This window comes from Klebsiella sp. LY, assembly GCF_004010915.1.
In the GTDB taxonomy this organism is placed as follows: domain Bacteria; phylum Pseudomonadota; class Gammaproteobacteria; order Enterobacterales; family Enterobacteriaceae; genus Klebsiella; species Klebsiella quasipneumoniae.
Genome location: NZ_CP022444.1, coordinates 110965 through 166159, shown reverse-complemented (window position 1 = coordinate 166159; position 55195 = coordinate 110965). Strand labels below are relative to the sequence as shown.

Below are 55195 nucleotides of genomic sequence, written 5' to 3'. Positions count from 1 at the left end.
AAACGCCGGAATATAAGGCGTTTCTGGTCAACATCGAGAAAGCGTAAGGAGCGATTCAATGGCGATGGAAACACAAGACATTATTAAACGCTCCGCGACCAACCCGATCACCCCCGCGCCGCGCGCGCGGGACCATAAAGCGGAAGTCGCCAAGCTTATCGATGTCTCCTCCTGCGTGGGCTGTAAAGCCTGCCAGGTGGCCTGCTCCGAATGGAATGACATCCGCGATGACGTGGGGCACTGCGTCGGGGTGTACGATAACCCGGCGGATCTTAGCGCCAAATCCTGGACGGTAATGCGCTTTAGCGAGACCGAACAGAACGGCAAGCTGGAGTGGCTTATCCGCAAGGATGGCTGTATGCACTGCGCAGAGCCGGGTTGTCTGAAGGCCTGCCCATCCGCCGGGGCGATTATTCAGTACGCCAACGGCATCGTCGATTTCCAGCAGGAAAACTGCATCGGCTGCGGCTACTGCATTGCTGGCTGTCCCTTTAACGTACCGCGTCTCAATAAAGAGGATAACCGGGTCTATAAATGCACCTTGTGCGTGGACCGGGTCAGCGTCGGTCAGGAACCGGCGTGCGTGAAAACCTGTCCTACCGGCGCGATCCACTTCGGTACGAAGAAAGAGATGCTGGAGGTGGCCGAGGAGCGGGTGGCTAAGCTGAAAAAACGCGGTTATGCCAGGGCCGGGATTTACAACCCGCAGGGCGTCGGCGGCACCCATGTGATGTACGTCCTGCATCATGCCGACCAGACCGAGCTGTATCACAAGCTGCCGAAGGAACCGCAGATCGATACCAGTATCAATCTGTGGAAGGGGGCGCTGAAGCCGCTGTCGGCGGCGGGCTTTATCGCCACCTTTGCCGGGCTTATCTATCACTACATCGGTATCGGGCCGAACAAGGAAGTTGACGACGATGAGGAGAAGCATGATGAGTAAATCGAAGATGATAGTGCGCACGACCTTTATCGATCGCGCCTGTCACTGGACGGTGGTAATCGCTTTCTTCCTCGTGGCGCTGTCGGGAATATCGTTTTTCTTCCCGACGCTGCAGTGGCTGACGGAAACCTTCGGTACCCCGCAGATGGGGCGTATTCTGCACCCCTTCTTTGGCGTGCTGATTTTTATCGCCCTGATGTTTATGTTAGTGCGTTTTGTCCACCACAACATCCCGGATAAACAGGATATTCCGTGGCTGAAAGGCATTGTGGAGGTGCTGAAAGGCAACGAGCATAAGGTGGCGCGGGTCGGTAAATATAACGCCGGGCAGAAGATGATGTTCTGGACCATTATGAGCATGATTTTCGTGCTGCTGGTGACCGGGGTGATAATCTGGAGGCCCTGGTTTGCCCAATATTTCCCGATTCCGGTGATTCGCTATAGCCTGCTGATACACGCCACTTCGGCCATTATTCTGATCCACGCCATCCTTATCCATATGTATATGGCGTTCTGGGTGAAGGGGTCGATTAAGGGGATGATTGAAGGCAAAGTCAGCCGCCGCTGGGCGAAGAAACACCACCCGCGCTGGTATCGCGATGTCGAACGCCTTGAAGCGATGAAAGAGAGTCGCGAAGGGATGAAGTAAGCCTTCACGGCGCGAAACCCGCTCCGGAGATGTCGGAGCGGGTTCCCGGCAGTCAGCAGTTCGTGATAAGTGTATCGATTGAATCGATAACGCCCTGGCGCGCATGACTCAGATTGCAGACGAAATCCTGTGGCTGGATCCGTTTATTATTTAAGTTACTGATCATTGGCGTACAAAGTAAAAAGCTGTCAAATTCAATATTTATCCTTGGTACGACATGCTGATGCCAGCGTGGTAACTGTTGTGGTCGCATTAAAGGAATAATGACTCTCGTGGCCAGGTCTGCATAATAATCATTCTGCACAATCATATAATATGGCAGGGTTTTATTTGTCTGAGCAGAACAATTTCGATAAACATTGAATTGTTCAAGCATCATAGTACCCTGAAAAATTCATCATCAGTAAGAGTGCCTCCTTTTGCAATAAATTCATTCATTGCGGCAATGAATTCCTTGTGCTGTCTCTGTTTATCTGCTTCTCGTAAATCCTTACCTGGCTGTACTGACACCTTCTGGACGGGTACGTCAGTGGGTCTTTTACGTAGCGTATTACTTTTCATCATAGGCTCCTTGCGGTTGGTTCTGTGATTATTCACTTTACTCACTAAAAGATAAATGCCAGCAGTAATTTTAATGTTTATTTTGCGAGGCAGCTTCCAGAGGAAAGTAATCGCCTGAAATATTAATGGTTATAGTAATAAACCCGGCGCTGGTATTAACCAGCGCGGCGGGAAATAATCAGAACTTCTCCGGAATAAAGCGGAAGGGAAAATTGGTCTGTTTCATTTTACCAATTTTGCGCTTCGGCAGCGTGACATGCTCCACTGGCAAGGCTTCGTAGGGGATCTGCGACAGCAGGTGGGTGATGATATTCAGACGCACCCGCTTTTTATCCTCGGAGCGGGCGACGAACCACGGCGCCCAGGCGGTGTCGGTGGCGGCGAACATGGCGTCGCGGGCGGCGGTATATTCATCCCAGCGATTGAAAGACTTGATGTCCATCGGCGAGAGCTTCCAGATCTTGCGCCCGTCGTCGATGCGATCCCGCAGGCGCCGCTCCTGCTCCTGCGGGGAGACCTCCAGCCAGTACTTGAGCAGGATAATGCCCGACTCGACCATGCCGCGCTCCACCATCGGCTCGCCGTCGAGAAATTTCTGCACCTCCTCCGGGGTACAAAAGCCCATCACGCGTTCGACGCCGGCGCGGTTGTACCAGCTGCGATCGAAAATCACGATTTCCCCAGCCGCCGGGAGATGCTTGATATAGCGCTGAAAATAGAGCTGACTTTTCTCGCGTTCGGTGGGCGAGGGTAAGGCGACGACCCGGAAGATACGCGGGCTGACGCGCTCGGTGATCGCCTTAATGGTGCCGCCTTTGCCGGCGCCGTCCCGGCCTTCAAAGACGATGCACACCTTCAACCCTTTATGCACCACCCAGCGCTGCAGTTTCACCAGCTCCACGTGGAGCTTGCGCAACGCCTTCTCATACGCTTTATTGTCAAGCGGGGCGATCTTCACCGCCGCGTCGACCGGATTACCGCTTTTCTTATTACCCATCGCCATGCTCCGTGTTGCCGAGGTATCCCTTTGAAGTGTAATCCTTCACCGGCGAGGCGGTGGAAAATATTCCGCCCGGGACGGGTTAGCGGGCGCTCCCCGCGGCGATGACTTCCAGTCCCACCCGCTGCCCCCACGACAGCTCAAGGGTGTTACCGTCCGGGTCGGCAAAGAAAGCGAAATAGCCTACCGGATCGCCCAACTGCTCCGGTTCCCGACGCAAAACGCCTTCCCGCCGCGCCTGAGCGACTTTCTCATCGATCTCCGCCTGGGTGCGCAGGCGACGCCGAGATGGCCGAACGGACCCAGCGGCGTGTCGGCAGGGTCATCACTTTGCACCAGCACCAGGGCGAAAGGTCGGGTGCGATCGCTGAGCCACGCCACTTTACGCGCCGAGGGGAGGTCGGGTTCGCGCTGGTGAATAACGGTCATCGCCGTATAGCGGGTATAAAAATCGATGCTGCTGGCCAGACAGCGGACGGTAAAGGCGACATGGGTAAAGCCGACATCAACATTTTGCATGGATGATTCTCCCGAGGTGAACGATGTCTCGACTTTACAACCTCAAGTTAACTTGAGATCAATCCGCGATGTATCCCTGCGTGCCCACCAATTTTTACAGGGGATTATCCACCGCCAGGCGCCTCTGCCGTCGGCAGGAAAGCCAACAGTGGCGCTGGCGAGCGCATGAACGAATCAGGCCGTTATATGGAGGATACTGCCGTCGGGCGTTTTTAGCTGGTGTGGCGAGGCGGGATGGTCAATAATGCCGGCCGTCTCTCAATACCCCTATAAGATGTATGAAAAAAACGATCTTTTCACTGGCGCTGGGCACTTTCGGACTCGGCATGGCGGAATTTGGCATTATGGGCGTGCTGCCGGACATGGCGCGCGATGTCGGGATTTCCATTCCCGCCGCCGGCAATATGATTGCCTGGTATGCCTTCGGCGTGGTGATCGGCGCACCGATCATGGCGTTGCTCTCCAGTCGGTTTTCGTTGAAATCGGTGATGCTGTTTCTCGCCGCCCTGTGCATTCTCGGCAATACCCTGTTTACCTTCTCCAGTAGCTACGCCATGCTGGCGCTAGGCCGGCTGGTTTCCGGGTTTCCCCACGGGGCGTTCTTTGGCGTCGGCGCGATTATCCTGTCGAAAATCGCGCCGCCAGGGAAGGTGACCGCCGCGGTGGCCGGGATGATTGGCGGCATGACGATCGCTAACCTGGTGGGCGTCCCCGGCGGCACCTGGCTTGGGCATCACTTTAGCTGGCGCTATACCTTCGCACTTATCGCGGTGTTTAACGTCGCGGTGTTTCTGGCCATCTGCTGCTGGGTGCCCACGCTGTATGACCGGGCCAGCACGCGGCTGCGCGAGCAGTTCCGTTTTCTGGCTTCCCCGGCGCCGTGGCTGATTTTTGCCGCCACCATGTTCGGTAACGCCGGGGTGTTCGCGTGGTTCAGCTATATCAAGCCCTTTATGCTCAACGTCTCCGGCTTTGCCGAAAGCCGGATGATGCTGATTATGATGCTGGCGGGGCTGGGTATGGTGGTTGGCAATCTGTTCAGCGGTAAAATTTCCGGGCGCTACAGTCCGCTGCGCATCGCGGCCATGACTGACGGGGCGATCGCCGTGACGCTGCTGCTGATCTTTGCCTTCGGGGAGCATAAAGTCGCTTCGCTGACGCTGGCGTTTTTCTGCTGTGCCGGGCTGTTTGCCCTGTCGGCGCCGCTGCAGATCCTGCTGCTGCAGAACGCCAAAGGCGGCGAGATGCTGGGGGCGGCAGGGGGGCAGATCGCCTTTAACCTCGGGAGCGCCATCGGCGCCTTCTGCGGCGGAATGATGATTGCCCAGGGCTTCGGCTGGAACAGCGTGGCGCTTCCCGCCGCCACGCTGTCGTTTCTGGCGATGAGCGCCTTGCTCATCTACGGTCGCCATCAGCGCCGACAGGTTTGCTAACGACGCTTACTCACGCCAGGGTTCGCCGAGCGTCAGCATCAGCCGGTTGGCCCAGGCGAAAAAGGCCGCTGACTGCAGCAGATCCAGCTGGGCCAGGGTATCTAAGCCCTGCTCATCAAGCGCAGCCAGATGGCTGGCTTTCAGCGCGGGCGGCGTCACCGACAGCGCGGCGGCGGCATCGATCTCCGCCTGCCAGCGCGGCGACTGCCCGCCGCGCAGATCTTCTCCCGGCGTCACCGCCAGCAGCGTGTCGACGGCGGTCTCGTCCTTCGCCAGCTGCGCCGCTTTGCGGGCATGCACCGAGGCGCAGTAAATACAGCCATTGATTTTACTGGCCACCGTGGCGGCCAGTTCACGTTCGGCGCGCGGCAATCCCCCTGGGGTATAGAAAATGCCTTTATCAGTCAGCGTCCGCTGCTCCAGCACTGGCTGGTTGCGCGCCAGCAGGCGGAAGTAAGGCGAATCGCTATGGCCATATTTTGCCAGGATCGCCTGTTCTTCAGGACTAAATTCCGCCAGCGGTTTATCCGCCAGCCAGGGTTCCCAATGCAGTTCATCACGGGTGAAACGCACCGGGGCCGCTTTGCCGCTCTGAGTTTGTGGGGTGGTGTGCCAGTACCCGGCCACCACCGGCGTGTCTGCGCTGACGATGGGCTGATGGTTGAGCGCCCGCAGGCCCAGCAGCAGGCGGCTTTGGAAGCCGATAAAGGCCACCAGCTGCGCCAGGGTGACGATGCCCCGCAGGCTCCAGCCTGCTTTTGTCAGAGCGTGCAGCGCGGCGGGGGTCGCTTCGACAGGAGTGAAGGTCAGCAGGCGGGCAAAGGCCAGCGCCGGAACCAGACGGTCCGTGGTCGGGTCGGCAAGGCCGAAGCCGGCATAGTGCGCCGCCAGCGCGTCCGCCTGGTGCAATTTCGCCACCTTCGCGGCCACGGCGAAGCGTTCATCAAGAGGAAAGTCAGTATCCTGCTGGCTGAACAGCACTTCATAACTTCCCTGGGCGTGACGGGTGGCGGCGTCGCGGATTGCGCGCGCCTGATCGAGCGGGGAACCGATGGCGATCTCCGCCAGTTCGGCCAGAATATCCTGACTCAGCGTCATGGTGACTCCTTATCTGATGTGGGGGGCAATATGCTGGGCGATCAGCTCAATGGAACGCAGCGTATCCCGGTGCGAAGGCTCCACCGAGTGCACCTGAAACGAAATATCGGTAGCGCGGGCCAGCACGCTGTCTTGCGCCAGGGAGGCGATAACATGCTCAGGATCGCCGACGTGGGCATCCAGCTGCTGCAGATAGTCGGTGACACTGTCACCTTCTATCCGATGACCCGCTTCCCGGTGCTGTGCCGCCTGTTTGCGCAGGCCGGGTTCGGCGATCTGCAGGGCGTGGGCGTGGCTGTCAGCGACAAAGGCGGTGCGCGAGGCGAGGATCCGCGGCGCAACGCCGTCCGGCAGCGCCGACAGATAGGCGTCGATGATCGGGTTCTGAATGGCGTCCAGCGGCAGGCGCGGCTCACCGGGCGGCCGGGGCTGCGTGCGGGACAGCATCAGCCCGTGTCCCGCCTGACCGGCACGGATGGCGCCCTCCACCGAGAAGGTGGCGATCCAGATTCGCGCCGCCAGCTGCGGCGCCGGCGGATAGAGATGGTTGTCAGGGTGGCTGAGGGTGTCGCCGCGCCAGGCGCTGTGGATCAGGTGCAGATGGTCGGCAAACACCGCTCCGCGCTGCTCGCTGGTCAGGCCGAAGGGCAGAAATGAGGTTGGCGTGCCGCCGGAGCCAAACCCCACCTCCAGACGCCCGTCGGTGAGTAAATCCAGCACCGCCGCGTCTTCGGCGACGCGCAGCGGATTTTCCATCGGCAAGGTGATAATGGCTGTGCCGAGGCGAATGCGGTCAGTCTGCGCCGCGACGTGGGCGAGAAACACCAGCGGGGAAGGCAGGCCGCCTTCCTGTTCATGAAAATGGTGTTGGGCAATCCATGCGCTGTCGAAGCCGACGCGCTCCGCGTGGCGGATCTGTTCGGCCGCCAGCCGGTAGCGCGTTTGCGCAGAGCCCTGATCGAGCAGACGGGTAAAAAAGCCGAGGCGTTTAGGCATTATGCGTTCTCCGTATAGGGCTGCGCTAAGCGGGGGGAAACCTGGGGGATAGCGGCGATCAGCTCGCGGGTGTAGGCCTGCTGCGGGGCGGCGAACAGGCGGCCAACGTCGCCATGCTCCACCACCTGGCCGGCGCGCAGCACCGTGACGCTGTCGGCAATCCGCCTCACCGTCGCCAGATCGTGGGTAATGAATAGATAGCTCAGACCAAGCTGCTGCTGTAGCTGCTCTAGCAGGGCGAGGATCTGCGCCTGAACGGTGACGTCGAGCGCCGAGGTCGCTTCGTCAAGGACCAATATCGCCGGCTCGAGGATCAGCGCCCGTGCAATCGCCACCCGCTGCCGCTGGCCGCCGGAAAGCTCCCGCGGCGTCCGCGACAGCAGCTCCGGGGCCAGTGCCACCCGCGCGGCGACGCTCTCCACACGCTGGCGACGCGTCGCCGCGCTGAGGCGCTCAAAGTTTTTTAATGGCTCTTCGATAATCGCGAACAGCGTCTGGCGCGGGTCGAGCGAAGCGAAGGGGTTCTGATAGACGAACTGGATTTTGCGCCGCAGCTGACGCTGCGCCTCGCGGCTAAGATGCCCGGCGTCAATACCGTCGATGGTCACCTGTCCGGCGTCGGCGCGCTCGAAGCCCAGCAGGATCCTCGCCAGGGTGGTTTTCCCGGAGCCGGACTCGCCCACCAGCGCATGGGTGCTGCCGCGCCTGACCTCAAAGCTGACGCTGTCGAGCGCCTGCAGCGCCTGTTTGCCCAGCGAGAAGCGTTTGCTGATCCCGTCGACGCGAATGGCCGGCGTGGCCAGCGGACGAGGACGATCCGCCGTCAGCCTCAGCGGCGCGTCCTGCAGATCGCGGAGCAGCTGGCGGGTGTAAGGGTGCTGCGGACGCCGGACAATCGTCTCGGTGGCGCCTTGTTCCTGAATCTCGCCCTGGCGAAACACCATGATCCGGTCGGCGCGTTCGGCGGCCAGCGCCAGATCGTGGGTGACAAACAGCACGGCGGTTCCCGACTCGCGACGCAGGATATCGAGCAGGTCGAGAATGCGCTTCTGCACCGTGACGTCAAGGGCGCTGGTAGGCTCGTCGGCAATAATCAGATCCGGCTGCAGGGCAATGGCGATGGCGATCAGCACCCGCTGCTTCATCCCGCCCGACAGCTGATGCGGGTACTGGTCAAGACGCTGTTCCGGGTGGCTGAGCCCGACTTTAGCGAGCAGGTTGAGGACCTGCTGCCGGCGTTCGGCGGCGGAGAGGGATTGATGCAGTTGCAGAATCTCTTCCACCTGCTGACCAATGGTTTTTACTGGGTTAAGCGAATTGCCTGGGTCTTGCGGCACCAGGCTGATGCTCACTCCGCGCAGGCGGTTCAGGCGTTTTGCCGACCAGTCGCTAATCACTTCGCCATTGAGAATAATTCGCCCGGCGTCGCGGCGGGCATTATCCGCCAGCAGGCCGATAATAGCCTGCGCGGTAGTGGTTTTCCCCGAGCCGGATTCTCCGACGAAGGCCAGCATTTCGCCGCGCTGAATGGAAAAGCTGACGTTATGCACCACTTCGCGCCATTCGCCCCGCGAGCGGTAGCTGATGCGCAGATCTTCAACAGACAGAACGTTCATGGGCGTACTCCACTCCACTGGCGGCTAAGACGATTGGCGGCAAGGACCACCGCGACCACGGCGAGGCCGGGGAAGGTGGTCAGCCACCAGGCGGTCGACAGGTAATTACGACCTTCGGCGATCAGTAATCCCCACTCCGGGACCGGCGGCGGGGTGCCGTAGCCGAGGAAGCTGAGGGTGGCCAGAGCCAGCATCGCCTGACCAAACTGCAGCGTTGCGAAGGCGAGCACCGCGGTGAGCGAGTTGGGCAGGATATGACGCCAGAAGATGGCGAGAAAGGTGCCGCCGCTGCCCCGGGCCGCTTCGACGTAATCGCTGTGGCGCACGCGCACCACTTCCGCCCGCGCCAGGCGCGCGAAGCTGGCGATAGCCGCGACGCCGACCGCCACCGCCGCATTCACCGTGCCAAAACCCAGCAGAATGATCACCGTCAGCTGCAGCAGCAGCGAGGGGATGGCCAGCAGGACATCCACCAGGCGCATGAGGGTGGATTCCACGCGTCCGGCCAATGCCCCGGCGAGGGTGCCAAGGGCGGTGCCGACCACCAGGCCGATGGCGACGGCGATTAGCGCCGCCGACAGAGAATGTACCGCGCCGTAAACCACCCGCGTCCACAGGTCGCGGCCCAGCTGGTCGGTGCCCAGCCAGTAGTGCGCCTGCGGCGCCAGGCGCTGAGCGCCGGGGATCCCTTCCAGCGGGTTAGCGGAGGTAAACCACTGTGGGGCAAGGGCCATTAACAGGGCGGTGATCATCACCGCCCACGCCAGCCACAGGCCTGGCTGCAGACGCACTCTGCGCCACTCCGGGCGGCGGCGAACCGCGATGGCATAGTCGACCAGGCTCATTTCACACCTCCGGTCTGTAATTGGAGTCGGGGATCCAGCCGCGGCATGACCAGGTCGACCAGCAGGTTGATCAGGACGAAACCGAGGGCGGAGATCATCACCACCGCCTGCAGCACAGCAATATCCTGGTTATTGACCGCCTGCTGGGTCAGTTGCCCGAGGCCGCTGCGGCCGAAGACGGTCTCGGTGATCAGCGCCCCGGCAATCAGCTCGCCCAGCAGTAGCCCGGCTATGTTCAGCGCAGGCAGCAGGGCGTTACCCATCACATGGCGCCAGAGGACTCCGGTCTCGCTCATTCCCTTGGCGCGGGCGACCGCGACGAAGGGCTGAACCGCCACCTGATCCATGCTGCGCATCAGGATCTGCGCCAGCGGGGCGGAGATGGGCAGCGCGACGGCGATAACCGGTAAAATCAGCCCTTCCAGCGGACCGGGGTTGATCACCGGGATCCAGCGCAACTGAAACGAAAAGAGCTGGATCAGGGCGATACCCAGCCAGAAGGTGGGCAGCGAGATAAACAGCACCGGCAGCGACTGCAGGAGGTTGCTCAGCCAGCGCAGCCCCGGCAGACGCGAGGCGAAGGCGAGGGTGAACGCCAGGATCACGGCCAGCAGGAAGGCCGGCAGGGCGAGGCTTAAGGTATCCGGCAGGTTGCTGGCAATCAGGCTACTGACCGCCAGACCCGCCTGCAGGGAATAGCCAAAGTCGCCGTGCAGCATTGCCAGCAGCGTGTGCAGGTACTGGTGCCACAGCGGGCTGTCGGCGCCGTAGGCCAGCCGCATGTCGGCGATTTGCGCCGGGCTCAGACCGAGGTCCGGGTTCTGAAACTTGATCAGCACCGCATCCCCTGGCAGCACCTGCAGCAGGAAAAAGGTGAGGGTAAAGGCCGCCCACAGGACCAGCAGCCCCTGACCGAACCGTCGCAGAAGATAAGCGCTCATATCCGGCCTCTTAATGTTTATCCAGCCAGGCGCTGTAGAACGACGGACGACCGACGGCCTCGAAGCTGACGCCTTTCACCCACGGCGCGCCGGCGAACACCTGCGGTTCTTCGAAAATCGGGATCACATAGGCGTTTTCGATCAGATAGCGCTGGGCATCGCCGGTTAACTGCAGACGCTGCTGTGGCTCCACCGCCGCGGAGATGCCGGTCAGCAGATCGTTCAGCTTATCATCGCGGAAGTGCTGTACTTTATCGCTGGAGCCGCCTTTCTGCAGCAGCGCGTCGCGGTTGTTGGGGAAAAACATGCTTTTTACCACATCCGGATCGGCGCGGCCCACTTCCGAAACGGTGAGCGGCGTTTTCTGCGGGTCGAGGTTGTCAAGCGTACGGCTGCCGGCATCCCCGGCTTTGACCGTTAACGCGACTCCCACCTGGCGCCATTGCTGGGCGATCAGCTGCAGCACCTCTTTATTCTGCGGCTGCGGGAGCGACTCATAGACCGTCAGCGCCAGCCGCTGCCCGTCTTTGCTGCGAATCCCGTCGGCGGCCGCTTTCCAGCCGGCCTCATCCAGCAACTGCCGGGCTTTGGCCTGGTCGAAGGTCAGTTTATCGCTCAGATTGACATAGCCAGCAGCAGAGCTGGCCAGCACGGAGGTGGCTTGCGGGTAGTTAGCGGAGAACAGCGTCTCCACCACCTGTTTGGCGTTGGTGGCATGGAGCAGGGCCTGGCGCACCCGCAGGTCGGCGACCAGAGGGTTATCCGGGCGGAAGCTCAGGCTGTCGTTGACCCCGCGGGTAGGGGCGGCGTAGACCTTAAATCCCTGATCGGTCGCCTGTTTTTCATCGTAGGCCTGCACCTGGCGAATAAAGCCCGCCTGGCCGGCCAGCAGCGCGCCGATGCGCACGCTGTCTTCCGGGGTCACAATATAGGTGATGCCGTCGAGGTTGGCGGGCCCCTGCTGGGCGATGTTTTTCGGCCCCCACTGATAATCCTTGCGCGCCACCAGCGTCAGCTCGCGGCCCGGTTTTTCATCCTGCACCACAAAGGGACCGGAGCCGATGATATGCCGGGCATCGCCCAGCTCCTCAAAATTGCGCTGCAGGGTGCTGAGGGACACCAGACCGGAGCCGATGGTGGCGGTCCCTTGCAGAAAGCCCGGCGACGGTTTGTTGAAGTAAAATTTCACCGTCAGCGGGTCGATCACTTCGCTGCGCTGGTAGTTATTGATCACCTCCGAGACAGGCAGGCGGTGGGCTTTATCGCCCAGCCCATAGGTGTCGAAGTTTTTGGCGACGGCGGCGGCATCCAGCGGCGTACCGTCCGAGAAGGTGACCCCTTTGCGCAGGTGGAAAGTGTACTCGGTTTTATCGGCATTACTGGTCCAGCTCTCGGCGATCCACGGCTCAATCTCCAGCGTTTTCGGGTTCTGCCAGGTCAGCTTGTCGGTGATCTGATTGAGAATGCCGCCGTTTGGATAAAAGCCGCCGGCGGGTGGATAGAGATTGGTGTGCGGTTGCTGCTCCAGATAAATTAAGGTACCGCCTTTAACCGGCGTGTCGGCGGCCCAGACGGAAAAGGCGCCGGAAAGAAACAGCGCGGCCAGCGCGGGCAGGCGAAAATGACGATGCATGGTGAATTCCTTTGTTATCTATTGTGTTGCCATCATCGGGCGCGACTAAAAACAAAGGAACCAAGGAATTGCGCTAAGCATTTGCGGAAATTGCATTTACTTTTCGCGGCGGGAAGCGAGGGGAAGCGCCTCTCCCGGGCGGGAGAGGCGCTGGCGATTAGCTACGCAGATCGATAACCATACGGCCGCGGATCTGACCCTGCTCCATCTCTTTAAAAATGGCGTTGATATCTTCCAGCGGGCGCAGGGTGACTTTCGGCACCACTTTGCCTTCGGCGGCGAACTGGAAGGCTTCCACCAGATCCTGACGGGTACCGACCAGCGAGCCGACCACTTCGATGCCGTCGAGCACCAGACGTGGAATATCGAGGCTCATTGCTTCCGGCGGCAGGCCTACCGCCACCACGCGGCCGCCGGCGCGAACGGCATCCACCGCCGAGTTAAAGGCCGCTTTAGCAACCGCGGTCACCACGGCAGCATGCGCGCCGCCGGTTTTTTCCTGAATCACTTTCGCCGCATCTTCATTGCGCGAGTTGATGGTCAGATCGGCGCCCATCGAGGCCGCCAGCTCCAGCTGGCCGTCGTTGACGTCGATGGCGATCACTTTGGCGTTAAAGACATTCTTGGCATACTGCAGCGCCAGGTTGCCCAGGCCGCCGAGGCCGTAGATAGCGATCCACTGGCCCGGTTTGATGTGGGAGACCTTAACGGCTTTGTAGGTGGTGACCCCGGCGCAGGTGATGCTGCTGGCGGCGGCGGAGTCGAGGCCGTCCGGGACTTTAACCGCGTAGTTGGCGGTGACGATGCACTCTTCCGCCATGCCGCCGTCGACGGTATAACCGGCGTTTTTCACCGAGCGGCACAGCGTCTCGTTGCCGCTGTTACAGTATTCGCAGTGGCCGCAGCCTTCGAAGAACCACGCCACGCTGGCGCGATCGCCCGGCTTCAGGGAGGTGACGCCAGGGCCGACTTTTTGTACTACCCCGATCCCTTCATGACCAAGAATAACGCCGGTTTTATCGCCAAAATCGCCGTTTTTCACGTGCAGGTCAGTATGACACACGCCGCAGCATTCCATTTTCAACAGCGCTTCGCCGTATTCCAGCGGGCGCAGCGTTTTTTCCGTAACGTTAACCTGATGGTCGTGGGTAACAACAGCTGCCTTCATGCCTGTCTCCTTGTGAGGGGAATGATTAATTTTATTAATGCAATACTACCTAATAAGGATTAGACGCTATGGGGAAAAAAACAAGGCGCTTTAGTACAGGATGTGGTTTTTTGCTACAACGATAGCACAAAATTCAGACAATACCTCTAATTTTGGTAGGTAATAATAGCGTCACTGAATGGTCATGTTTTCTTCATTACTCAACACTATTGTTTTGCGCATCAATTTCTTATAACAACAGAGTAATACAACAATGCATCTGGTCAAAACGCTCCTCACTGCCGGTCTGCTTTTTTCCGCCGCCGCACAGGCTCACAATGTGCTGGAATTCCCGCAGCCGGAAAACAATCCCGAAGAGTTTTACGCGGTTACCGAGATCCCGGCTGGCGGGATCATTAAGTATGAAACCGACGCCAAAACAGGATTTATCATCGCCGACCGCTTTCAGTCGATGCCGGTGGCTTACCCGGCAAACTACGGTTCATTAACCCAGTCGCTGGCCGGGGATGGCGACCCGCTGGACGTGGTGTTTTACACCCGCGCGCCAATGGCCCCGGGCACGCTGATTAAGCTGCGGCCGATCGGCGTCCTTAAGATGGTAGACGGCGGTGAGAAAGACGACAAAATCATCGCCGTGCCGGCCAGCAAAATTGATCCCACCTATGACGACATCAAGACCATCGCCGATCTGCCGAAAATCGAGCAGCAGCGGCTGGAGGCCTTCTTCCGGGTCTATAAAGAACTGCCGGAGGGGCGGAAAAAGGTCGAGCTGGCCGGGTTTAATGATGCCGCCGCCGCGAAGCAGGAGATCAAATCGGCCTGGGAAGCCTGGAAGGGGAAGAACCCGCAATAATATTCATCGCGGGCGCAGTCCGGCGCCCGCAGCATTCCATCATCCGATACGCTACCCAGCCGTACTGGAGGGGTTATCCTCTTGACGCGTCCTGCGATAGATGGTTGTATAATACAACTATATCTTGATCTGGACGCATCGCTATGGCTGACACCTCCTTAATCCAACAGATCCGTACCGCCTCACGGTTAATGGTGCGCGAGCTGGGTTTTATGAACACCACGCTTGCCGCCACCCACTATTCGCCGTCGGCGGTGCATACCCTGCTCGAAGTGTCGGTGAGAGGGGCAATGACCGCCGCCCAGCTGGTGACTTTGCTGGGCCTGGAAAAATCGAGCGTCAGCCGGATGGTTGCCCGTCTGCTGGCGGCCGGGGAGCTGGAGGAACGTCCCTGCGCGGAGGATGCGCGGTCTAAATCGCTGGCGCTGACCGCCAAGGGGCACGATACGGTGGCGATGATCAACGCGTGGGCTACCCGCCGGGTGGTGGAGGCGTTAGGCCATCTGGATGAGCCGCAGCAGCGGACCGTCGCCAGCGGACTGGCGGCCTATACGCAGGCGCTGGCGCAGTGTCGGGATATCGCGCTGGCGGATACGACCCCGCAGATTTCGCTGGTGACCGGCTATCAGCCGGGGATGATCGGCCGGATAGCCCAGATGCACGGGGAGTATTACGCCCGGCACCATGACTTCGGCGCTTTTTTTGAAGGCAAGGTCGCCAGCGGCGTGGCGGAATTTGCCACCCGGCTTTCCTCGCCGGCCAACCAGATCTGGCTGGCGATGCGCGAGGGGAAGATTGTCGGTTCGGTGGCGATCGATGGCGAGGATCTCGGCCAGCAGCAGGCGCATCTACGCTGGTTCATTCTCGATGACAGCTGTCGGGGAACCGGCATTGGCAGGCGGCTCCTCAGTGAGGCGATGGCTTTCTGCGATAGTCGTCAGTTCAGCGCCGTTCAGCTGTGGACGTTTAAAGGTCTGGACGCGGCCCGCAAACTGTATGAGTCCTTTGGCTTCACGTTAACCCGCGAATGGCAGGGGGATCAGTGGGGAAAGGTGATGATCGAGCAGCAGTTTACCCGGCCAGGCAACGCCGGCTAAGGGCGGGGTGCCTTAGCCGGCGGGGGGCGAAGATTACCCCAGTTGATTAAGCAGCCGGGCGATCTCCTCTCGCCACTGCGCCTGCAGCGCAGGCTTTTGATGTTTCGGCTTACGGGCCATGTCGTCCGCCAGCCATTGCTCCAGAGCGATCAGGCGCGCCAGCAGCGCCTCTTCATCATCAGCCGCGAGTGACGGCTCCTGAGGTGAGTAGGCCACCGTCGGGGTGGAGGGCTGCGCCTGCAGACGGGCATAAACCTCTTCCAGACTGTGCCACTCCGTTAGCCCGGCGCGGTCGATCAGCCAGAAGCGGTTACAGCTTTCGCTAATAAGCTGGCGGTCATGACTAACCAGCAGCACGCCGCCGGGGTAGTCGCGGAGCGTCTGCGCCAGCGCCGCTTTGCCCTCCATATCAAGATGGTTGGTGGGTTCATCCAGCAGCAGCAGGCTGTAGCGCGCCAGCGACAGGCCGACGAACAGCAGTCGCGACCGCTCACCGCCGCTGAGGGTGCTCACCTTCTGGCTATGCCTCGCCCAGTCAAATCCAGCGGCGATCAGCGCCCGTTTCCGGGTGTCCGCCGACGGGGCGAACGGCGTCAGGGCGTCGAGCAGGCTGGCATCGTCCGGCAACTGCGCCAGCGTCTGGTCGTAATACCCGGGGTGAAGCCGGGGGTGCAGACGCAGCCCCGGAAGAGGCGATGCGTCGTTCATCTGCTGCCACAGCAGGCGCAGCAAGGACGATTTACCGCCGCCGTTGCGCCCCATGATGGCCACGCGATCTCCGCTGCGCAGTCGCGCCACGCCGGTGGTAAACAGGGCCGGCAGTCCCGGCGCGGGGGCCACCGGCAGCCTGTCCATCTCCAGCAGGCGGTCCGCCGGCAGGGCGTCCCCTTGCAACACCAGGCGCCACGGCGGGCCGACGCTGAGCTCAGTCTGCTCGTCTTTCAGGCGGGCGACCTGCTTCTCCATCTGTTTGGCTTTGCGGGCGAGATCTTCGTTGTCATACACCCGACCCCAGGTGGCCAGCCGCCGGGCGCTGGCACTGACCCGGTCGATCTCTTTTTGCTCGGCCTTATGACGTAATGCGGCGCTTTCATCCTGCTCCTGCAGTGCCTGACGGGCAGCGCTGCAGGGCAAGGCGAAGCTGTGCAGCGTCTGGTCGCGGAGGATCCAACTGGCATTAGTTACAGCATCCAGTAAGGTATTGTCATGTGACACCAGCACGAAGCTCCCCTGACAGGTTTGCAGGAAGCTTTCCAGCCACAACAGGGTGGGCAGATCGAGATGGTTGCCGGGCTCATCCAGCAGCAGCAGGTCAGGCTGGCGGATCAGCGCCCGGGCCAGCAGCAGGCGCGTGTGCTGCCCGCCGCTTAGGGTGCTGGTTTGCTGCGCCATCACCGCCGGCGTGAAGCCCATCTGCGCCAGCAGGCGTTCGGCCAGCCAGCGCTGTGCTTCCCGGGCGTCGGCGGGTAACGGGGCCAGCACCGCCTGCAGCAGTGACTGCGAACGCAGCGCCTCCGGCAGATGCTGTTCAACGCGGGCCATCAGACACTGACCGGCGAGCGAGACGCTGCCCGAGGTGGGCGCGAGGGTGCCGTCCAGCACCTGCAGCAGGGTGCTTTTGCCGCAACCGTTATGGCCAATGAGACCGATACGGTCGCCTTTCTTCAGGGTGAAGGAGAGGGTGTTAAACAGCGGCCCAAAAGCCGTCTCCACGTGGAGCGCATGGGCAGTTAGTAATGTACTCATAGTCAACTTACTCAAGAGTTACAGGCATGCGAATGCCTCGTCAAAACTCGCTGACGATAACCCGGTAAGCCGGAGAGAAGGGATTCTGTGAAGGGTCTTCGCTCAAGCCAAAGTTATCGCAGCACGATACCGATAACGCTTGAGCTGGCGCCATTGCCTAAGGCATGTGAAACAATAAACATTTCACAATACAGCATGGGGGGCCTCCTTTTATATTCAGTAAGTGAATGGGTGATGGCAGTGTAGTGGGGAAAGGAAAAGTGCGCCAGTGACAAAACTGGCAGGGGGCGTCCCCGCCAGCTTTCGCCTGCGCCACTTTTGCCTACGAAGCCGGGTTGGCGCAGAGGACTTATGTGTTTGCTAGAACATGATGGGAAACCAGCGGGCGTGGTCGCGGGTATATTCCGTCATCGCCTGGGGATCCTTTATCGCCTGGCAGGGGGCGTCGAGAATATTCGGATACGCATCCGGATACCAATCTTCCTCGGTGGTTAAGGTAAAAAAGCGAGACTCCCGGTGGGTTTCACAGGTATAGGCGTTTTTAATATTGTCGGCTTTGCGATATCCCTTGGGATCGCGATATTCGATATACACTTTGTACTCAGAACGGGTACCCCGCCACGCGCCCGGCTCCGGTTTCTGCCAGCGGACCGTCTGGTAGTAGCGCTCCCGCTCGCCGTAGCGATAGACGGTGGTCTCCCCGCCGGGAATCACGTCGGGTCTCAGGAAGAAAAAAGCCAGTCCCGCCAGCAGCAGTAGCAATGGCGGGAGAAGGTGGGTCAGCGGCCGCAGCGGCAGACGGTTGACCAGCAGCAGCCAGAGCAGCGGCGGGATCGTGATTACGATAACAGCGAAGAGGATTTTCGCCGGCGTATAGAGTTCATGCACCGACACCTCGCCGGCTTTCGCCGCGTAAAGCGCCTGCTTATCGCCGAAATACCAGTACTCGCCGTGAAAGGCGCTGATGGCGCTCACCAGCAGCAGCCCGCTAAACAACCCCAGCCAGACCCGTAATAGCGGTTGCAGAACCAATTTTTGCTGGCTCATTTAGGCTACCTCACCAGGGAGAGGGGCGATCGGGCGGGCAATCATGATTGCCGTGTCGCTGAGTGCGTTAAGATCGCTTACCGGAGCGCACTGGCGAGCCATGACCTGCGGATCGCGGTCCGGAAACCAGCCCTCATTGAATGACAGGGTGTAAAACTGGCTGTGCCGCTGCACTTCACAGCGCCAGGCGCGATGAAGATTATCCCTGTCGACAGGCCAGCGCGGATCTTTCGCTTCAACAAAAATCTCATATTTAGAGGGCTGAGTGATACGTTGGTTAGAATTTGTCTTCATCCAGAAAATGGCAGTGTAATAAACGTTGTGTTTCCCGTACTGAATACTGGCATCCCGTCCGGGGGTGACCTCCGGATGGAGGAAAATAAAGATTCCGGCGGCAATCAGTACCATCAGCGGGAATAGCGGATGCTGTATCGGCCGCCAGGGAATATTACGCACCGCCAACAGCCAGACCAGAGTCAGAAATAACACGTAGAGCAGGGCGAAGAAGAATTTACTCGGCGTATAGATGACGATATCCACCAGATCGCCGGTAGCGGGCTGATACTGCTCAGCGCGCGGGGTGAGCATCCACATATCGCCGCCAGAGAGTCACAGGCCGGCGATGATGGCGATACTACCCGTGAGGAGTAAGACAATCCGGATCAGAATAGCCTTCGCTTTATTCGCGTCAGGGGTTAATTTTTGCATTTCACATTCCGTTGTGAGGGGGTGAGAAACAACTATTTTGCACAGCGGAGGGCGCGCGGCAAATGCTATCCGTTTTCTATTTTTACGATAAATGAATATGGGCGGAAAAGGCGTTTCTGTGGTGGGAAATATTATCCGGACGCTATTAATAACCGGGCCGATCGTTCGGCCCGGTGAGCGCGATTAAATTGAGGTGCGGCGGTAATTACGATATTCCGGTAGCCAGAAATTATCGCTGATGGACTGCAGCAGCGCTTCTGCGGAGGTTTTCACCGCCACGCCCTGCTCCTGAGCCACCTTACCGACCGCGAAGGCGATCGCCCGCGAGACGGTCTGGATATCCTTCAGCTCCGGCAGCACCGGACCTTCACCGTTGTTCACCAGCGGCGAGTGTTTCGCCAGGGTTTCGCTGGCGGCCATCAGCATCTCGTCGGTGACCCGCGACGCGCCGGAGGCGATCACCCCCAGACCAATGCCCGGGAAGATATAGGAGTTGTTGCACTGGGCGATGGGGTACTGTTTGCCTTTGACGGTAACCGGGGCAAACGGACTGCCGGTGGCGACCAGCGCCTCGCCGTCGGTCCAGCTCAGGATATTCTGCGGCGTGGCTTCCACCCGTGACGTTGGGTTGGAGAGCGGCATCACGATTGGCCGCGGGCAATGCTTGTGCATTTCGCGGATAATCTCTTCCGTGAACAGCCCCGGCTGACCGGAAACGCCGATCAGGATGTTCGGTTTCACGTTGCGCACCACGTCGAGCAGGGAAAGTACATCGTTAGTGGTATCCCAGCCCTGCAGATGTTCGCGTTTCTGCACCAGCTTGTTCTGGAACGGCAGCAGATTAGGCATGCCGTCGGTTAACAGGCCAAAGCGGTCAACCATGAACACGCGCTGGCGGGCCTCTTCTTCACTGAGTCCTTCGCGGACGATCTGGGCGATAATTTGCTCGGCGATGCCGCAGCCGGCGGAGCCCGCCCCGAGGAAGACAATTTTCTGTTCGCTCAGCTGACTGCCGGCGCCGCGGCTGGCGGCGATCAGCGTCCCGACGGTCACCGCCGCGGTACCCTGGATATCGTCGTTAAAGGAGCAGATCTCATTGCGGTAGCGGTTGAGCAGCGGCATAGCGTTCTTCTGCGCAAAGTCTTCAAACTGCAGCAGCACGTCCGGCCAGCGGGCCTTAATCGCCTGGATCACGTCGTCAACGAACTGGTAGTACTCGTCATCGGTAATACGCGGGTGGCGCCAGCCCATATACAGCGGATCGTCCAGCAACTGCTGGTTGTTTGTTCCGACGTCCAGCACGATGGGCAGGGTGTAAGCCGGGCTGATGCCGCCGCAAGTGGTGTACAGCGACAGTTTGCCGATCGGGATCCCCATCCCGCCGATGCCCTGGTCGCCGAGGCCGAGGATACGCTCGCCATCGGTCACCACAATCACTTTGACGTTATGGTTCGGTACGTTCTGCAGAATGTCGTCAAGATTATGGCGATTCTGGTAGGAGATAAAGACGCCGCGGGCGCGACGGTAAATCTCGGAGAAACGTTCGCAGGCGGCGCCTACCGTCGGGGTATAGATAACCGGCATCATCTCTTCGAGATGGTTGCCAATCAGGCGATAGAAAAGGGTCTCGTTGGTGTCCTGGATGTTACGCAGGTAAATGTGTTTGTCGATTTCTGTTTTGAATCCCTGATACTGGATCCACGCGCGTTCCGCTTGCTCTTCGATGGTTTCAACCACTTCCGGCAGCAGGCCAAGAAGGTTGAAACTGCTGCGCTCTTCCATACTGAAGGCGCTGCCCTTGTTGAGCAGGGGGAATTCAAGCAGAACGGGACCCGCGTAGGGGATGTACAGGGAACGGTTTTTCTTATGGGTAAATTGCATCGCACTAACTCCTTGATCGTGTCCACAGTCCCGGCGCGGCGATAAGCGAAGGGCGGGGGGAAAAGCAGCGGGCAGAGTATAGAGCAGAAGGTCTTCAAGCGGGTAAACAAGCCGTCAATTGCCATAAAAAAACACCATCCTGGCAACAGGACGGTGTTGTTTATCATCACTCAGGCTGAAAATTAACCACCGCGGCGTTTGCGGCCGGTAGCATGGATATGGTTGAGGGTGGTTGCTTCATCGCCTTCCAGCACCACTTTTTTCTGCTGGGAAAGCTTGTAGTTCAGACCGAGAAGATGACGTGCCTGATGGTTCGATTTCATTCTGACTCCTTTATCCTGTTCTGGTTTCAAGGGCAAACCCGGTGGTGACCGGATGAAATGTAACCCAAAGTTGGCCGCACGTTTTTTATGCGGCCACAGGTAGGGTGGTCCATTTTCAGGGCAATAGCAACCTCAGTGCGCCAGATTAAGAACAGTCTCCCTCGCGCAGCGCCGGCGTTACCACTTCATCTCGCCGGTATTAACTTTGGCGCTGAGCTCCAGCGAGCTGGTTTCCGCCAGCCCTGGCCACTGTGTCTCCATTGCCTTGATCACCCCGGCGGAGTCCTTATGTGTCTTCAGCGCTTGCTCAAACTGCTGGAGGTAGGTTTTGGTAAAGCGCACCGCGCTGTCACCCTCCGGCGGCGTGCCGAGGTAATGTCCCGGGATCACCTGCTGCGGGTGCAGAGCAATCATCTGGTCCAGCGTAGTGCGCCACTGCTGTCGACTGGCCGGCGTCTGGGTGTCGGCGGTCCAGAGATGCATGCCCCAGGCCACGCCGGTGCCGCCGAGGATCGTTTTGTTCGCCCGGATCCAAACGAACGCCGCGTAGTCATGGGGCTGCATAATCGTCACTTTTTCGCCATCGATGGTAAAGCTGTTGGCTTTCAGCGCCTGCGGGACGTATACCTGCGTCGGCGCACCGTCTTTCATCTGTGGTCCCCAGTACGCCAGCTTTGCCGCTTTGGTGGCTGCAATATGTTTAACCACTTCCGGCGTGGCGACCACTTCCGCCTGCGGGAAGGCTTTCACCAGCGGCTCAAGGCCAAAATAGAAGTCAGGATCGCCGGAGGTGATCACAATCCGCGACAGCGGTTTGCCGTTTTTCTTGATCATGTCTACCAGCTTTTCGCCGTCTTTGACGCTGAACTGGGCGTCAAACAGCACCGCTTCATGCGGGCCGGAAACGAGGGTGGAGTTGACGGCAAAAAGACCTTTCTCCTGAGGGTTGTAAGTCTGCAGCGTCAGCGGCGCCGCGAAGACCGCGCCGCTGAACAGGGCGGAGGCAATAGCAAGAGCAGATAATTTCATGATTCATTCTCAATGACAGGGGAATGCGTAGCATTGTACGGATTTCGCCATTTGATAGAATTCCTGAAATAAGAGATGCTGAGTTTCATAAATCGTGCAGGTAAAGGGGGCGTGATGGACAGGGTAATTGCGGCGCAGGTGTATCTGCGAATTTGCGAGCTGGGAAGCCTCAGCGCCGCGGCGCGCGCGCTGGGGATGTCGCGCCCGATGGTCAGCCGCTATCTGGAACAGATGGAGAGCTGGGCCGGCGCCCGGCTGATCCATCGCTCAACCCGGCGGCTGACGCTGACCCCGGCCGGGGAGAAGGTATTGCTCAAGACCCGCGGTCTGACGCGGATCGCTGATGAAATCGCCGGCGAACGCCAGCGTGCCGACCCCAGCGGCACGCTGCGGGTGGCGTGCGCGCATTTTACCGCGATGCAGCTGATCTCCCCGCTACTGCCGGATTTTCTTGCCCGTTATCCGCTGTTGCGTCTGGAGCTGGATATCAATAACCATCCGGTCAGCCTGATCGGCGAGCGCATCGACGTGGCTATTCGAATTACCGATAATCCGGAGGCGGGGGCTATCGCTCGCCGCCTAGGCGTGTGCCGGTCGCTACTCTGCGCTGCGCCGCGCTGGATCCGCCAGCATGGTCCGCTGACGACCCTTGACGATCTGCAACAGCATAACTGCCTGTTATACAGTCATTTTGCCGGCCAGCGCTGGCAATTCAGCGATGCACAGGGTCAGGAGGCGTCGGTGGCAGTGAACGGTAATCTGAGCGCCGGGATCTCTTCCTTACTGCTGGAGGCGGCGGTCGCGGGGTGCGGCATCGCGATGCTCCCCGAACTGGAGGCGCGGAGCGCGATTGCCAGCGGCGCGCTGGAGGTGGTGCTTCCTGACTGGACGCCGAAGGCGCTGAGCGTTTACGGCATCTATCTTTCCCGCGACTATCAGCCCGATGGGCTGCCGCTGTTTCTGGATGCGCTGCAGCGACGGCTGGGGGAGACGCTCGCCGATGCCTGAGCAACGGCGCCGCCTTCAGCGGCAGCGCCGGCGGGCGGTTGCCCTGCCGGAAAGCCAAGGATCAACCTTACTCATTGCCCCACTGATTAAGGAAGTTGGCGATATCGTCAATACGGCGTTCGTCAATGGCCGCCTCGCGGGCCATCTCCTGCTGCGCTTCTTCATCGATCTCTTCGTTGTTGGTTAATCGCGCAATCAGCAGCTGAAAATAGCGCGCCAGCGCATCGCGTTCCTCATCCTTAACCGGGGCAGCCGCTTCGGTCTCGTATTCGTCCACGATGTCATAAAATTTCAGGGGAATGTCGTTACTCATCTGTCGTCCTCAGGATTGGCGTCAGGGCCGGGGTTAGCGCACAGCGGCGGGCGAGTATCATAGCACGCAGCCGGTAGGCTGCAGGAGAGGAAAAATCGCTGCGGCGGCGAGGCGAGAGGGCAGATATCGCTCCCCGGGGGACGGAGGGTAAAACCGGCGCGCGATGCCGCACGCCGGTCTGCCAGGAGGCTTAGACTACCCCGTCTCCACCGTCAGAGCACCACACCTGGCCGGAGGTATATGAGCAGGCATCGGATGCCAGGGTGACGTACAGCGGGGCGATCTCGACCGGCTGCCCCGGGCGCCCCATCGGCGTGTCTTTCCCGAACTGTTTCACTTTCTCGTCCGGCTGACCGCCGCTGGACTGCAGCACCGTCCAGTAAGGGCCGGGGGCTACGGCGTTAACGCGAATGCCGCGTTTTGCCACCTGTTTGGCCAGCGATTTGGTGAAGATCGCCAGGCAGGCTTTGGTCTGGGCGTAATCGAGGAGGATCGGACTGGGTTTATAGGCCTGCACCGAGGTGGTGTTGATGATCGCGCTCCCGGCCTGGAGATGGGGCAGCGCGGCGCGGGTGATCCAGAACGGCGCGTAGACATTGGTCTTAAAGGTGGCGTCAAAGTCTTCAGTGGTCAGCTCCTCAAGGGTCTCACAATATTGCTGACGTCCGGCGTTATTGACCAGGATGCTCAGGCCTCCCAGCTGTTGCACCGCGTCGGCCACCAGCGACTGACAGAAGGACTCGGAGCGAATATCCCCCGGCAGGGCCACCGCGGTGCGGCCTTCGGCTTTGATCAGAGCGATGACTTCATCGGCGTCCTCTTGCTCCTCCGGCAGATAGCTTATGGCGACATCGGCCCCTTCGCGGGCAAAGGCGATCGCCACCGCGCGGCCAATGCCGGAGTCGCCGCCGGTAATTAGCGCTTTCTTACCGGCCAGCCGCCCGGTGCCGGTGTAGCTGGTTTCCCCATGGTCCGGTGACGGCTCCATTTCCGCATCCAGACCCGGCGGGTTCTGTTCTTGCTCCGGGAACTCCGGACGTGGAGCCGTCTCTTCTGGCAACATGGAGGTGGGTAGTTTCTTCATGGGCGGTTTTTCATCTTGCATAGTCATCTCCTTCAGACAGAACGGGCCAGCTGTAAGGATAGGTCAGGTTCCCCCATCGCCAGACCCCGGATGACTCACCCAGGGCCAGTGAATGGCCGCGAAAAGACGCATTGTTATTCCTTAACCGACTGATCCCCGGCGTATTTAAGCAAATAGCGCTGCGTTATCATTGCCGGGGTTAAATTAGGATTATTCCATCATGACTTAATGCGGGCTGGCTATTTTATTTGCTGCGCGGCGGAGATTTTTTAAAGGCAGAGAGGGAGACAAAGTGAAAAGGGGAATAATAGGGTAATCCGCTACGCATGGATAATAATGGTATACCTCTTTGGTGTTAATTTTTGGAAGGGTGGCAGCCCGGGATTTGTAGAAACATTTATTCATCAGATTATTTTCATTAGTTTACAAACGTGAACCAATGTCCACAGTACAGTTCACAAGGTACATATAACCCAAAGCGAATAAGGGAGTTGCGTAAAAATTAATTTTTATTGCCGCTTCGCTGTGGTTAATTTATTTTGTCGATGCGCTGGGTGATGGCCAAAATTAATTTGACTCCTGCGGGTATTCCTCTAGTGTTAGATATCGAGGGCGATGATTTGTAACAGGGTCATTTTCCATTTACCAACCGATATTGATCAAACCAAAGGTGAAAATTATGGCAGAGCATAGAGGCGGTTCAGGTAATTTTGCAGAAGATCGTGAAAAAGCATCCGAAGCCGGGCGTAAAGGTGGGCAGCACAGCGGCGGGAACTTCAAAAATGATCCTGAGCGTGCATCCGAAGCCGGTAAAAAGGGTGGTAAGAACAGCCATGGCGGCGGCCGTAAATCCGGCGACAGCTGATGACTGATGACCCGTGACGCCGTTATGACGGCGTCGGGAAAGAAACCTGTGGGCCTGTGGGTCCGCAGGTTTCTGTTTATTTGCAAACGCTTCCCTCAGCTATTGTCTATTCTCCGCGACGGGAAAAGAGGTGCAGAATAATTTAATTACAGCCATCTTAACAATTAAATACTGATTACCGCAACGGCATTGTGCCGGCGAAGCGCTAAGAGTGAGTAAATAACGGTTCGGAGCAATACGTAACAGTACTGCTTTTTATCGCTGTGCATAAGTAAGCTATTTTAAGCCTGGTGTCAATCGTCGGACGCCAGGGGCGGGTAGCAACACATCCGCTTGCTAAATATTGTTCAGATCTAAGGTAATAAAATGAAACTGACGCCGGTATTTATTAAGCGCTGTCATCTTGTGGCCGCCGTTATGTGGGTGGGCCTGGCGATACCCTCGTTAATCTGGTGGAAAGACAGCGTCCTGTGGGTCATTCTCATCAGTATTTATGCCAATATTGTTGGACATTTATCCGGATATAGCGCAGCGCGAGCTGACCAGGCGGCGGAAGAGAATGAAGATTCCCCGTCAAAATAAATAATTAACGATCAGAGGTGTATATGACGGATAGTGAAAATTACCACAACTGGCTTCGCGATGCCCATGCCATGGAAAAACAGGCCGAGTCACTGCTTATGGCCACCATCAGACGCCTCGATAATGAACCGCAACTGCGAACCCGCCTTGAACAACATCTTTATGAAACTCGTCGGCAACTGTCCGCTCTGCAGGACCTTATCGCCCGCAACCATATTTCCCGCTCGGCGCTGAAGGATGCGATGAGCCGGGTCGCAGCCCTGGGCCAGACTATCGGCATCATGCTACCCGGCGATGAGCTCATTAAACTCATTCTCACCGCCTACGTTTTTGCCCATTTTGAGGTCGCCTGCTATACCGCTTTATTAACGGCGGCGAAGCGCGTGGGGGACCATAGCGCGATGCCGACTCTGGAAGGGATCCTTGCCGAAGAGAGAGGGATGGCTGACTGGCTGCTGCATCATCTGCCGGCGCTGACCGGACAATATCTGATGCATAACTCTCTGCCCGGCGTTGAGGCCGGACAATAAGCCGCCGGAGTCAATCATGGTTAAGCGCCACACCATCGCGATCCTCGCCACAGAGAAAGCGGTTCCGCTGAAATTAACCGCCAGGCAGCAGGCGCTGGTGGACGCGGTGGCGAACAGGGTGCCACCTGCAGAGCACGGCCCCGTATCGCCAGTCGACAAAACGCGCACGAAAACCAGCAGGGCGCGCTGAGGACGCTGACAGTGGCGGGCAGAACGCAAGGTGATAGTGATGCAACAGGAAGAGTGGTTTCACAGAGCGGTCATCTATCAGGTTGACAGTGCTCTGTTTTACGACGCCAACGGCGATGGGTTTGGCGATCTTGCCGGTATACGCCAAAAGCTGCACTACATTCGTAGCCTGGGGGCGACGGTGCTCTGGCTGACCCCTTTCTATCTTACCCCACTGCAGGATGATGGCTATGATATCAGCGACCATTTGCAGCCCGATCCCCGTTTCGGGACCATCGCCGATGTGATTGAGCTGATTGCCCGCGCCCGGGAGCTGGGGCTGCGGGTGATTGTTGAGCTGGTTATCCAGCACACTTCTGCCCAGCACCCGTGGTTTCAGGCGGCGCGACGCGATCCCCGGTCGCCGTGGCGGCCATACTATCTTTGGGCCGATCGGCCGCCGGAGAACGACGATCCTCCCATGTTTCCCGGCGTCGAGGAGAGCGTCTGGAGCTGGGACGACCAGGCCGGACAATACTATCGCCACATGTTTTATCGCCATGAGCCCGACCTGAATCTCGCTCATCCGCCGGTGATCGCTGAAATTGAAAACATCATCACCTTCTGGCTGCAGGCCGGGGTGTCAGGATTTCGCCTCGATGCGGCGTCACATCTGGTGAAGCAGGCCGGGAAGGGCGACGAGGCGCGGGGCTACCCGCTGTTGATGCATCTCCGGCAGGTCGTGCAGCGCCTCAATCCCGACGCGATACTGTTGGGTGAAGTGGACGTGGAAGTGGAAGATTATCGCCATTATTTCGGCCGCGGCGATCGGCTGCAGATGGTGCTCAATTTTTGGCTTAATAAATATCTCTATGTCAGCCTGGCGCAGCAGCGCGCCACCCCGGTAGTGAAGGCGTTGCAGGCAATGGTGGCCCCGCCGGACGGATGCTGCTTCGTCAACTGGCTGCGTAACCATGATGAACTGGATCTTGAGGGGATTGGCGAACGCAACAAACGCCAGGTTATCCGCACCTTTGCCCCTGATAAATCGATGTCCGTTTACCAGCGCGGCGTGCGCCGGCGGCTGGCGCCGATGCTGGATGGCGATACCCGACGCATCGCGCTGGCTCATGCCATCCTGCTCGCGCTGCCTGGCGTGCCGGTGATGCGCTATGGCGACGAGATTGGTATGGGCGACGATCTGCGCTTACCGGAGCGCTACGCGGTCCGAACGCCGATGCAGTGGTCGGGCGCGCCCAACGGCGGCTTTTCCCGGGCGGCGCCGGATGATTTGCCGGTGAAACCGGTGGCCAGTGGACGGTTTCGCTACCAGCGGATCAATGTCGAAGCGGCGTTGCGCCACCCCCGGTCGCTACTGCATCGGGTACGCAATATGGTACTGGCGCGCACGGAATATACTGAACCGGGATCCATCCCTTTTACCCTTATTACAGTGAAGCCAGCCGCGGTGCTGGGCTTGTGCTATCGCAGCGAATCGCGGGAGGTGCTGATGCTGGCGAACTGCAGCCAGCAGGCAGTGGAGGTCCAGCTCCCGCCGCTGGCCGAGGGTTACTGGAGCCCGATCCTGGAAGATAAGTTCTACCAGGACGGGCTATACGGCGGAGAAAAGGCGCGGCTGGCGCTATCCGGCTATGGTTACCGCTGGTTCAGCCGCAGCCTGCTTTAGCGCCGTCTTCCTGGTCGGCGGAACAACGCCCGCAGGGCCATCGTCGCCACTGCCACGCCGACGCCGGCAGCCACTTTCCCCGGGAGATCGGCGCTGATGGTCACCGCTTTACGCCGCGCGCCATCGTTAAAGGGGCCGTGTCCGGGATGATTGCCGCGCACTGGCGTGAACAGGTCGTCCTGATGCTCTGCCGGCTTCGGCTGGCCGGTAAACTGTCCCTCCCACGCTTTTTTCACCATCAGCCGATCGAGCAGACGAGGGAAGAAGACCTGGCCGAGGATCGACTGGATGGTGCTTTTCCCCACCCACAGCTCGTTCACCGGCCGCTGGATCACGCTGTAGATGGCCTCAGCGGCGACCTCCGGCTGATAGACCGGCGGTACCGGCTGCATGGCCTGCTCCATTTTGTTGCGCGCCCAGCCAAACTGAGCAGTATTCATCCCCGGCAGCTGGACCATGGTCAACTGGATGTGGCTTTTCTCATGCATCAGCTCGGTGCGCACGGCATCGGTGAAGCCGCGGATCGCCGCTTTAGCTCCGCAATAGGCCGACTGCAGGGGGATCGAGCGCCAGGCCAGCGCCGATCCAGCCTGAATAATCACCCCCCGATCCCGGGGCGTCATGACCTCGAGCGCCGCGCGGGTGCCGTTGACATAGCCGAGATAGGTCACCTCCGTCACCCGGCGAAATTCGTCGTCGCTCATCTGCCGAAAGGGCGCCAGCACGGTGGTCATGGCGTTATTGATCCAGACGTCGATGGCGCCGAGGGAGGCTTCCACCTCGGAGGCGGCGCGCTGCACGGCCCCGGCATCGGCGACATCGGCGCTAATCGCCAGCGTTTTGACGCCGAAACGTTCACAAGCCTGCTGCGTCTCCTGCAGACCCGTTTCATCGCGGGCGATCAGCGCCACGTGATACCCTGCGCGGGCGAAACGCAGCGCGGTGGTTTTTCCTGCCCCGGCGGTTCCGCCGGTAATAACCATCACGGACATAGTGACCTCATTAATTGTTTCGCTATCGTAAATTTAAGCTGCACGGATCGAATCATTATTAAGCATAAATAACGACGGTGAGGTGGGAAATATCCTGGAATAAGCGCAGTGTGAATCAGGCGACATATCCTGATGACTCTGGCCTGTTTCTGCATAAGCAGACGTTAAGGTTCTATAATCTGTAAGATACTTGACAACCCGCGAGGAGGAAAAATGTTGACAGTAAACACGCGTAGCGTTGAAAAAGAAGAGGACGACGCCACCCGCGCCCCGGAATCGGGGGATAAACAACCGGAGCGCGATAAATAGCTAAGCCGGTGTTATTCCTGTTCCGGAATAATGGATATCTGGCCGTTACGTTCGAGAATAGCGAATTTTATCGCTTTCAGTTCATAAATCCCATGGTGCTGCCTGGCCGCCAGCAGGATATCATCGACAGAAATATTGACGAGCTTCATTTTCTCATCGATGACAGCACCATTTTCCACTACGATAACCGGCGTGCCATCCAGAAAATTTTCCGCCTGGGCAAATTTTTTCTTAATATAGCCGAATAAAATATCAATACTGACCAGGGTGACGATAGTCAGCATCGAACCGGTAACGGAATAGTCTGTGCTGAGCATCGCCTGCTGGGTCGCTTCACTGATAATCAGCAGCAGTATCAGGTCAAAATTGGTTAACTGCATCAGGGTTCGTCTACCGGCAATCTTGAAAATAATCAGCAGGATCAGATAGATTGCTGCGGCTCTGAGGACCATTTCCATCGCGACTCCTACGGATAGACAAACTGTTGCCAGCTGACGGCAGGGCGATCGTTGACTGCCGCCTGCAGGGAAATATTGCCTATCGTTTTGGGGGTAATAGATAACCATACCGATTGCGGCGAGCGGCTGGTTGTCCGCTGATACACCAGATGTAATTTCCCGTCGGCACTGTACATCTTATCCGGCTGCGGGCGGATATCGCCAACCTGGTAACGGGTTAATAACGTGGCGGCGAAACTGATCGTCGTGTCATTTTCCTGCGTGGGTTTGATCTGAATATTCAGTTCGGTTTCACTCATCAGTCTGGCATAACGCTGGTAATCGACGCGTAATTCACCATTAGGGCTTTCCCGGTGCGCCTCACTGAAATGTCCGGAGGACCACAGGCCGCTCAATGCGGTAAGGATGATGAGGCTGAGAACAATTATCCCATAGCGCCTGAAGCGATATTCAAAGCGGAGGGCCTGTTCATTCTCGTCGACGATGTGACAAGGTTGTTGATTCTCAGTCATTATTATTTCCCCGCGTTTCGTTTCGCCATCAGCGTAACGATAAGGACATTCTTATATTAGACGATATCAGAACAATTGACTTTGTAAAAATGGCCAGCCTCAGCCAGGCTTTAATCTGTTCATCAGCAAAAACAAGGAGGCATGATGAAAAAATTAGCCTTGGCCATGGCCTGTTTGTTTGCCGCCGCGGTCGCGCAGGCGGACGATAAAGGCGGTTTTAGCCAGGATGCCGCGCCGCCGCCGCCGCACAAACTCGATGACGGCTATCGCGGCGTCGAGGAGGGGCGGATCATGACCGTTGAGCAGGCGAAAACCATGCACGACGGCGCCACGGTTTCCCTGCGCGGCAATCTGCTCACCCGACAGGGGGATGACCGTTATCAGTTTCGCGATAAAAGCGGCACCATCACCGCCATTATTCCGGTTGCCGCGTTTAATGAACAGCACGTAGAGCCTGACGATCTGGTCAGTATTAACGGCAGCCTTGATCGCAAAATGAAGCCGCCGGTAGTACGTATCGATCGCCTGCTCAAACAGTCGCCTAAGTAAGGGGAGCTTACCGGTATGAGCACAACATCCCACCCGCATGACGAGGAGCGCGGGAAGCACCCTGCGCGCGAGGCGCCTGACGAACATGGCGAAGTGCCGCGTAAACGGGACGACAGCGAGGATGACAAAACCGATCCTTACCATCCTCACGATGGCCGTTAGCGTCATCCGCAACGGGAACTTTTTGGGAACGCTGATGCGGCGGGCCGCAGAATAGAAGCAGGTTCAGCATCAGGCACTATACTTTTTGTTCGACATCATCACAGGAGGAGTCATATGGCGATTCATAAGAAAGGGCTGGCGCACTGGGAAGGCGATCTCAAGCATGGCAAAGGCACCGTGTCGACGGAGAGCGGGGCGCTGAGCCAGCAGCCCTACGGCTTTAATACCCGTTTTGAAGGGGTGAAAGGCACCAATCCCGAAGAGCTGATCGGCGCCGCACATGCCGCCTGCTTCTCGATGGCCCTATCGTTGATGCTCAGCGAAGAGGGCTATACCGCGACGTCCATCGACACCACCGCAGTGGTCACCCTTAATAAAACCGACGGTGGGTTTGCAATAACCGACATCGCGTTGCAAAGCCAGATTGTCCTGCCCGGCGTTGCGCCGGCGGCGTTCGATGAGATCATCCAGAAAGCGAAGGCCGGCTGCCCGGTATCACAGGTGCTGAAAGCCAATATCACCCTTGACTACCAGCTAAATCCATAAGCTGTTGTGCCCGCACTCTGCGGGCACCGTTCCCGCGATCTCTCTCCCTGTCACTGCCTCCGCTGCGCAATAGTGGTATCTTTGGTCCTTTGGTAAACGTAAGGGACTCCAGCATGATCGGCATTCGCGGAATGATCGAGGCGCAGGTGCTCGGCCTGACCGGCATGGCGCTAAAAGAGATTGATTTTGAACAGCCCAAAGGGGAGCCGGGGCTTTTTGGTCCGCAATCAGCCATCTGGCAGGTGCATGGCGATTTTACCTCAATGCTGTGCGGCGGCATTAGCGCGCTGTTGCTGCAGATGCTGCACCCCCTGGCGCTGGCCGGCGTCTGGGACCACTCCCGTTTCCGCGAGGATATCTTTGGCCGCCTGCGTCGCACCAGTCAGTTTATCTCCGCTACCACCTTCGCCGCCACCCCCGACGCCGAGCGGTTGATCGCCAAAGTGCAGGGGATCCATCAGCGGATCGCCGGGGTGGACAAGGACGGCACGCCGTATCAGGCAAGCGACCCGGCGCTGTTGACCTGGGTGCATGTCGCTGAGTGCAGCCGCTTTATGGCCTCCCACCTGCGCTACAAGCGGACGGTGGTCAGCGTCCAGCGCCAGGAGGACTATTTTCGCGAGTCGGCGGAGATCGCTCGTCGGCTGGGAGCCAAAGATATTCCCCAGACGCCGAATGAGGTCGCGGACTATCTTGAGGCGATGCGGCCGCAGCTGCGCTGTGACGAACGTACCCGGGAGGTAGCCGAGGTGCTGCTCACCACCCGTCTGCCGGGTCGCCTGAGTCAGCCGGTTGGCCAGGTGATGATGCGGGCCGGGATCGATCTTCTGCCGCCATGGGCGCAGGAGATGCTGGGACTGTCGCTGACGCCGCTGCAGCGGCGCACGACGCGTCTGATGGTACTGGCCATCGCCCGCGTGCTGCGCGCCTCGGTACGTAACGGCGCCTGGCATTGCGCCATGCGCCGGATGGCGGAGGCGTGATTCAGCCCGCCTTGCCCAGGTGCCGGGCAATCAGCGCCTCCAGGCTACCGTCCGCCCGCCATTCGTCCAACGCGTCATTCACCGCGCTAAAGCGGACCACATCATCCCGGGCGACGCAGATGGCCTGCTGGATCTCGGTAAAATTATCCGCTAAGACCCGCACCCCCGGATGGCGGCGCGCTGTCGCCTCCAGCGGCTGACGGATGCCAGCGACCATATCCCCTTCACCGGCGAGGAAGGCGTCGATGGCCTCCTGCGAGGAGGGGAGACGATTCAGGCTGGCGTGCTGCAGATGGCGGGTGAGCCACAGATCGTAGGCGGCGTTTTGCCCGACGTTAATCGTGGTTGCCGGGCGATCCATATCGGCCACGCTCTGGCAGGGCGAACCGGCTCTCACCAGCGCGGTCCCCTGAATGGTGATATAGGGAGAAGTAAAGCGCAGGGTCGCCTCCCTCGCCGGGTCGATGGCCAGAAAGGCGATATCCCAGCGTTCGCCTCCGGCGTCGGCCACCACTTTACCGGCGGCAGGATAGGTGACGAACTCGGCGACGACGCCCCAGCGCTGCGCCAGTCGATGGCTGAGCTCGGGGGTAATGCCTGTCGGCTCGCCGTTTTCTCCAGGATGGGCCAGTACCGCATTGCCCAGATTAATGGCAAAACGCAGCCGGGATGGTGTGATTGCTGACATCGCTGACTCCTGTGGTGGCTAAGAGAAGGTGGCCCGACCTGTTGGTCGCCAGTGAAAAGATAGTCCATCCGCGCGCGGTTGTACCTCCGGGGCCACACTTTCAGAATACAGTAATTAACGACCGCAGCGATTTCGTTAAACAGCAAGGCAATGGCTTTTATATTGTTAAGCATAAACTCAGCTTGTCAGTTTATTCTTCCCGCTCACTGAGGGAGAGAAATAATGGCACAACATAATTTTGAAAATGATAATAAATATCATCAGCGTTCTGAGCAGGCGCGAAGGAGTACCCTGGTTAGCGTGGTGGTCAATATTTTTCTCTCCGCGTTGCAGATTGCGGTGGGAATATATTCTGGTTCCCAGGGGTTAATTGCCGATGGCATGCACTCTTTTTCCGATCTGCTCGCCGATGGCGTCGTGCTGGTGGCGAATAAAAAGAGTCGCCGACCGTCTGACCACGATCACCATTATGGCCACTGGCGTTATGAGAACGGCGCCTCTCTGGTCCTCGGCGCGATCCTGGTGCTGGTCGGGGTCGGTATGCTGTGGTCTGCCGCGGGTCATCTCGCGCAACCGCAGACGATTCCGCCGGTGCACAGCGTGGCGCTGTGGATGGCGCTGACGGCGCTGGTGGTCAAAGAGGGGCTGTTTCGCTATATGCTGGCGGCCGCCAGGCGGCTGAACTCCTCGCTGCTCATCGCCAACGCCTGGCATGCCCGCTCCGACGCCGCGTCATCCCTGGTGGTGGCGCTGGGGATTATCGGTAATCTGGCCGGGTTCGCCTGGTTCGACCCGCTCGCCGCGCTGGCGGTAGGGCTGGTGATTACGCGGATGGGCTATCGTTTCGCCGCCACCGCGCTGCACGATTTAATGGACCGCGCTGTCGATGAAGAGACGCAGCGGGCAATCGCCGGCACGCTGCGGGCCACGCCGGGCGTGGCGGGTCTGCACGATTTGAAAACCCGTAAGGCGGGGGATCTGGTGCTGGTGGATGTCCATCTCGAGGTAGCCGGAGAGCTGTCGGTCGCTGAAGGGCATCAGATTGCCCGGCAGGCGCGGGAGCGGGTCATGGCGCAGCATCCGGTGCTTAATGTGATGGTGCATCTCGATCCCTGCGCGGCGGTTGCCAGTTCGCCGGAGGAGGCAAACTGCCTGACGTCATAAGCGGAAATAGACTGGCTCAGCGGTTATTTTATCCCTGAGCCATTATTCCTCGCCCCTTCCGCCCGCGCATTGATTGCCTGAACGATAAATAAGGCTCATACTGAGCCGGCCATTACCATCGCTAAATAATGGCGCAGATCTGCCCGTTGCAGTTAACGATAAAATAAACCAATCGGTTCATAGATAATCTCTATTCTTTATTTCGAGATAATGACCAGAGCGGTAATTCAGGAAGTCAGACAATGATCATTCGGCCAGAACAACACTGGTTTCTTCGCCTATTTGACTGGCACGGCTCCGTGCTGTCAAAAATCATCTTTCGTCTGCTGCTTAATGTGCTGATGTCCATCATCGCCATTATCAGCTATCAATGGTACGCGCAGCTGGGGATCCACTTAACGGTGGCGCCGTTCAGTCTGCTGGGTATCGCGATAGCGATTTTCCTCGGCTTTCGCAACAGCGCCAGCTATAGCCGCTTCGTCGAGGCGCGCAATCTGTGGGGGACGGTGCTTATCGCCGAACGTACCCTGGTGCGCCAGCTGCGCAATATCCTGCCGGCGGAACACGATGCCCATCAGCGCATCGTCAGCTATCTCGTGGCCTTCAGCTGGAGCCTGAAGCACCAGCTGCGCAAAACCGATCCGACGGCTGACCTGCAGCGGCTGCTGCCCGAGGAGAGGGTGACGGAGATCCTCGCCAGTTCGATGCCCACCAACCGGATCCTGCTGCTGGCCGGTAACGAAATTGGCCAGCTGCGCGAGGCGGGCAAGCTGAGCGACATCACCTACGGGCTGATGGACAATAAGCTCGATGAGCTGGCGCACGTGCTGGGCGGCTGCGAAAGGCTGGCCACCACCCCGGTGCCGTTCGCCTATACCCTGATCCTGCAGCGCACCGTGTACCTGTTCTGCACGCTGCTGCCGTTTGCCCTGGTCGGGGATCTGCACTACATGACGCCGTTTGTCTCGGTCTTTATCTCCTACACCTTTTTATCCTGGGATTCGCTGGCGGAAGAGCTGGAGGATCCTTTCGGCACCGCCGCCAACGACCTGCCGCTGAACGCGATGTGCAACACCATTGAGCGCAATCTGCTCGACATGACCGGTCAACATCCGCTGCCGGAGACGCTGCGTCCGGACCGTTACTTCAACCTGACCTGAACCCCTGCGCGCCGGGCAGTTTCCGCTGCCCGGTCATCACTTTCCCGTCCCCGCGTGACCCGCCGCGCAGAGGGCGGCGATAAAAGCAAAATTTGCAAATAAGTTAAATTTAACACCCGATAGATAACATCAATTATACAGATTTGTGGCGTATGTTATTATTCGGTTAACAAACGCAGTACCTACGCTTTCCCATCGTACTATCCTTGAGAAACAGCATTCTTATCAGGTGACGCCGCGCACACCACGCCTCGTCGCCGGGGTCGTCGCACGCTTTTTTTCGGCCGGCGGCGGCCAGAACAGAGCAGCAGGAGTAAAAAGATGACCAATAAAAGACGCGCGGTTCCCGGTGTTCACCCCTATGACGGTCCGGCAGGCGGGTGGGGCGCGCTGAAGGCCACGGCCATTGCCGTGCGTACCCAGATGGATGCCTTCGAGGCGCCCGCCACGCTGCTGCGAACTAACCAGCCGGATGGGTTTGACTGCCCGGGCTGCGCCTGGCCGGATAAAGAGCATAAATCCACTTTTCAGTTTTGCGAAAATGGCGCCAAAGCCGTTACCTGGGAGGCGACCACCAAACGGGTGACGCCAGCGTTCCTCGCGGCTAACACCGTGACCTCCCTGCTGGCGAAAAGCGATTTTGAACTGGAGGGCTATGGCCGCTTAACCCATCCTTTGGTCTACGACCGCGCCAGCGATACGCTGCGACCGGTGGCGTGGGAGGCGGCCTTCGCCCGTATCGGCGAGATCCTTCGCGGCCTGCAGCCAGATGAAGTTGAATTCTACACCTCCGGACGGGCCTCCAATGAAGCGGCGTGGCTGTTTCAGCTGTTTGCCCGCGAGTACGGCACCAATAACTTTCCCGACTGCTCTAACATGTGCCATGAATCCACCAGCGTGGGCCTGCCGCAGTCGATCGGCATTGGCAAAGGCACCGTCTCCCTCGACGATTTTGACCAGACCGAGTTGGTGATCTCCATCGGCCATAATCCGGGCACCAACCATCCGCGGATGATGGGCACTCTGCATGAGCTTTCCCGCCGGGGTGTGCCGATTATCGTTTTTAACCCATTGCGTGAGCGGGCGCTGGAGCGTTTTGCCGACCCGCAGAACGTGATGGAGATGGCGACATATCGCTCGACGCCGATCGCGTCGACCTACTACCAGGTACGGGCCGGCGGCGACGCGGCGGCGCTGAAAGGGATCGCCAAAGCGCTGCTGCAGCTGGAGGAGGAGCAGGGCCAGGTGCTCGACCACGCGTTTATTGCGCAACATACCCAGGGGTTCGCCGCCTTCGCCGAGGATCTGCACGCCACCCGCTGGCAGGATATTGAGCAGGAGTCCGGTCTGACGCGCGAGTCGCTAACCCAGGTCGCCGTGGCCTACGCCAAATCCACGGCCACCATCGTCACCTACGGCATGGGCATCACCCAGCATAATAAAGGCACCTCCAACGTCCGGCTGATTGCCGACCTGCTGCTGATGCGCGGCAATATCGGCAAGCCAGGAGCCGGGATCTGCCCATTACGCGGCCATTCAAACGTGCAGGGAAACCGCACCGTCGGGATCAGCGAAAAACCCACTGCGGCCTTCCTCGACAGCCTGCAGCGGGTGATGGGGATCGCGCCGCCGCGGCATCATGGTCACGATGCGGTGAAGGCGCTGGAGGCCATGATCGCTGGCGACGCCAAAGCCCTGATCTGCCTCGGGGGCAACTTCGCCGTGGCGATGCCGGATCACGAACGCGCTTTCCCGGCGATGCGCAACCTTGAGCTCAGCGTTCACGTCGGCACCAAGCTCAACCGCTCGCACCTGTTGACGGCGAAAGAGACCTTTATTCTGCCGTGTCTGGGCCGCACCGAGCTTGACCTGCAGGCCAGCGGCCGACAGTCGATCACCGTCGAGGATTCGATGTCGATGGTACATGCCTCCTCAGGCAAGCTTAAGCCCGCCTCGCCGACGCTGCGCTCGGAGCCGGCGATTGTCGCCGGTCTGGCGAAGGCCACTCTGCCGGCCAGCAAAGTCGACTGGCTGTATCTGGTGGAAGATTACGACCGCATTCGCGATCTGATCGAACAGACCATTCCGGGGTTCGAGGATTACAACCAGCGCATTCGCCACCCCGGGGGCTTTCGCATGCCGCTGCCGCCGACCGAGCGCATCTGGCCTACCGCCACCGGCAAAGCCATGTTCTCGGTTTTCAAAGGCGTGCATGAGAACGTGGTGGTGGAGGGCGAGGATGTGATGCGCTTAGTGACCCTGCGCAGCCACGACCAGTACAACACCACCATCTACGCTATGGATGACCGTTACCGCGGCGTTTTTGGCCGTCGCGACGTGCTGTTTATGAACGAGCAGGATATGGCCGACCAGGGCCTGGAGCATGGCGATCGGGTGGATATCCACACCGCGCTGCCGGGCAGCGCGTTGACGCTCAGAGATATCACCGTGGTGGCCTACGGCATCGCGCCCGGCACCGTCGGCGCCTATTATCCGGAAGCCAACGTGCTGGTGCCCTTGAACTATCTGGATGAAGAGAGCGGTACGCCCTCCTATAAGTCAGTCCCTGTACGCCTGACGCTGCGCTCGAAAGAGATTCGCCCGCTGGCCAGCGCGCGTTAAAGAAGCAGGGCGTTGGGCGGCGTCGCGCCGTCCTGCGCCCCGTCGCCCCTCCTGTCCTCGCTTGAATTTATCGGTGATGAAACTAACATTCTGGTAACCTGTGCGCGGCCCCGGGGGTGAACGGCGGGGTTCAAACGGGAAAGAGAATGGATATTAAGCAACTCAAGTATTTGATCGCGCTCGATCAGACGCGCCATTTTGGCCAGGCGGCGGCAGCCTGCCATATTACCCAGCCAACCCTCTCCATGCGCATTCGTAATCTGGAAGAGGAGCTGAACCTGACCCTTATCCAGCGCGGGCAGCGCTTTGAGGGTTTTACCCCTGAGGGGGAGCGGATCCTCGCGTGGGCGCGGGCGGTGCTTGCCGCCCATGACGGCCTGGCGGCGGAGGCGGCCATCTGTCGCGGGCAGATGGTCGGCCAGCTGCGGGTTGGTATGGTGCCACTGGCGAGCCTCAACCCGATGCAGCTGATTAAACCCCTCGCGGAGAAATACCCGGCGCTGCAGTTCAGCCTGCTGTCAATGACCTCGGAGCAGATTATCGATGGCGTCAGCCGCAACCAGCTGGACCTGGGGATCTGTTACCTGCAGCATCTGGATGAACGCCTGTTTAAGATCGCCCGGCTGCCGCAAACCCGGATGGGACTGCTGCACGATAAACGCCATTTCGACTTCAGCGCCGGGACGCCGGGCTGGGATACGCTGGCGGCGCTGCCCCTTGGCTTTCTGACCAAGGGAATGTACTACCGGGAATCCATTGAAATCAGCTTTAAGGCCAAAGGGCTAACCCCGACGTCTGTCTTTGAAAGCGATTCAACGTTTCAGATTATCCAGGCGGTGCAGGCGGGGATCTGCTGCGCCATTATGCCGCTTAACAACGGCCTCGAAGCGCTGAGCGATAATCTTGAAATTCTGCCGATCGCCGAAACCCAGGTCGATTCGCAGCTGGCGCTGATTATGCGCCAGCAGGAGCCGGTCTCGTCCCTGGCGGAAAAATGCTTCGCCGAGGCGCAGGGGATTTTTGGCTGAGGCCAGCCTCAGATATTCTCCAGTCGAATGCCCCGGGTTCTCGGGCCGAAGATCCCCACCGACAGCATCACCATCAGCATACTGACGACGATAAAGCTAATCACCCCCGGCGTGCCGGCATATTGCAGAATAATGCCGATCAGGATGCTGGTCACCGCGGTCGAGAGACGACTGAACGAGTAGCAGAAGCCGACGGCGCGGGCGCGAATATGGGTCGGGAAGACCTCGGCCTGGTAGGCGTGGTAGCTGATGGTCAGCCAGGCGTTGGACCAGGTGATCATAAACCCGCAGATCACCAGCAGGATAGGATTGTTTTGCAGCGCAAACAGGGTGCCGAAGATGACGGTCATCAGCGCGGAGAGTACGATCTGCCACTTGTTCTCAAAGCGATGCACGAAGCGGGTGCAGAACAGGCAGCCCAGCGGATAGGCGAGGGTGATAAAGAAGGCGTACAGCAGACTGTGGGTGATACTGGCCCCCTGACCGGAAAGCAGCGCTGGCAGCCAGTTGCCAAAGCCGAAGAAACCGATCGCCTGGAAGAAATTCATCACCATCAGCATCAGGGTTCGCTGCCGGTACTGCGGCGCCCAGATTTCGCCGAAGGTGCCGCGTTTGACGACGCTCTGTGCCGCCTGCACATGCTTCGGCGACGGCGTCAGGCCGCAGCGGGCTTCCATGGCGCACATCACCGCATGCGCTTCATCATGCCGCCCTTTGCTTTCCAGCCAGCGGGCTGACTCCGGCAGCTTTTTGCGGATAAACCAGATCGCCAGCGAGAACAGCGCACCGAAGATGATCACCCAGCGCCAGCCGCTGAGGCCGAAAAGGGTGGTTGGCACCAATATCCAGGACATCAGCGCTACCGCCGGAACCGACAAGAACTGAATAAAGAAGGCAAAGGCGAAGGCTTTATTGCGCAGGTGGGTAGGTACCCATTCGCTGAGGTAGGTGTCAATGGTCACCAGCTCAATGCCGAGGCCGATTCCCACCAGAAAGCGGAAGAAGATCACCCCTTCCGCACTGCTCTGGGTCGCCATCAGCAGCGAGAAAAAGCCGTACCAGGCGAGCGCCACCATAAAGGTCAGGCGGCGCCCCAGCTTGTCCGCCAGCGGCGCCAGCAGACTCGCGCCGATAAACAGCCCCATAAAGGTGGCGGAGGCAAAGGCCGCCTGATCGGCGATGCCAAAGATCCCCGCCGCGCCGGTGTGGAAAATACCCTCCGCCAGCAGGCCCGCGCTGATGTACCCGGTCTGGAACAAATCGTAGAGCTCAAAGAAGCCGCCGAGGGAGAGTAGGGTGATAAACGACCATAACCCGAAGGAGGCGGGCAGCGCGTCAATGCGTCCGGTTAAGCTGGCGTGCGGTTGTCCTGGCGAAGCATAGGGCGATTCGCCGAGAACCTGGGTGGTAGACATGGTGTTGTGTTCCTCAGGAAAAATGGTTTGCCTGCTAATGTTAAGTGATTGTTAATAGTTTTAAATTTTTAATCTTTAGCGTTAACAGCAATCTTTAGCGCAAGATCGCGCCATGCAGGGTAAAAGATGATATTCATGCTGGTTTTCGCCGCACGCTGAGGGAAGAATTGAAGTAAATCACCGTGGGGGGCAATGTTCTCCGCCAGGCGATGTCGCGCTGCGCAGGGCCAGGCCCAGGGCCAGACAGAGTAAACGAATCCTCACTGGCGGCGTTTTCCCGCTTTACCCGCTATTGCGCCGGGCTATAATGTGCCCACGTTCATACAGGAGTCATGCGTTGGACAGTCATCCTTATTGTTATTCTCCGGCAAGTTAACGCGACTATTTTCGCTGCTTGCCGATCCGGCGGGCAGCAATCTTTGATTACCGGATTGCCTCCCTGAATGTAGTGATTCGCGACCGAACGCGAGAGGCATCGTTATGTTTCTGTTTCCCACCACCTTATTTCCTCCACCATCATCCGCCCGCTAATTGCCCGGCGCGGCTGAGCGCGACATCAATACATTTTTATTGCTTTCTGTTATCTGGAGGAAGGCGCGATGGTATTTCCTTATATGACACATTTACTCGCGGCAATGCTGCTGGGAGCGCTGATCGGCGCGGAAAGACAATGGCGGCAACGTATGGCCGGTTTGCGGACCAATGCGCTGGTGGCCACCGGCGCGGCGGTGTTTATTCTTAGCGCGATGTCGGCCTCGCCGGACAGCCCGGGGCGCATTGCGGCGCAGATCGTCTCCGGTATCGGCTTCCTGGGGGCGGGAGTGATTATGCGCGATGGCATGAACGTTCGCGGCCTCAATACCGCCGCTACCCTGTGGTGCTCGGCCGGTATTGGTGTCCTTTGCGGCCTGGGGCAGTTCTGGAACGCGACGGCGGCGACGCTGATTATTCTGTGCGCCAACATCCTGCTCCGCGAAGCGGCGCAGCGTATTCATGCCTTGCCGGGCGCCGGTGACGAAGAAAAACGCTATATCTTACGCGTCACCTGTTTGCGCGAGCATGAAAAGGCCGTGCGTCAGCTGCTGCTGAATATTGCTCAGCAGCAGAGGTTCACCCTGCAGGGATTACAGTCGGCGGCAGCAGACACGGCGGATCAGCTGGAGATTTGCGCGGAGCTGATTAGCCATAAGCAGCATCAGAAAACGCTGGCGCAGATTATGGCGCAAGTGGGCGTTCAGCAGAACGTCACCTCGGTACACTGGCGCGTCGGAGAAGCATAGAGGCAGGCGGCGGGGCAGCGGAAACGGCCGCTGGCCGCGCGATTCGCCAACCCGTGGGAAAGCGGCTAGAATGGCCTCCTGCCGGAGGTTATAAGAATGTTAAATAATGGATGTGTGCCGTCGGAATCTGGCCAGACTATGACGACGGCTGATTTTCGCTTTACCCGCGTGATGGCCGAGCAGGCGGCGCGTGCCCGTCTGACGCTGGACGACGATCAGCTGTCGCTCATCGCTCGCCTGGACGCCCTGGGCCAGCAGCTGTTGTCCGCGCCCGGCACGCCGCAGGGACTGTACGTCTGGGGACGCACCGGGCGAGGGAAAAGCTATATTCTCGATCACTTTTTTGCCAGCCTGCCGCTTGCCGCCCGGCGTCGGGTCCATTTTCATCACTTCTTCCGCGAACTGCACCAGCGGCTGAATGCCCCCGGCGCGCCCGGCCTGCAGACGGTGATGATGCAGATGACCTCCGGCTGCCGCCTGCTGTGTTTCGACGAATTTCATCTTCACGACCCCGGCGACGCCATGCTGATGAAGGCGCTGCTGGAACACCTTTTTCAACGGGGCATCGTGCTGCTGGCTACCTCTAACTACCCGCCGGAGATGCTGCTGCCTAATCCGCTGTATCACGATCGCTTTTTACCGTCGATCGCGCTGATCCGCGCCCACCTGGTGGTCGTCGCGCTTAACGGCGAGGAGGATTATCGCGAACGGCATCTGAGCCAGGATAACGCCTTCTGCAGCGGGCGGCTATGGGTTAACCCGGGCGAATCACAGCGTCAGCTGTACGAGCTGCCCTCGCTGCCTGCCGAACCGGTCCCGCTGGAGGTAGGCTACCGCACGCTGCAGGCGGCCGCGGCGTCACCCGCCTTGCTCCATTTCTCTTTTGCCCAGCTCTGCCAGGCCGCCACGGCGGTGATGGACTATCTGGCGCTCAGCGAACGTTATGCCGTCTGGTTACTGGACGAGGTGCCGCCGCTAGCCACGGTTGGGCCGGCGGCCCAGCAGCGCTTTATCAACGTGATTGATGTGTTGTATGAAAAGCAGATCCGCCTGCTGCTGGTGACCCGCTGCGACCTGGAGACGCTGGTGGCCGGGGTGGAACTGGAGGATATTCAGCGAACGCGGAGCCGTCTGCAACAGCTGCCGCGGGCGGTATAAAAAAAAGCCCCGGCGGGTGCCGGGGCGAGGGGATCACAGGTCGAAACGGTCGAGGTTCATCACCTTGGTCCAGGCGGCGACAAAGTCATGCACCAGCTTCTGCTGCCCGTCGGCGCAGGCGTACACTTCCGCCAGGGCGCGCAGGACCGAGTTGGAGCCAAACACCAGATCCACGCGGGTGGCGCTGTACTTCGCTTCGCCGGTTTTACGGTCGCTGCCGGTAAACAGCTCCGCCCGATCATCGGCCGGTTTCCAGACGGTGGCCATATCCAGCAGGTTGACGAAGAAGTCATTGCTGAGCACGCCGACGCGGTCGGTAAACACCCCGTGTTTGCTGCCGTCGTAGTTGGCGCCCAGCACGCGCAGTCCACCCACCAGAACCGTCATTTCCGGAGCGGTTAAGGTCAGCTGCTGCGCTTTATCGATCAGCAGCGTTTCCGTCGACACACCGCCCTCGATGCGACGGTAGTTGCGGAAGCCATCCGCCAGCGGCTGCAGCAGGTCAAACGACTCGACGTCGGTCTGCTCAGGCAGGGCGTCGACGCGGCCAGGGGTAAACGGCACGTTGACGCTGACGCCAGCCGCCGCCGCTGCCTGCTCAACGCCGACCACGCCAGCCAGCACGATGATATCGGCCAGCGACGCTTTGCCGGAGGCGCGCTGGATCGCCTGCAGGGTCGGCAGCACCCGGCTGGCGATAGCATTGACCGGCCAGTCCTTCTGCGGGGCCAGCGCCAGACGCGCGCCGTTGGCGCCGCCGCGCTTATCGCCGCCGCGGAAAGTGGAGGCGGAGGCCCAGGCTACCGATACCAGCTCACTCACCGACAGGCCGGCGCCGGCGATGGCGGTTTTCAGGCTGGCGATGTCTTCCGCGCTCGGCTGATGGGTGGCCGCCGGCAGCGGATCCTGCCAAATCAGATCTTCTTTTGGCACTTCCGGCCCGAGGTAACGGGATTTCGGCCCCATATCGCGGTGGGTCAGCTTGAACCACGCCCGGGCGAAGGCCTCGTTAAAAGCCTGCGGGTCGTTGAGGAAGCGACGGGAGATCTTCTCAAACTCCGGGTCGAAGCGCAGGGTCAGGTCGGTGACCAGCATGGTCGGTTTGCGCTTTTTCCCCGGGTTAAACGGATCCGGGATAATTTCCGGCGCGTCTTTGGCTTCGAATTGGATAGCGCCCGCCGGGCTGCGGGTCTGCACCCATTCGTATTTGAACAGGTTCTCGAAAAAGTAGTTGCTCCACTGGGTGGGCGTCTGCGTCCAGACCACTTCCAGACCGGAGGTAATGGCATCCGCGCCTGCGCCGCTGCCGTAGCTGGAGTGCCAGCCCAAGCCCTGTGCTTCCAGCGGCGCGGCTTCCGGCTCGGCGCCGACGTGGCTGGTTTCTGCGGCGCCATGGGTTTTACCCAGCGTGTGGCCGCCGGCGATCAGCGCGACTATTTCTTCATCGTCCATCGCCATATTGCCGAAGGTGGCGCGAATGGCCGCGGCGGCGGACAGCGGCTCGCCGCTGGCGTTCGGTCCTTCCGGGTTAACGTAAATCAGCCCCATTTCGGTGGCGCCGATGGCCTGTTTCGCCAGGCTTTCCGGGTGACGGTGGGCCAGCCACTCTTTCTCATCGCCCCAGTCAACGTCCAGATCCGGTTCCCAGACATCTTCACGACCGGCGCCAAAACCGAAGGTGCGGAAGCCGGCGTTTTCCAGCGCCACGTTACCCGCCAGCATGTAAAGGTCGGCCCAGGAGATTTTCTGGCCATATTTCTGTTTCACCGGCCACAGCAGACGGCGGGCCTTATCTAGGCTGACGTTGTCAGGCCAGGAGTTCAGCGGCGCAAAGCGCTGCTGCCCACGACCCGCGCCGCCGCGACCGTCAACGGTGCGGTAGGTGCCGGCGCCGTGCCAGGCCATACGAATAAACAGACCGATATAGCTGCCCCAGTCTGCTGGCCACCACTCTTGCGAATCGGTCAGCAGCGCTCTGAGGTCAGCCTTCAGCGCGGAGTAATCGAGCTTTTTAAACTCTTCCCTGTAGTTAAAATCCTCACCCAACGGGTTGGAACGACTGGAGTGCTGGTTCAGCAGATCGACACGCAGCTGGTTAGGCCACCAGTCGCGGTTGCCGGTGCCGCTGCCGGCGCTCTGCTTGGGCGTCTCGGCGTGGAAAGGGCACTTTCCGGCGGATGCGTTGTTGGATGGGTCGTTAGACGTGCTCATATCAGGCTCCGTTTGCTTTTGTGAATGCCGTTACGATATACACTGCTACCAATAAGCGATATTTGAATGAGTCTACGGATTTAATAGCTAATTCCGTTCAACGAAGGGCGAAACACCCTCTTATATGACCTGGCGGATCCAAGGGTAAAAAATACACCTCACCATTAACCATAGACGTAACGAGACGGCAAAGGAAACGATCTGCGTCAATCGGGCCGAAGGAATGCTAATTGTTTGAGATATGACAATTTTACTATGAGAAAAGGATGAGGGTTTTCCGCTGAGCGAGCGTAACGAATGCCCGGCGCAGGGGTTGTTGGCGGACACAGAATAAGCTAATACTTAGACACCATGTGACTGGCGCTAAAGACAGAATACTGTTGGGGAGCATGGTCGACGTCGCCGCGCGCCTGGGCATTACCGCTATCTGGAGATAAGTTATGCCTGAATTCGCTTCATTAATGGCCTTTGCCGCGGTGGCGCTGGGATTAGTGTTAACCCCCGGCCCCAATATGATGTATCTCACTTCGCGTTCGATTTGCCAGGGAAAACGCGCTGGCTTTATCTCCCTTGCCGGGGTTGCCGTGGGCTTTTTCTTCTATATGCTGTGTGCCGCTTTCGGCATTACCGCGTTGGTTTTCGCGGTCCCTTATGCCTACGATGCCTTGCGTTTATGCGGGGTCGCTTATTTGCTCTATCTGGCGTGGCAGGCGATAAAACCAGGAGGGAGGCCGATATTCGCGGTGCGTGAATTACCTGCGGACAGTGGGCGTAAGCTGTTTCTGATGGGATTTATCACCAGCCTGGCGAACCCCAAAGTTGCTATCCTCTATTTGTCCCTGCTGCCGCAGTTTATCACCCCCGGACTCGGTAGCGTGCTCAGCCAGTCGTTAATGTTAGGCTGTACTCAGGTATTAATCAGTGTGGCGGTGAACGGCCTGATTATCTTGCTGGCCGGGCAGGTGGCGTTATTTCTTAGCCGGCGGCCGGGCTGGCAACAATTTCAACGCTGGCTGATGGCGACGGTACTGGCCGGAATGGCGGTTAAGATCGCTTTTGAGGCCAGAAAATAACCGGGTTTGTCGGGAAAAGGGAGGCCAGCGATATCCGTCGCTGGCTAACCTCGCACCCTGATGCCTTTCTGCCACAGAGAAAGGCTCTCCAGGCTCTAACATGCTGAAACATTTCTGCCAGATCATTAGCAACCTTTCAGTAGGGCTAACGCCGCGATAAGGCTATGCTTCCCGGCCGTTACGCCGTTGGCTTTTCCCGTGATCCAGGTGATGTACCGCTAATGCCCCTTTTGAGAGATGAAATTCGCGACCACTCCGCGGAAGAGATGCTGTTTATCCGCCGGGCCGCAATCGCCTTTCTGCTGGTGGTGGTCTGCTTTGGCGTGCTGATTTTCAACCTCTACCATCTGCAGGTGGAGCAGCACGATTTCTACCAGACCCGTTCCAACCAAAACGATATTAAAATGCTGCCCATCGCCCCCAGCCGCGGGCTGATATTCGATCGCAACGGCATACCGCTGGTGCAGAATATTACCCTGTATCGCCTGCAGGTGATCCCGAGCAAAATTCCCGATATGGCCGCGCTGCTGCAAACCCTGACGCCGATTGTCGACCTGACGCCGGACGACATCGCCAGCTTCCGCGACGATATGCACCACAGCAGCCGCTATAAAGCGGTTACCCTCAAATCCGACCTCAGCGACGTGGAGGTGGCCCGCTTCGCGGTCAACGAATTCCGTTTCCCCGGGGTGACGGTGGAGAGCTATCAGCAGCGTGAATACCCCTACGGCGCAGAGCTGGCGCACGTGGTGGGCTATGTGTCGAAAATCAACGACAGCGACCTGCAGCGGCTGGCGAAAGATGGCGAAGAGGAGAACTATGCTGCCGACCACAATATCGGCAAGCAGGGGATCGAGGGTTATTACGAAAAAGCGCTCCACGGCACCACTGGCTACCAGGAGGTGGAAGTGGACAACCACGGCCGGGTGGTGCGTCTGTTGAAAGAAGTACCGCCGGTGGCCGGGAAAAACCTCTACCTGACCCTTGACCTGCACCTGCAGCAGTATATTGAGTCGGTACTGAAGGGGCAGCGCGCGGCGGTGGTGGTGGTCGATCCCCGGGATGGCGGGGTGCTGGCGATGGTCTCCAGCCCCAGCTATGATCCTAACCCGTTCGTCAAAGGTATCGGCTATCAGGCCTATAAATCGCTGCTGGATAACCCGGACCGGCCGCTGATCAACCGCGTCACCCAGGGGCTGTATCCCCCGGCCTCGACGGTGAAGCCCTATATGGCGCTGTCGGCGCTCTCCGCCGGTGTGATCACGCCGAACACCACCTTCTTCGGGGCGCCGACGTGGACCCTGCCGGGCACGCAGCGTCGCTACCGCGACTGGCTGAAAACCGGCCACGGCATGCTCAACGTGACCAAAGCCATTGAAGAGTCGGCGGACACCTTTTTCTACCAGGTTGCCTTCGAGATGGGCATCGACCGGATCCATGAGTGGCTGAGCAAATTCGGCTACGGCCAGTCCACCGGCATCGATCTCAATGAGGAGTATAGCGGGGTGCTGCCCAGCCGGGAGTGGAAACAGCGAGTGCATAAAAAGCCCTGGTACCAGGGGGATACCATCTCCGTCGGTATCGGCCAGGGATACTGGATCGCCACCCCCATCCAGATGGTGAAAGCGCTCACCACGCTCCTGAACAACGGTAAGGTGCAGGACCCGCATCTGCTCTATTCGATGAAGCAGGGCAATCATGTGGAACGCTATCAGCAGCCGGCGAACCTGCCGCAGGTGGGCGATCCAAAATCCCCGTACTGGGGCATTGTGCGCAACGGCATGTATGGGATGGCGAATCTGCCCAACGGCACCGGCTACAAGCTGTTCCATACCGCGCCGTACCAGATTGCGGCGAAGTCCGGGACTTCGCAGGTGTTCAGTCTGAAGCAAAACCAGACCTATAACGCCAAAATGATCCCGGTGCGTCTGCGGGATCACATCTTCTATACCCTGTTTGCCCCTTATCAGCATCCGAAGGTGGCGATGGCGCTAATCCTGGAGAACGGCGGCGGGGATGGGGTGGTGGCCGGACCGACGGCGCGCGCCATTCTGGACCATATTTTTGTCCCGCAGCAGGCGCCGGCGGCCGCAGCCGACGTGCCGCAGCGGGAGAGCGCGGACGCCCAGTAAGCGGCTGGACTTATTCCGCAGGCGCATCGTTCATAGAAATTGGTTATTTGTCCCATCATCTTCCCGGCGGCATAGTATTTTAGGGAACATGACGAACGAGGAGGAAGGGTGACACGTAACCGATTATTGCTGGTTCAGACCGGGACGCCGCCGGCAGCCATCCGTGAGGAGCATGGCGATCTGCCGCGCTGGTTCCGCACGCTGTTGGCGCCGTGGCAGGCGCAGCTCACCGCGGTACGGGTGTTTGAGGACGAGCCGCTGCCGGCGCCGGATCGCCAGACGGTGGCGGTGCTGACCGGCTCCTGGGCGATGGTGACCGACCGTCTGGCATGGAGCGAACGGACCGCCGACTGGATCCGTCAGGCGGTGGCTATCGGCATGCCGCTGTTCGGCGTTTGCTATGGCCATCAGCTGATGGCTCATGCCCTGGGGGGCGAGGTGGCGTATCATCCCGCCGGACGGGAAAGCGGCAGCCAGACTGTTTCGCTATCGCCGTGGGGTGTCGACGACCCGCTGCTGCGGGGCCTGCCGGCCGCATTTCCCGCGCATCTGAGCCATTTGCAAACCGTGACCCGTCTGCCGGAGGGGGCCACGGTGCTGGCCGCAACCTCCCACGATCCCCACCAGATCGTGCGCTACGGGCCGCACGCGGTCTCCACGCAGTTTCACCCGGAATTCACCGCGCCGATTGCCCGCTCGCTGATCCGCTACCGGGAGGCGGTGCTGCAGGCGGAGGGCATCGACGCGAAACGATTACACGATGAAGTGCAGGAGAGCCCGCAGGCCGCGGCGATCCTCTCGCGCTTCGTCAGTGCCTATCTGCCCCCTGATGCCCCCGGCCATTAATCCCCGGCAGTGAACAGTACCCGCCAGCGGCGACGACGGCGGGACATCTCGTAGGCCAGGTCGTCGACCTCTTCAACGCGCAGCGCGTCAGCCGCCTGCGGCGTCAGCTCCGCTAAACCATACTTCTGACGCAGGACGGCCAGCGCTTGCGCCTCGGGCGGCGTCCGGGTGCGAACCTGTGCGGCCAGGCGCTGCTGTAGCGGCCTGAAGGTCGCTTCATCAAGCGGCGGCAGCTGGCGCAAAAAGGTGTTGCAACAGCGCAGCAGCGCCACGGCGCGGCGATCCGGGGACTGGAGCGCCATCAGCAGCCCGTCGCGATCGGCGACGCGCTGATAGCGGCAGCTCACCACATAGCCGATCTGCTGCTCCACCCGCAGGCGCTGGAAAAAGAGTGGCTCACAGCGCTGCGCCAGCACCCGCAGGGCCGCCAGCGAGGCGCCTTCCGGCAGCGGAATAAAGACCAGCAGCGCTGTATCGCCCCCGGGGAAAGTCAGCCGTTCGACGCCGCGGCGGCAGGGGACGGGGAGGTTGCCCGGCGGGTTAACCCGGGCGCTAAGCAGGCTCAGCTGGCGCGCGATCCACTGCGCATCCTCTGCGCTGCCGCCGGTCAGGGCCGCCAGCCAACCTTCCTGAAGCTCTGATGCGCCCAACCGATCGGGGAGCAAAGCCATGAGATGACGGATAGCAATACTCTCCGGCGGCGGGGCCAGCGGGGCGACCGGGAGTGCGAGCTGCCGCACAATGGCCTGCAGAATCGCCGCCGGCCGTTGGCCGGACGCTGGCCACTGCAGGAGCAACTGCCAGCTGCCGTCGACGCGATGCCACTCGCCGCGGCCCCCGGCGTGGCGGAGCGCGGCGAGCAGCGGGCGCAGCTGTTCCCCGCGCGCCAGCCCTTCGGCCAGATCGGACGAGCAGTAGAAGGGCGGTCGGAGCAGGAGCCTCGGCGGCTCGCCCGGTGACGGGAGGTGGAGCAGCGGCGCAGCTTTCTCCGGGTTTTCCGCGGCGAGGCCGCCAGCGGCTTGCGGATAAAAAGCGAATTCCAGCGCCGGGTCAGAGACCGGGCGGCGCCACCACCGGCTAAGCGGCAGGCTAAAGCCCTGGGTGGCAACAGGCTCCCCTGGGGAAATGGTCTGGCAGGCCAGGCTGACCGTGGGGGCGGCCTGCAGGGCGGCGCAAAAATCGGCGAACCCGACGGGCGGCCCGCCGGGGGCAAAGCCGAATGCCCGCTGGCGCAGCTGATCGAGGGGCGACAGCGTTTGAAAACGGCGCCAGGACAGCTGATAGTAGTGTTGCTGCTGGTCTGGCGTCGTCTGCCGTAGCGCCTGCAGCCAGTGGGTTATCTGCTGGTCGACCTGTTCCGGCCGGTCGCTGGCGAAGACCAGCGCCAGCCAGCCGACGTGCCGATCCTGATACAGCCAGCTCAGCGCCACCTCTTGCGCCTGGCCACGCTGGCGCAGCCCGGCCATCAGGCTGCCAGGGGCTTCATCAAGCAAAAACTCGCGCAATAACGTGACGTTGTCACTTAAGGCGATCAGCGGGCAGCGCCACAGCGCGGGCTGGCTGGAGACCGCCAGCTGCAGTGCAGTGGACTCGCCCAGGCGCAGCGGCGGCGCCGGCGGTGGAGCCTCGCCTGCGGCAAGCCCGACGGCGAAACGGGCCGCCAGCTCGCCGAGCGCCTCCAGCGACTGCGGCCCTTGCAGCCAGAGCTGCATCCGCCGGGCGACGTAATGGGTGCGGTGAAAATCACGTAACGCCGCCTGCAGTGCAGGGAGATCGCCCGCCAGCGCGTCGGCGTTGCCTACCTGAAAGCGGCGAAAGGCCGCGGGCGCGCTGGCGGCGTGGCGCACGGCGGCTTCCCGGCGCGACGGCTCATGCTGCTGGATCAGGCGGTACTCGGCGTCAATCACCGCCACTTCACGCTGAATATCTTCCCTGAGCAGCCGCGGCGCCTGCAGCATCTCCTGTAGACGCGCGACACCGTCAGCCAGACCATCGGCGGCGACCTCGAAAAAGAACGCGCTGTGGCGGGCCAGGGTGGTGGCATTCACGCTTCCGCCCTGGCGCTGCACCCAGCCCATCAGCCGGTCATCATCCCGGTAGCGCTCACCGCCGTAAAACAGCAGATGCTCCAGCAGGTGCGCCAGACCGGGAAAGCGCGATGGTTCGTGGTGGCTGCCGGCGGCGACCCGCGCCAGGGCCGCGGCGCGATCGGCATGCGGCTGATGGACCAGGGTGGCCTGCAGGCCGCCCGGCAACGTGACGGTGCGTGTCGCCAGCGTCATTACAGGTCCCGGGTTTTGTAGATCAGCTGCGAGCGGGTATGGTTGCGGAACTGCAGCTGGCTGACTTTTATGTCGCTGCAGGCCGCTTCGCGCCGGGCGTCGAGGATTTTGTGATGATGCGGCGATTTGCTGCACACCGGGTCGGCGTTATCGGCGCTGCCGGTCAGCATAAAGGCCTGGCAGCGGCAGCCGCCGAAGTCTTTCTCTTTTTCATCACAGGAGCGGCACGGCTCCGGCATCCAGTCATACCCGCGGTAGCGATTGAAGCCGAACGAGTCATACCAGATCGACTCCAGGCTCTGCTCCAGCACCGACGGAAACGCCACCGGCAGCTGACGCGCGCTGTGGCACGGCAGGGCGGTGCCTTCCGGGGTGACGCTGAGGAAAATCGATCCCCAGCCGCCCATGCAGCCTTTCGGCCGCTCTTCGTAATAGTCCGGGGTGACAAACAGCAGGTTGGTGAGATTGCCGCTGGCGGCCATTTTCTGCCGGTAGTCGGCGACCACCTGCTCGGCGCGGGCGATCTGTTCCCGGGTCGGCAGCAGCCCCTCGCGATTGAGGAACGCCCAACCGTAGAACTGGCAGGTGGCCAGCTCAACGTCATCCGCTTCCAGCTCAATGCACAGCGCGATAATTTTATCCAGCTGATCGATGTTGTGCCGGTGAAGAACGAAGTTGAGCACCATCGGGTAGTCGCGCGCTTTTACCGCCCTGGCCATCGCCAGCTTCTGCTGGAAGGCTTTTTTGTTACCGGCCAGCGCAGCGTTGAGCACCTCATCGCTGGCCTGGAAGCTAATCTGGATATGGTCCAGCCCGGCCTCGCTGAAGGCGTCAAGTTTGCTCTCCGTCAGCCCTATGCCGGAGGTGATCAGGTTGGTATAGAATCCGAGGTCGCGCGCGGCGCGGATCAGCTCTGGCAGATCTTTACGGGTCAGCGGCTCGCCGCCGGAAAAGCCCAGCTGTACGCTGCCCATCGCCCGCGCCTGGCGAAAGACCTCGATCCATTGTTCGGTGGTCAGCTCCTTGTCCTGTTGGGCGAAGTCCAGCGGATTCGAACAGTAGGGGCACTGCAGCGGGCAGCGGTAGGTTAGCTCCGCCAGCAGCCACAGCGGCGGATTGACGGCGGGTTTACTCTGGCTCACGGCAGGTGATCCACTTCTGTTGACAGGCTATCTGCAGGAACTCGATGACGTCGTCATCGACGCCACCGGCTTCCGGGAAGCGTTCGTTGAGCACGGCGATAATTGCCGCGACGTCGCGCCGGCCATCGACCAGCTCGAGGATCGCCGCGGCGGTCTCATTGAGTTTAGCCATTCCCTCCGGATAGAGGATCACATGGCTCTCCTGGGCAGCTTCCCACTGCAGACGGTAGCCGCGACGAAAGGCGACGATGGAGGTTTTTTGCATGGTTACACCAGTCGGGTCGTGTGCCAGGCCGCCTTGTCGGTGACCGTATGATAGGGCGGGCGCTGCAGGGCATAGGCCATGGTCATGGCGTCAAGCATCGACCATAAAATGTCGAGCTTAAACTGCAGGATCTCCAGCATCCGGTTCTGTTTTTCAGCGCTGTCGCAGTAGGCCTTCGCCAGCGCCAGGCCATGCTCCACGTCGCGGTTGGCCTGGCTCAGACGGCTGCGGAAGTAAAAATAGCCTTCCTCTTTGATCCACGGGTAGTGCTGCGGCCAACTGTCGAGGCGCGACTGATGGATCTGCGGGGCGAACAGCTCGGTCAGAGAGCTGCAGGCCGCCTCCTGCCAGCAGGCGCGACGGGCGAAATTAAGATAGGCATCCACCGCGAAGCGCACGCCGGGCAAGACGTGGCGCTCGCTGAGCAGATCGTCGCGGCTCAGACCGACCGCTTCTCCCAGCCGCAGCCAGGCTTCAATCCCGCCGTCCTCGCCATGGCTGCCATCGTGGTCGAGGATCCGCTGCACCCATTTGCGCCGGGTCTGCGCGTCCGGGCAGTTGGCCATGATCGCCGCGTCTTTCAGCGGAATGGTGGTCTGGTAGTAAAACCGGTTCGCCACCCAGCCCTGAATTTGCTCGCGGGTCGCGTCGCCGTTATGCATGGCAATGTGGTAAGGGTGGTGAATATGGTAGAAGGCGCCTTTGGCCCGCAGGGCCTCTTCAAAGGCCTGCGGCGACAGCGTGTCGGTGATCAGCATGCGGTTTCCTGAAGGGTGATAGCCATCCCGTCCCAGCTCACTTCAATCCCCTGTTGCGTCAGCGCCTGGCGCTGGGGAGACCGCTCGTTAAGGATCGGGTTGGTGTTATTGATATGAATAAGAATTTTACGTTTTGCCGACAGGGAGGCCAGCAGGGCCATCATCCCGTGCTCATCACCGAGCGCCAGGTGGCCCATATCGCGGCCGGTATTGCGCCCAACGCCGGTGGCCTGCAGTTCGTCATCCTGCCAGACGGTGCCATCGATCAGCAGACAATCCGCTTTTTGCAGCCATGGCAGAATGCTCTTATCCGGTTCACCGAGCCCCGGTGCGTAGAACAGCGTCTGCCCGTTGCGGCGGTTTTCGATAAACAGCGCCACGTTATGGCCCGGCAGCGGCCGGTCGCGATACGGTGAATAGGGCGGCGCGTTGCTGGCGATAGGCACCGCGGTAAACTGCAAATCAGGACAGGCGTCAACGGTAAAAGGCTGCTGCGGCGCGATGGGGTGATGCACCAGGCCGCCATTCCAGTGTCGAAGCATGGTAAACACCGGGAAACCGGTGGAGAGATCCTCATGGACCTCCGGGGTGCACCACACCTGGTGCGGGCAGCCTTCGCGCAGGCTCAGTAACCCGGTGGTGTGGTCGATCTGGCTGTCGGTGAGAATAATGCCGCCGATATGCGTTCCGCGCAGCACGCCGGCTTTATTTAACTCGGGCGTGTGGGCGATCTGCTGACTGATATCCGGCGAGGCGTTGCACAGCACCCACTCCTGACCGTTATCGCTGACGATGATCGACGACTGGGTGCGGGCGCTGGCTTGGATCGTGCCGTCGCGCAGACCCTGGCAGTTGGCGCAGTTGCAGTTCCATTGCGGGAAACCGCCGCCGGCGGCGGAACCGAGGACTTTAATGAACATGAAGACGGACCGGGTAATGTAAAAAGATGCCCGCGCGAACGGCGGGCGGGGCGATTAGCGGTTAGAAATGTACAGCGTCACTTCCAAACCGAGACGTAAATCGATAAAAGCAGGTTTCTTCCACATGTTTTGTTCCTCTTAAAAATGACCACAGGCCTCACGGATAATGCAGGATCTGTGACGGCCGCCGCATATTGCGCTTCACCGGGTGAGAGAT

Annotated in this window: 55 protein-coding genes, 2 pseudogenes and 1 riboswitch (1 of these 58 cut by a window edge); of the genes and pseudogenes, 26 read left to right on the top strand and 31 right to left on the bottom strand. The window is 59.9% G+C overall.

Annotated features, from left to right (window positions below; translation table 11 throughout):
• The 3 genes in view from fdnG to fdnI are tightly spaced (at most 11 nt apart) and all read left to right on the top strand, a layout consistent with a single transcriptional unit that may run on beyond the window.
• On the top strand, positions 1 to 47 hold the final stretch of the coding sequence (gene fdnG / locus CE636_RS03545) for a formate dehydrogenase-N subunit alpha (protein ID WP_094354824.1). 3001 nt of this gene lie to the left of the window's left edge; only the last 47 of its 3048 coding nucleotides appear in the window; the start codon falls outside the window, past its left edge; it ends in the stop codon at positions 45 to 47.
• Positions 48 to 58: 11 nt separating this feature from the next.
• Positions 59 to 943, top strand: coding sequence for a formate dehydrogenase subunit beta (fdxH, locus tag CE636_RS03540; protein ID WP_017900520.1), 885 nt, complete (start codon positions 59 to 61; stop codon positions 941 to 943).
• Complete coding sequence (gene fdnI / locus CE636_RS03535) at positions 936 to 1592, top strand: formate dehydrogenase-N subunit gamma (protein WP_017900521.1); 657 nt, start codon at positions 936 to 938, stop codon at positions 1590 to 1592. The genes fdxH and fdnI overlap by 8 nt, the downstream gene beginning before the upstream one ends.
• A gap of 52 nt (positions 1593 to 1644) precedes the next feature.
• Here the strand turns inward: fdnI and CE636_RS03530 are convergent, their stop codons facing one another.
• From CE636_RS03530 to CE636_RS03515, 4 genes and pseudogenes are all read right to left on the bottom strand, one after another.
• Positions 1645 to 1971, bottom strand: a complete 327-nt coding sequence (locus CE636_RS03530; protein ID WP_004202676.1) for a CcdB family protein — start codon at positions 1969 to 1971, stop codon at positions 1645 to 1647.
• Positions 1968 to 2153 carry a hypothetical protein gene (locus CE636_RS03525; RefSeq protein WP_004202675.1) on the bottom strand — a complete coding sequence of 62 codons (186 nt, stop codon included), beginning with the start codon at positions 2151 to 2153 and terminating at the stop codon, positions 1968 to 1970. The genes CE636_RS03530 and CE636_RS03525 overlap by 4 nt, the downstream gene beginning before the upstream one ends.
• A gap of 178 nt (positions 2154 to 2331) precedes the next feature.
• Positions 2332 to 3150, bottom strand: a complete 819-nt coding sequence (gene ppk2 / locus CE636_RS03520; protein WP_017900522.1) for a polyphosphate kinase 2 — start codon at positions 3148 to 3150, stop codon at positions 2332 to 2334.
• Positions 3151 to 3235: 85 nt separating this feature from the next.
• Positions 3236 to 3672 (bottom strand): annotated as a pseudogene (locus CE636_RS03515) (VOC family protein).
• 278 nt (positions 3673 to 3950) lie between these two features.
• On the opposite strand from CE636_RS03515, the gene araJ reads away from it, so the two are divergent.
• Positions 3951 to 5105, top strand: a complete 1155-nt coding sequence (gene araJ / locus CE636_RS03510; RefSeq protein ID WP_004202669.1) for an MFS transporter AraJ — start codon at positions 3951 to 3953, stop codon at positions 5103 to 5105.
• A 6-nt stretch (positions 5106 to 5111) separates the two neighbouring features.
• Here araJ and CE636_RS03505 read toward each other — a convergent pair whose 3' ends face one another.
• The 7 genes from CE636_RS03505 to adhP form a co-directional block, all read right to left on the bottom strand.
• The gene (locus tag CE636_RS03505; protein WP_004202667.1) at positions 5112 to 6203 is read right to left on the bottom strand and encodes an alkylhydroperoxidase domain protein; all 1092 of its coding nucleotides are present in this window, start codon (positions 6201 to 6203) and stop codon (positions 5112 to 5114) included.
• 9 nt (positions 6204 to 6212) lie between these two features.
• A complete protein-coding gene (locus CE636_RS03500) occupies positions 6213 to 7199 on the bottom strand; it encodes a putative FMN-dependent luciferase-like monooxygenase (RefSeq protein WP_004202666.1) in 987 nt (328 codons plus the stop codon).
• The gene (locus CE636_RS03495) at positions 7199 to 8815 is read right to left on the bottom strand and encodes a dipeptide ABC transporter ATP-binding protein (protein ID WP_017900523.1); all 1617 of its coding nucleotides are present in this window, start codon (positions 8813 to 8815) and stop codon (positions 7199 to 7201) included. Before CE636_RS03495 ends, CE636_RS03500 begins: the two co-directional genes overlap by 1 nt.
• The gene (locus tag CE636_RS03490; RefSeq protein WP_017900524.1) at positions 8812 to 9660 is read right to left on the bottom strand and encodes an ABC transporter permease; all 849 of its coding nucleotides are present in this window, start codon (positions 9658 to 9660) and stop codon (positions 8812 to 8814) included. The genes CE636_RS03495 and CE636_RS03490 overlap by 4 nt, the downstream gene beginning before the upstream one ends.
• Positions 9657 to 10601 (bottom strand): ABC transporter permease, encoded by a 945-nt coding sequence (locus tag CE636_RS03485; protein WP_017900525.1) that lies wholly within the window; start codon positions 10599 to 10601, stop codon positions 9657 to 9659. The genes CE636_RS03490 and CE636_RS03485 overlap by 4 nt, the downstream gene beginning before the upstream one ends.
• A gap of 10 nt (positions 10602 to 10611) precedes the next feature.
• Positions 10612 to 12234 (bottom strand): TIGR04028 family ABC transporter substrate-binding protein, encoded by a 1623-nt coding sequence (locus CE636_RS03480; RefSeq protein ID WP_004202659.1) that lies wholly within the window; start codon positions 12232 to 12234, stop codon positions 10612 to 10614.
• Between the two features lie 157 nt (positions 12235 to 12391).
• Entirely contained in the window at positions 12392 to 13402 is a 1011-nt protein-coding gene (adhP, locus tag CE636_RS03475) for an alcohol dehydrogenase AdhP (RefSeq protein ID WP_004202657.1), read from the bottom strand.
• 253 nt (positions 13403 to 13655) lie between these two features.
• On the opposite strand from adhP, the gene CE636_RS03470 reads away from it, so the two are divergent.
• Positions 13656 to 14255, top strand: coding sequence for an inorganic diphosphatase (locus CE636_RS03470; RefSeq protein ID WP_004202655.1), 600 nt, complete (start codon positions 13656 to 13658; stop codon positions 14253 to 14255).
• Positions 14256 to 14398: 143 nt separating this feature from the next.
• Positions 14399 to 15352 (top strand): bifunctional helix-turn-helix transcriptional regulator/GNAT family N-acetyltransferase, encoded by a 954-nt coding sequence (locus tag CE636_RS03465; protein ID WP_017900526.1) that lies wholly within the window; start codon positions 14399 to 14401, stop codon positions 15350 to 15352.
• A 33-nt stretch (positions 15353 to 15385) separates the two neighbouring features.
• Here CE636_RS03465 and CE636_RS03460 read toward each other — a convergent pair whose 3' ends face one another.
• From CE636_RS03460 to CE636_RS03445, 4 genes and pseudogenes are all read right to left on the bottom strand, one after another.
• Positions 15386 to 17098, bottom strand: coding sequence for an ABC-F family ATP-binding cassette domain-containing protein (locus tag CE636_RS03460; protein WP_017900527.1), 1713 nt, complete (start codon positions 17096 to 17098; stop codon positions 15386 to 15388).
• A gap of 360 nt (positions 17099 to 17458) precedes the next feature.
• Positions 17459 to 18145, bottom strand: a complete 687-nt coding sequence (locus CE636_RS03455) for a hypothetical protein (protein WP_017900528.1) — start codon at positions 18143 to 18145, stop codon at positions 17459 to 17461.
• Positions 18146 to 18853: pseudogene (locus CE636_RS03450) on the bottom strand (glycosyl transferase). It abuts the gene before it with no gap.
• A 183-nt stretch (positions 18854 to 19036) separates the two neighbouring features.
• Positions 19037 to 20734 carry an NAD-dependent malic enzyme gene (locus CE636_RS03445; RefSeq protein ID WP_004202648.1) on the bottom strand — a complete coding sequence of 566 codons (1698 nt, stop codon included), beginning with the start codon at positions 20732 to 20734 and terminating at the stop codon, positions 19037 to 19039.
• Positions 20735 to 20812: 78 nt separating this feature from the next.
• On the opposite strand from CE636_RS03445, the gene CE636_RS28510 reads away from it, so the two are divergent.
• A complete protein-coding gene (locus CE636_RS28510; RefSeq protein WP_032425875.1) occupies positions 20813 to 20920 on the top strand; it encodes a hypothetical protein in 108 nt (35 codons plus the stop codon).
• On the opposite strand, the gene sra is transcribed toward CE636_RS28510, so the two are convergent.
• Together sra and CE636_RS03435 are read right to left on the bottom strand one after the other, a co-directional pair.
• On the bottom strand, positions 20917 to 21057 hold the full coding sequence (gene sra, locus CE636_RS03440; RefSeq protein ID WP_004202647.1) for a stationary-phase-induced ribosome-associated protein: 141 nt from the start codon (positions 21055 to 21057) through the stop codon (positions 20917 to 20919). The two genes, CE636_RS28510 and sra, sit on opposite strands and share 4 nt — an antisense overlap.
• 177 nt (positions 21058 to 21234) lie before the next feature.
• Positions 21235 to 22086 carry a Vmh family MBL fold metallo-hydrolase gene (locus CE636_RS03435; RefSeq protein WP_017900529.1) on the bottom strand — a complete coding sequence of 284 codons (852 nt, stop codon included), beginning with the start codon at positions 22084 to 22086 and terminating at the stop codon, positions 21235 to 21237.
• 114 nt (positions 22087 to 22200) lie between these two features.
• On the opposite strand from CE636_RS03435, the gene CE636_RS03430 reads away from it, so the two are divergent.
• Positions 22201 to 23094 (top strand): LysR family transcriptional regulator, encoded by an 894-nt coding sequence (locus CE636_RS03430; RefSeq protein WP_017900530.1) that lies wholly within the window; start codon positions 22201 to 22203, stop codon positions 23092 to 23094.
• A gap of 67 nt (positions 23095 to 23161) precedes the next feature.
• On the opposite strand, the gene CE636_RS03425 is transcribed toward CE636_RS03430, so the two are convergent.
• Together CE636_RS03425 and CE636_RS03420 are read right to left on the bottom strand one after the other, a co-directional pair.
• Positions 23162 to 23407 (bottom strand): YmjA family protein, encoded by a 246-nt coding sequence (locus tag CE636_RS03425; protein WP_004202643.1) that lies wholly within the window; start codon positions 23405 to 23407, stop codon positions 23162 to 23164.
• Positions 23408 to 23597: 190 nt separating this feature from the next.
• The gene (locus CE636_RS03420; protein WP_004202642.1) at positions 23598 to 24512 is read right to left on the bottom strand and encodes an SDR family oxidoreductase; all 915 of its coding nucleotides are present in this window, start codon (positions 24510 to 24512) and stop codon (positions 23598 to 23600) included.
• A gap of 658 nt (positions 24513 to 25170) precedes the next feature.
• Here CE636_RS03420 and CE636_RS03415 point away from each other — a divergent pair.
• The 5 genes from CE636_RS03415 to CE636_RS03400 all read left to right on the top strand — a co-directional run bounded on the left by CE636_RS03415 (position 25171) and on the right by CE636_RS03400 (position 28323).
• Positions 25171 to 25356 (top strand): general stress protein, encoded by a 186-nt coding sequence (locus CE636_RS03415; RefSeq protein ID WP_004143718.1) that lies wholly within the window; start codon positions 25171 to 25173, stop codon positions 25354 to 25356.
• Between the two features lie 366 nt (positions 25357 to 25722).
• Positions 25723 to 25938 carry a hypothetical protein gene (locus CE636_RS03410; protein WP_004202641.1) on the top strand — a complete coding sequence of 72 codons (216 nt, stop codon included), beginning with the start codon at positions 25723 to 25725 and terminating at the stop codon, positions 25936 to 25938.
• A gap of 23 nt (positions 25939 to 25961) precedes the next feature.
• Entirely contained in the window at positions 25962 to 26468 is a 507-nt protein-coding gene (locus tag CE636_RS03405) for a ferritin-like domain-containing protein (RefSeq protein WP_017900531.1), read from the top strand.
• A 16-nt stretch (positions 26469 to 26484) separates the two neighbouring features.
• On the top strand, positions 26485 to 26658 hold the full coding sequence (locus CE636_RS28505) for a hypothetical protein (RefSeq protein ID WP_017900532.1): 174 nt from the start codon (positions 26485 to 26487) through the stop codon (positions 26656 to 26658).
• A 39-nt stretch (positions 26659 to 26697) separates the two neighbouring features.
• Positions 26698 to 28323: an alpha-amylase family protein gene (locus CE636_RS03400; RefSeq protein ID WP_017900533.1), complete on the top strand. Its 1626-nt coding sequence runs from the start codon at positions 26698 to 26700 to the stop codon at positions 28321 to 28323.
• On the opposite strand, the gene CE636_RS03395 is transcribed toward CE636_RS03400, so the two are convergent.
• The 3 genes from CE636_RS03395 to CE636_RS03385 form a co-directional block, all read right to left on the bottom strand.
• A complete protein-coding gene (locus CE636_RS03395) occupies positions 28320 to 29315 on the bottom strand; it encodes an SDR family oxidoreductase (protein WP_017900534.1) in 996 nt (331 codons plus the stop codon). The two genes, CE636_RS03400 and CE636_RS03395, sit on opposite strands and share 4 nt — an antisense overlap.
• A 320-nt stretch (positions 29316 to 29635) precedes the next feature.
• Positions 29636 to 30082 carry a DUF421 domain-containing protein gene (locus CE636_RS03390; protein ID WP_004202634.1) on the bottom strand — a complete coding sequence of 149 codons (447 nt, stop codon included), beginning with the start codon at positions 30080 to 30082 and terminating at the stop codon, positions 29636 to 29638.
• A gap of 8 nt (positions 30083 to 30090) precedes the next feature.
• Positions 30091 to 30594 (bottom strand): hypothetical protein, encoded by a 504-nt coding sequence (locus CE636_RS03385; protein WP_017900535.1) that lies wholly within the window; start codon positions 30592 to 30594, stop codon positions 30091 to 30093.
• 144 nt (positions 30595 to 30738) lie between these two features.
• On the opposite strand from CE636_RS03385, the gene CE636_RS03380 reads away from it, so the two are divergent.
• From CE636_RS03380 to CE636_RS03370, 4 genes are all read left to right on the top strand, one after another.
• On the top strand, positions 30739 to 31143 hold the full coding sequence (locus CE636_RS03380) for a YdeI family stress tolerance OB fold protein (RefSeq protein WP_025999267.1): 405 nt from the start codon (positions 30739 to 30741) through the stop codon (positions 31141 to 31143).
• A gap of 15 nt (positions 31144 to 31158) precedes the next feature.
• Positions 31159 to 31305, top strand: coding sequence for a hypothetical protein (locus CE636_RS28500; protein WP_017900537.1), 147 nt, complete (start codon positions 31159 to 31161; stop codon positions 31303 to 31305).
• Positions 31306 to 31419: 114 nt separating this feature from the next.
• The gene (locus CE636_RS03375) at positions 31420 to 31851 is read left to right on the top strand and encodes an OsmC family protein (RefSeq protein WP_004202630.1); all 432 of its coding nucleotides are present in this window, start codon (positions 31420 to 31422) and stop codon (positions 31849 to 31851) included.
• Positions 31852 to 31964: 113 nt separating this feature from the next.
• A complete protein-coding gene (locus CE636_RS03370; RefSeq protein WP_017900538.1) occupies positions 31965 to 32834 on the top strand; it encodes an oxygenase MpaB family protein in 870 nt (289 codons plus the stop codon).
• A 1-nt stretch (position 32835) separates the two neighbouring features.
• Here the strand turns inward: CE636_RS03370 and CE636_RS03365 are convergent, their stop codons facing one another.
• Positions 32836 to 33522, bottom strand: a complete 687-nt coding sequence (locus tag CE636_RS03365) for an ABC transporter substrate-binding protein (RefSeq protein ID WP_017900539.1) — start codon at positions 33520 to 33522, stop codon at positions 32836 to 32838.
• A gap of 222 nt (positions 33523 to 33744) precedes the next feature.
• Between CE636_RS03365 and CE636_RS03355 the strand changes: the two genes are divergently transcribed.
• The 4 genes from CE636_RS03355 to CE636_RS03340 all read left to right on the top strand — a co-directional run bounded on the left by CE636_RS03355 (position 33745) and on the right by CE636_RS03340 (position 39496).
• Positions 33745 to 34686, top strand: a complete 942-nt coding sequence (locus CE636_RS03355; RefSeq protein ID WP_017900540.1) for a cation diffusion facilitator family transporter — start codon at positions 33745 to 33747, stop codon at positions 34684 to 34686.
• Between the two features lie 242 nt (positions 34687 to 34928).
• Positions 34929 to 35846, top strand: coding sequence for a bestrophin family protein (locus CE636_RS03350; protein ID WP_017900541.1), 918 nt, complete (start codon positions 34929 to 34931; stop codon positions 35844 to 35846).
• Between the two features lie 321 nt (positions 35847 to 36167).
• Positions 36168 to 38468: an FdhF/YdeP family oxidoreductase gene (locus CE636_RS03345; protein ID WP_017900542.1), complete on the top strand. Its 2301-nt coding sequence runs from the start codon at positions 36168 to 36170 to the stop codon at positions 38466 to 38468.
• Between the two features lie 146 nt (positions 38469 to 38614).
• The gene (locus CE636_RS03340) at positions 38615 to 39496 is read left to right on the top strand and encodes a LysR family transcriptional regulator (RefSeq protein ID WP_004202617.1); all 882 of its coding nucleotides are present in this window, start codon (positions 38615 to 38617) and stop codon (positions 39494 to 39496) included.
• An 8-nt stretch (positions 39497 to 39504) separates the two neighbouring features.
• On the opposite strand, the gene CE636_RS03335 is transcribed toward CE636_RS03340, so the two are convergent.
• On the bottom strand, positions 39505 to 40911 hold the full coding sequence (locus CE636_RS03335; RefSeq protein WP_004202615.1) for an MFS transporter: 1407 nt from the start codon (positions 40909 to 40911) through the stop codon (positions 39505 to 39507).
• A gap of 599 nt (positions 40912 to 41510) precedes the next feature.
• Here CE636_RS03335 and CE636_RS03330 point away from each other — a divergent pair.
• Both CE636_RS03330 and zapE read left to right on the top strand, forming a co-directional pair.
• Positions 41511 to 42191 carry an MgtC family protein gene (locus CE636_RS03330; RefSeq protein WP_004202612.1) on the top strand — a complete coding sequence of 227 codons (681 nt, stop codon included), beginning with the start codon at positions 41511 to 41513 and terminating at the stop codon, positions 42189 to 42191.
• A gap of 96 nt (positions 42192 to 42287) precedes the next feature.
• The gene (gene zapE / locus CE636_RS03325; RefSeq protein ID WP_025999268.1) at positions 42288 to 43349 is read left to right on the top strand and encodes a cell division protein ZapE; all 1062 of its coding nucleotides are present in this window, start codon (positions 42288 to 42290) and stop codon (positions 43347 to 43349) included.
• A 33-nt stretch (positions 43350 to 43382) separates the two neighbouring features.
• On the opposite strand, the gene katG is transcribed toward zapE, so the two are convergent.
• A complete protein-coding gene (gene katG, locus CE636_RS03320) occupies positions 43383 to 45560 on the bottom strand; it encodes a catalase/peroxidase HPI (RefSeq protein ID WP_004202604.1) in 2178 nt (725 codons plus the stop codon).
• A 343-nt stretch (positions 45561 to 45903) separates the two neighbouring features.
• Positions 45904 to 45983: riboswitch (ZMP/ZTP riboswitch) on the top strand.
• A gap of 17 nt (positions 45984 to 46000) precedes the next feature.
• Between katG and CE636_RS03315 the strand changes: the two genes are divergently transcribed.
• The 3 genes from CE636_RS03315 (at position 46001) to CE636_RS03305 (ending at position 49611) form a co-directional block, all read left to right on the top strand.
• A complete protein-coding gene (locus CE636_RS03315) occupies positions 46001 to 46633 on the top strand; it encodes a LysE family translocator (protein WP_004202603.1) in 633 nt (210 codons plus the stop codon).
• A 221-nt stretch (positions 46634 to 46854) separates the two neighbouring features.
• On the top strand, positions 46855 to 48765 hold the full coding sequence (gene mrdA / locus CE636_RS03310) for a penicillin-binding protein 2 (RefSeq protein ID WP_017900544.1): 1911 nt from the start codon (positions 46855 to 46857) through the stop codon (positions 48763 to 48765).
• 108 nt (positions 48766 to 48873) lie between these two features.
• Entirely contained in the window at positions 48874 to 49611 is a 738-nt protein-coding gene (locus CE636_RS03305) for a glutamine amidotransferase (RefSeq protein WP_017900545.1), read from the top strand.
• Here CE636_RS03305 and pqqF read toward each other — a convergent pair.
• The 6 genes from pqqF to pqqA are packed head-to-tail and all read right to left on the bottom strand — an operon-like array spanning position 49608 to position 55104.
• Positions 49608 to 51893, bottom strand: a complete 2286-nt coding sequence (gene pqqF / locus CE636_RS29170; protein ID WP_017900546.1) for a pyrroloquinoline quinone biosynthesis protein PqqF — start codon at positions 51891 to 51893, stop codon at positions 49608 to 49610. The genes CE636_RS03305 and pqqF overlap by 4 nt on opposite strands.
• Positions 51893 to 53035, bottom strand: a complete 1143-nt coding sequence (gene pqqE / locus CE636_RS03295) for a pyrroloquinoline quinone biosynthesis protein PqqE (protein ID WP_017900547.1) — start codon at positions 53033 to 53035, stop codon at positions 51893 to 51895. The genes pqqF and pqqE overlap by 1 nt, the downstream gene beginning before the upstream one ends.
• On the bottom strand, positions 53022 to 53300 hold the full coding sequence (pqqD, locus tag CE636_RS03290) for a pyrroloquinoline quinone biosynthesis peptide chaperone PqqD (protein WP_004202592.1): 279 nt from the start codon (positions 53298 to 53300) through the stop codon (positions 53022 to 53024). The genes pqqE and pqqD overlap by 14 nt, the downstream gene beginning before the upstream one ends.
• A gap of 2 nt (positions 53301 to 53302) precedes the next feature.
• On the bottom strand, positions 53303 to 54058 hold the full coding sequence (gene pqqC / locus CE636_RS03285) for a pyrroloquinoline-quinone synthase PqqC (RefSeq protein WP_004143685.1): 756 nt from the start codon (positions 54056 to 54058) through the stop codon (positions 53303 to 53305).
• Positions 54052 to 54978 (bottom strand): pyrroloquinoline quinone biosynthesis protein PqqB, encoded by a 927-nt coding sequence (pqqB, locus tag CE636_RS03280; protein WP_017900548.1) that lies wholly within the window; start codon positions 54976 to 54978, stop codon positions 54052 to 54054. Before pqqB ends, pqqC begins: the two co-directional genes overlap by 7 nt.
• Positions 54979 to 55032: 54 nt before the next feature.
• Positions 55033 to 55104 (bottom strand): pyrroloquinoline quinone precursor peptide PqqA, encoded by a 72-nt coding sequence (gene pqqA / locus CE636_RS03275; RefSeq protein ID WP_002905689.1) that lies wholly within the window; start codon positions 55102 to 55104, stop codon positions 55033 to 55035.
• Positions 55105 to 55195: the final 91 nt, after the last annotated feature.

What these genes read in the sequence shown, in the direction of transcription:
- CE636_RS03380 (WP_025999267.1), top strand. Translation starts at nt 30,739, where the DNA reads ATGAAAAAATTAGCCTTGGCCATGGCCTGTTTGTTTGCCGCCGCGGTC.
- zapE (WP_025999268.1), top strand. Translation starts at nt 42,288, where the DNA reads ATGTTAAATAATGGATGTGTGCCGTCGGAATCTGGCCAGACTATGACG.
- CE636_RS03435 (WP_017900529.1), bottom strand. Translation starts at nt 22,086, where the DNA reads ATGAAATTATCTGCTCTTGCTATTGCCTCCGCCCTGTTCAGCGGCGCG.
- CE636_RS03525 (WP_004202675.1), bottom strand. Translation starts at nt 2,153, where the DNA reads ATGAAAAGTAATACGCTACGTAAAAGACCCACTGACGTACCCGTCCAG.
- pqqD (WP_004202592.1), bottom strand. Translation starts at nt 53,300, where the DNA reads ATGCAAAAAACCTCCATCGTCGCCTTTCGTCGCGGCTACCGTCTGCAG.
- adhP (WP_004202657.1), bottom strand. Translation starts at nt 13,402, where the DNA reads ATGAAGGCAGCTGTTGTTACCCACGACCATCAGGTTAACGTTACGGAA.
- sra (WP_004202647.1), bottom strand. Translation starts at nt 21,057, where the DNA reads ATGAAATCGAACCATCAGGCACGTCATCTTCTCGGTCTGAACTACAAG.
- CE636_RS03445 (WP_004202648.1), bottom strand. Translation starts at nt 20,734, where the DNA reads ATGCAATTTACCCATAAGAAAAACCGTTCCCTGTACATCCCCTACGCG.
- CE636_RS03460 (WP_017900527.1), bottom strand. Translation starts at nt 17,098, where the DNA reads ATGAGTACATTACTAACTGCCCATGCGCTCCACGTGGAGACGGCTTTT.
- CE636_RS03395 (WP_017900534.1), bottom strand. Translation starts at nt 29,315, where the DNA reads ATGTCCGTGATGGTTATTACCGGCGGAACCGCCGGGGCAGGAAAAACC.
- CE636_RS03425 (WP_004202643.1), bottom strand. Translation starts at nt 23,407, where the DNA reads ATGAGTAACGACATTCCCCTGAAATTTTATGACATCGTGGACGAATAC.
- CE636_RS03390 (WP_004202634.1), bottom strand. Translation starts at nt 30,082, where the DNA reads ATGGAAATGGTCCTCAGAGCCGCAGCAATCTATCTGATCCTGCTGATT.
- CE636_RS03415 (WP_004143718.1), top strand. Translation starts at nt 25,171, where the DNA reads ATGGCAGAGCATAGAGGCGGTTCAGGTAATTTTGCAGAAGATCGTGAA.
- pqqB (WP_017900548.1), bottom strand. Translation starts at nt 54,978, where the DNA reads ATGTTCATTAAAGTCCTCGGTTCCGCCGCCGGCGGCGGTTTCCCGCAA.
- CE636_RS03350 (WP_017900541.1), top strand. Translation starts at nt 34,929, where the DNA reads ATGATCATTCGGCCAGAACAACACTGGTTTCTTCGCCTATTTGACTGG.
- CE636_RS03465 (WP_017900526.1), top strand. Translation starts at nt 14,399, where the DNA reads ATGGCTGACACCTCCTTAATCCAACAGATCCGTACCGCCTCACGGTTA.
- CE636_RS03480 (WP_004202659.1), bottom strand. Translation starts at nt 12,234, where the DNA reads ATGCATCGTCATTTTCGCCTGCCCGCGCTGGCCGCGCTGTTTCTTTCC.
- CE636_RS28505 (WP_017900532.1), top strand. Translation starts at nt 26,485, where the DNA reads ATGGTTAAGCGCCACACCATCGCGATCCTCGCCACAGAGAAAGCGGTT.
- katG (WP_004202604.1), bottom strand. Translation starts at nt 45,560, where the DNA reads ATGAGCACGTCTAACGACCCATCCAACAACGCATCCGCCGGAAAGTGC.
- CE636_RS03505 (WP_004202667.1), bottom strand. Translation starts at nt 6,203, where the DNA reads ATGACGCTGAGTCAGGATATTCTGGCCGAACTGGCGGAGATCGCCATC.
- mrdA (WP_017900544.1), top strand. Translation starts at nt 46,855, where the DNA reads ATGCCCCTTTTGAGAGATGAAATTCGCGACCACTCCGCGGAAGAGATG.
- CE636_RS03420 (WP_004202642.1), bottom strand. Translation starts at nt 24,512, where the DNA reads ATGCAAGATGAAAAACCGCCCATGAAGAAACTACCCACCTCCATGTTG.
- fdnI (WP_017900521.1), top strand. Translation starts at nt 936, where the DNA reads ATGAGTAAATCGAAGATGATAGTGCGCACGACCTTTATCGATCGCGCC.
- CE636_RS03340 (WP_004202617.1), top strand. Translation starts at nt 38,615, where the DNA reads ATGGATATTAAGCAACTCAAGTATTTGATCGCGCTCGATCAGACGCGC.
- CE636_RS03485 (WP_017900525.1), bottom strand. Translation starts at nt 10,601, where the DNA reads ATGAGCGCTTATCTTCTGCGACGGTTCGGTCAGGGGCTGCTGGTCCTG.
- pqqF (WP_017900546.1), bottom strand. Translation starts at nt 51,893, where the DNA reads ATGACGCTGGCGACACGCACCGTCACGTTGCCGGGCGGCCTGCAGGCC.
- CE636_RS03430 (WP_017900530.1), top strand. Translation starts at nt 22,201, where the DNA reads ATGGACAGGGTAATTGCGGCGCAGGTGTATCTGCGAATTTGCGAGCTG.
- CE636_RS28500 (WP_017900537.1), top strand. Translation starts at nt 31,159, where the DNA reads ATGAGCACAACATCCCACCCGCATGACGAGGAGCGCGGGAAGCACCCT.
- fdxH (WP_017900520.1), top strand. Translation starts at nt 59, where the DNA reads ATGGCGATGGAAACACAAGACATTATTAAACGCTCCGCGACCAACCCG.
- CE636_RS03495 (WP_017900523.1), bottom strand. Translation starts at nt 8,815, where the DNA reads ATGAACGTTCTGTCTGTTGAAGATCTGCGCATCAGCTACCGCTCGCGG.
- CE636_RS03315 (WP_004202603.1), top strand. Translation starts at nt 46,001, where the DNA reads ATGCCTGAATTCGCTTCATTAATGGCCTTTGCCGCGGTGGCGCTGGGA.
- CE636_RS03410 (WP_004202641.1), top strand. Translation starts at nt 25,723, where the DNA reads ATGAAACTGACGCCGGTATTTATTAAGCGCTGTCATCTTGTGGCCGCC.
- CE636_RS03490 (WP_017900524.1), bottom strand. Translation starts at nt 9,660, where the DNA reads ATGAGCCTGGTCGACTATGCCATCGCGGTTCGCCGCCGCCCGGAGTGG.
- ppk2 (WP_017900522.1), bottom strand. Translation starts at nt 3,150, where the DNA reads ATGGGTAATAAGAAAAGCGGTAATCCGGTCGACGCGGCGGTGAAGATC.
- CE636_RS03400 (WP_017900533.1), top strand. Translation starts at nt 26,698, where the DNA reads ATGCAACAGGAAGAGTGGTTTCACAGAGCGGTCATCTATCAGGTTGAC.
- CE636_RS03370 (WP_017900538.1), top strand. Translation starts at nt 31,965, where the DNA reads ATGATCGGCATTCGCGGAATGATCGAGGCGCAGGTGCTCGGCCTGACC.
- CE636_RS03365 (WP_017900539.1), bottom strand. Translation starts at nt 33,522, where the DNA reads ATGTCAGCAATCACACCATCCCGGCTGCGTTTTGCCATTAATCTGGGC.
- CE636_RS03405 (WP_017900531.1), top strand. Translation starts at nt 25,962, where the DNA reads ATGACGGATAGTGAAAATTACCACAACTGGCTTCGCGATGCCCATGCC.
- pqqC (WP_004143685.1), bottom strand. Translation starts at nt 54,058, where the DNA reads ATGCTGATCACCGACACGCTGTCGCCGCAGGCCTTTGAAGAGGCCCTG.
- CE636_RS03500 (WP_004202666.1), bottom strand. Translation starts at nt 7,199, where the DNA reads ATGCCTAAACGCCTCGGCTTTTTTACCCGTCTGCTCGATCAGGGCTCT.
- CE636_RS03335 (WP_004202615.1), bottom strand. Translation starts at nt 40,911, where the DNA reads ATGTCTACCACCCAGGTTCTCGGCGAATCGCCCTATGCTTCGCCAGGA.
- CE636_RS03530 (WP_004202676.1), bottom strand. Translation starts at nt 1,971, where the DNA reads ATGATGCTTGAACAATTCAATGTTTATCGAAATTGTTCTGCTCAGACA.
- CE636_RS03385 (WP_017900535.1), bottom strand. Translation starts at nt 30,594, where the DNA reads ATGACTGAGAATCAACAACCTTGTCACATCGTCGACGAGAATGAACAG.
- CE636_RS03345 (WP_017900542.1), top strand. Translation starts at nt 36,168, where the DNA reads ATGACCAATAAAAGACGCGCGGTTCCCGGTGTTCACCCCTATGACGGT.
- CE636_RS03330 (WP_004202612.1), top strand. Translation starts at nt 41,511, where the DNA reads ATGGTATTTCCTTATATGACACATTTACTCGCGGCAATGCTGCTGGGA.
- CE636_RS03455 (WP_017900528.1), bottom strand. Translation starts at nt 18,145, where the DNA reads ATGAGCCAGCAAAAATTGGTTCTGCAACCGCTATTACGGGTCTGGCTG.
- araJ (WP_004202669.1), top strand. Translation starts at nt 3,951, where the DNA reads ATGAAAAAAACGATCTTTTCACTGGCGCTGGGCACTTTCGGACTCGGC.
- CE636_RS03470 (WP_004202655.1), top strand. Translation starts at nt 13,656, where the DNA reads ATGCATCTGGTCAAAACGCTCCTCACTGCCGGTCTGCTTTTTTCCGCC.
- CE636_RS03375 (WP_004202630.1), top strand. Translation starts at nt 31,420, where the DNA reads ATGGCGATTCATAAGAAAGGGCTGGCGCACTGGGAAGGCGATCTCAAG.
- CE636_RS03355 (WP_017900540.1), top strand. Translation starts at nt 33,745, where the DNA reads ATGGCACAACATAATTTTGAAAATGATAATAAATATCATCAGCGTTCT.